The following is a 57,503-nucleotide window of genomic DNA, read 5'->3' on the forward strand; positions in this document are numbered from 1 at the left end:
GATGCTGCTGATAAAGAAGAATTTACATACCAAAGAGATTTTTGTACTTTAGCCCAGCTCCCTAGCGACTTTATTTTTTCAAATATTTTTTCGTAATCCTGCCCTGGAGAGTTTAAATCATATGAAATTATTAAATTGTTAGCCATTATGGCCTCCTTTAAATTTAGTAGTTTTTCGTACATTAAACTTAATGGGGGTTGTTGATTGAAATACAAACAAAAAAGTGAAAATTAATACTTCGACGGCTACACCGTGCCTTGTTAATTATGAATCTTCAAATTCTCTATAATTTCGTCCAAAATTAAATGCTTTAATAAATATATCTGCAATAGGAGTTCTATTAAAAGTTTGTCTATTAGAAGTTAAACTTCCTCCAAATTGAGCTTGGCTGGGAACAAAAGAACTAAATAATGGAGACGATTTTAAGTTTTCTAACCCTTGTTCTATTAAGTCTCTATCTTTTATATTTGAGTCTTTTATAAAGTCTGCAATGACGAAAGCTTTTAAATCATCTAAAAAAGTAACTTGAATAATATCTATGCATCTACGAAAGTCTTTTTCACTAAGCTTTTCATATACAAACGCTATAAATAAATTTGCTATAAACTCTGCCTTATCAATATCAGTTATTGATTCAATACAAAATAAAATTTTATCGGTAACGTTATTTAAATCATCTTGGTTTACATACTTTATTTTGCCAGACATTTCTTCACGTTTTTTACCTGTAACATCATCAAGTGATTCAAAAAAACGCATTACCTTGGCTGCAAACATACGGTCTCTAATAGAGTCACTTAAATTCCATACTTTAAGCAACGTACTTACGTAAGGTATATCTTTAGCTATTCCTGTTAGTAGCTGGCTTTTAACTGCGACTTCAGTTAAATCAGCTGCTATTTCAAACCCTTTTTTCATATCAATTCCTTATTTGTTGGCAGCTCTTATCTGTACCCGCTAATTAAGTAATTAACGTGTACACTTAAGCCATTAAATCTATTGCCCACCAATCATTATCACTGATTGTGGTTGCTTCACCGCTCAATACCAATCTAGCTAATACAAGAACACCAATATTGTCATCGTATCAAATATTTCCTACTTTTTGGTTGTGGTCTGTTAGTTACTGCAAATACGTCGGCGTTAGGTTTTGGCTTATCGAATTTAGTAATAAACGGGCTGTACTGATCCTTTGCATACCCCTTTGGGCAAAACGCTTGGCAACTAATACATGCCTTTGGCATGAGTACTTTTGAAATTTGAAAAGTCATTTTCTCTCCTACGCCATCATATCCAGTGACCACCAATCGTTACTGCTGATTGCTGACGCACTGCCTTGTTTAACTAAAGTAACTAAGTCCCAATCACCAATTGTCACTAGGCCGTTTTCATCTGTAGTTGTATTAAGCGCTTGGCGCCCTTCTAGCTCTGCATAACGATAAGCAAGGTTTACAAGTTCGCGGGCTTGTTGCCAATGATCCTCTGTTACGTGCCAGCTACCCGATTTTTGGGCAAATGTTTTTGCTCGGTATTCAATATCGAGTTGCTTGTTTTGTTTTAATTGGGCGTTTTCGTCTAATACATGTAACTGGCCATCTTTGACTTGGTAAATATGGCCGTTTCTCGCGATCCTTTTCCCTGCAATTAGATCCTTTTTAACCTCTTCAATGTCCTTTTTGTCACACCCCACCATATCAAGTATTAACTCCGCGCTAGAGCCGACGGCTATAGGCGTACAGTTATTACCACTAGACCAAGATAGGTCGGCTGCGCCGACGTTGGTGCTAGCCTTAGCTGCAATTTTCTCTGCTGTACCTTTGAGTTGTCTTGTCCATTCGATAAGGCGGGTTTTTAAGCTTGTTGCATCCGTTACGTTATGCACATTGTTAAACAAACGTGTAAGCACGGCTTTGTAATCAATGTTGGTTACAACACCCTTAATACGGCGTACTACTTCGGCGTAGTCGTTACCCATTGGGGTGGCTTCATACATTGATTTAAAGTTAGCGGCGCGGCCAATACACATACCACCCTGTAGTTTTACGTAGTCTTTCCAGTTGGCAGTGTCGGCAGCGTGGCGAATAGGCTCTATTACTTCGTCTTTTACAGCGGTACGCATGCGGCGCAGTTCTCGATACACGGTTACACTTGGCGAACCCTGAAATTGAAACTGGCGAATATTCCATGTACTTGCCCAGGCTAAAACGGGGTTGGCCTGCTCTTGCAAGTTTTCACCTGTGTCAGCGTCAATATGATCACTGAGCATGTAGCCATCTATATTTTTACTTATGTATTTAGCAATGTAGGCCGCTGCACTACCCTTACTTTTATCAAGCTTTACAGCGTCAAAGCGTGGGCTAAATGTGCGGTAAAATTTGGTAGGTGCTTTGTGATTTTTCGCCTTAAACTTTTTAGGTTCTCTTTTTTCAGCTTTGGCTTTTTCGGCTTCTTCTTTATTGCGTTGTATGGCAACTTCATTGGCTTTCTTTTTTGCAAAGCCCCAATCACTGCGCTTTTGTTTATACAGCTTGAATAAATGGGTTTTCTCAGTATGAGCACGATATTTAACACAGGCCTCAACGGTTTTGATGTGCGTGCCGTGGGTGTTTATATCTACAAATTTGTTAAACACTTTTACTCGAGTAAGTTCTGGGCCGTAACGATCGTAAAGCTCGTTTTTGTCTTCTTGAATAAAGTACCAACGCAAAATAGCGTTTATTTCTTGAAGCTTATTTTTTGGCATAAATAGCATCATGTGCCAATGCGGGCATCCGTCGGCGTGCGGCTCAACTACGCGCACACCAAAGTATTTAAGGTCGCGGCGGTTTAACTTTGAACGTGCCCTTGCCCATGTGGTGGTTAAATAGTTTTGGGCATCTTTAGGGGTTGAACCGTCCCACGTACTTGCATTTGCATGAAAACGCGCAGGGCAAGTAATAGTATAAAACATAGCAACATAGCCCATTTCGTCGGCTAGCTCTTCGGTTTCACGGATGCGTAACATTAATTCGTTGCGGCGGTTAGCAGGGTTTGCCATGCCGCTTTTTACGGCTTCAATTAGGTCAATTACATCGCCGTCACTACTTTGTAGTTCCATCATTTCTAGGAACTGACGGCCACTGGCTTGAGCAAAGCTAAATTCGCGCTGTGCTTGTTTTGATGAATACGGGCTAATACCACGGCGTTTAGGTTTTTGGCTTTTTTTGTCGTAGTAAAGGTCTTTACCCACTTGGCCGGTAGCAATTTCTAGTAATTCTAAAAACTGTTTACGTAGGGTTTTTAGTTGGCGAGCCCACCACTTATCGCACTGCATTTTAAGCAACGCAATTTCAAAGCATTCTTGCGGTAGGTTGTCTTCACGCATGCTATAAAACGGTACGTTCACACCAAACGACTTTGCATGATCGCTTACGGCTTCATACGTTACACGAACTAATTTTTCATAGCTTAAACGTTGGTGCTCTTCGCTTACATCTAGGGTAATTTGCACGCACTCCATAGCGAGTGTGCCTGCGTGTTTTTTGGTTTTTTCAATACTGCTTAAAATATGCCATGGCAATGGCATATTTTGAGTAATACTAAACAGCACACCAAAGCGCGGTTTTAACCTGGCAATAGTGCGACGCAGCCATGTATTTGCGCGGTATTGGCTACCCGCCTTTTTTTGGTTGTAGCGGTCAATGTATTTACGGGCCATTCGGCTTTGTAAAGGCACTGGCACACTCTGCAAACCACGCGCTAAAAAGTTACGGTCATCAATATCGCTTATAGACGAAATTAAACCCTTAGCTATACCAGATAGCCTAAGGGTTTCAAGGTCGATTAGTTTAGGATTAGCCACGGCGTTACAGCTCTATTTCCATTGGTTCACCACCAATTTGTACGGCATTTAATGCAATGCTCATTAGGCTGTATGCTCGTTCAAAGTTAACATCGTCGTCAGCAATCATTTTTACTATGGGTAGTAAATCAGTCAACGTGTCTTCGCACTGCATTAGCATGTGTACGGTGCTGCGTTTGTTTAAAAGACGAATAGTAAAATTGGCTTGCTCAATTGCGTGTAAAACAATATTGAGTATTAACTGTTTTTTAGATAGATCTTGGTCTTTGATAGTGTTCATTTTCAGTAGTCCTTGGGGGTTAAATTACAAACAGGTTTGGTGTGAGGTTTTCTTTAGCCGTTTTGCAAAATACAAAGTGGGCGTATTCTATTGAGTCGGTTTTACTTGGCTTTTCAGGATTAAAGCCTGGGCGTTTGTGGTGAACAAATACAGAATGTAGCGGCATGGTTTGCCACATTTCAAAACGCTTTTGTGTACCTAGCCAATTAACGCGTTGCAGCATGATTATTAAACCGTGTGGTTTAACATACGTAAGCGCATTATTTAAAAATTCTTCAGAAAGACTAAACGGTGGATTAGTGATCACTGTGTCGTATTGCTCTTGGCCTTCACAACTTAAAAAGTCGTGCCCTTTTTTACTGGCTCGGCTATCCATACGTATATCCCAACTTTCAACATTAAAATAACCATGCGTATTTAATACAACTGGGTAACTCATTGGGTATTTATCACACCCGCCAGCGCTTGGGTCGAGTATGTCGTTACCTAAATCAAGTGGCGTTTTAGCCTGTGGGCTTGCTGGGTTTACTGCGTCTAAAAACTCACTAATTAACCAGTGAGGTGTTACGTAGTAATCGTCTTTGTTGCTAACCGTACCGCGATTTCGTGAACTCATGCTCAGCCCTTAATGTGCTTGTTCTGTTTTTTGAGTATTTTTAGCAATGCTAAAATCTCGCTTTTGTAAAAAACGGCTTGGCGTCATCGCATTAGCATCAACAAAGGCGGTTACTATTTCTTGAAGCTGCAAAATAGCTTGATGAATTTTAAGGCGCTTTTCACGGTCAAATTGGTGATAGCTCCTTTCCAAATCACTTTTAGATAGACCTGCCGAATAACACACAATTACTTGCTGCGGTTTACTCAAGTGCGTATACACATATTCAGCGGTATGACGATCGCTGTTAAAAAGCCCTTTAATCTCAGTAAGCCCTTTTGGTGTTGGTTTTACATCAACAACTTTTAACTGTGTTTTTTCAGGCTGTTTATTTGCGTCTGTAATACCGCGATTTTTTGCAATTTCTAATGCTGCATTTGCCATAACTTATTCACCTCACTATATTTAATTCAAAAAGCCCCTTTGTTCTGGTAAGTTATAAGTGCGAAAAACAACCAACCAAAACAAAGAGGAAAAACCTATGGATTTAATAATCCCTGAAACCAATAAAAAACAATTTAATGAGCTCGCTGAAACAATAATTAACGAGCTTGCTAAAGTATTCCCTATGGGAATAGAACTTTTTGATCACCTATACTCCAAGCACGGAGATTTACTACGACCTACAATAATTTACTTACTCCATACTGGTTACTTACATAATTTTAAAGATGAAGGTATTTATACCCTCACAGAAAAAAGCGTAGAAAACCTCGGCCGCAGAACCGGTTTTAAACCTATAATTGATTAGTATTATTAATAGCTAATACGCACTCGCGACAAAGGGCAACGAATTGGGCATTGCTATGACCATTTACATCTTTGTCGCGCTTTACCTCCAAGCGTCTTAGAAAACTGACTAGTAAAAGTAAGTCGTCTTCTGAATCGCTAATAAACGAATCAATTTTTGCGTCTAATAGCTTTTGCTTTTGTTTACTCAGTTCTCGTTCTTGCTCGTTTGTTAATTTTTCAGTCGCCATCTAGCTACTCCTAGTTATCTTGGCTTTGTTGGTGATGCGTTCTAAATTTAATTAGCTCGTTTAAGCGATAATGATTAGTTTTGCCAAACTGAATTGATTTAGGAAAATCAGGCAATTTCGACAAAATCCAAAACTTTTTACGCGCACATCCCAATACCTCGCATGCCTCAACGGTGCTAACTAGTCGGTCTTTTTGTTCTTCAAGCTCAGTGCGTAGTTGGTTGTTTTCTTGCAGTAGTGCAAACAGCACAGCTTTAGCATCAGGATGAATATCTAATAAAATAATTTGTTGTTCAGTGCTCATGCTGCATCTTCCTTTTTGCTTTTTTGATGATCGGCTAGTAAATCGTTTACCGATATTTCACCGTTAGTTAGTTCTGAAATACGCGGAATGTATTTCGCTGGGGCTTGGCCGTGACGGCTAACCCAGTGATGTACAACTGATTGCTTAGTACCTAGGACTGTAGCGAGCTTGGTTTGCCCACCAATTATTTTTACTGCTTTATCTATGGCTGACATTTTAATCTCCAATAACTGTTAACCACTTTTTTCTATAATACAATCTCTTTTATTGGTTTGTAAACCACTTTTGGTTGTATTGTTGAAAATAAAACCAATAATAGCGATTTGACCAAAACCACTTAAAGTTGTGATAATCTTTATAGAACACACTTAAAGTGTTAAAAATAAAACCTATGGAGATAATATGGATATTGCAGACCGCGTTAAAAAGTTAAGGAAAGCTCTAGATTTAACCCAGTATCAATTAGCTGAGTTAGTAGGTGTGGCGCAGAACTCAATACAAAAATTAGAGAAAGGCGATACTAAAAACCCACGCAACATTGAAGCGTTAGCACGAGCACTGCAATGCACACCTGAATATTTACGGTTTGGTATCGGTGAAGGTAGTAATAGCAATGTTTCAGCAGGCCCATCAATTAAAGCCACAGCCCCACTTATCAGCTGGGTTCAAGCCGGTGCTTGGTCAGAAATAAGTGAGATTAAAGCGTATGACGCAGAACGTTTTATGTGCCCGGTTAATTGCAGCGACCTAACTTTTGTTTTAAAGGTGCAAGGTATTAGCATGGAGCCAAAGTTTGATGAAGGTGATTTGATTTTTGTAGACCCTGAAGCGGAATGCATCCACGGTTCGTACGTAGTAGCCCGCCTAGACGACGACAACCAAGCCACTTTTAAACAGCTCATAATCGAAAACGGCCATAAATTCCTAAAAGCCGCAAACCCCAACTGGCCAGAGCAACTAATCCCAATAAACGGCAACTGCACGTTGGTAGGAAAAGTTATATTTACGGGTAAGTCGCTTTAAAATTAATAATATTTTTAGCTATTACAAGGATGTATATGAAAAATTTAAAAATGATATTTGTCTGTATACTGTTAATTTTTGTTGGGGTGATTTTAAGTGATGCACTTCCATCTGTTCTTGATGGTTCACAATCAATATTGCATATTATGGATAAATACTTGAAGCCAATTTTTTTCCTTCTAGCCACCTCCTTTACTATCTATTTAGGCTATCAGAAAATAGGTAACAAAGTAAAAGCAACATACACTGTAAAATCTGAACGCTTTAGACCCTGTTATATTAGCTCTGTTGTTTTAACCAATTGCAAAGATAAGCCACTTATTGTTAAATCAATTCTAGCTGAGCTGCCTGATAACAAACATGTGTCGTTAATCAAACTAACAGACCCAATTGTTTTATCGGCTTACTCTTCAACTAAAGTAGATATTCCTCCGTTTAGTAAACTGTCTTTGGAAGGTAAAGAGTATAAGACAATGTTTCTGAAGGTTAAGATAATTATTGAAAGTGATTCTAAATATATAAAATGTGAAGAGCCACATATTATATATGGCCTTTCATCAACCCTTATAAGGAAATCAAATAGGAAATTTAATGGTTTTATTCACGATGAAACTCTTAAGTATGCACTTGTTTACTATGTAAATGATAAAGTTTATACCGCTTTTATTTCAGATATCGGTTTTTTAGGCAATGAATGGGAATACGGGCAATGCTTAATTGCAAATAATGGTGGGCCCATTAATATTAATAATATAAGACAAATGTTAAAAGAAAACCTTATAAAAGAATGGGTTCTGTATGACCTAAACAAAAGTAACGGAGGAAGAGCTATTTACTCCAGTGGTAACGAGTAGAGAAACTAGGGCATTCAGCAGCTCGGGCGCAATATCCTAAAAGCCACTGCTGGTTTATGGCCTGAACAACTAATCCCTATAAACGGCAATTGTACGTCACTGGGCAAAGTCATATTTACGAGTAAATCGCTTTAAAAAATAAGGATAATGAAATGAATGATTTATACGATTACGCTAATATTAAAGTTGATTATGTTAATGATATTTATAATAAGCTAACTAACGATGCACCTTGCCCCATTTGTAAAACGGGTGTTCTTAGTTTTTTAGCGGCAGACGACGAACTTTTAGCAGTCACGCAACAAAAAGCTCACTATATAAAACAAGGTGATACATTAGAATCAGTTACATTTCCTACTTATACATTAATTTGCACTACTTGCGGCACTCAACAATCTATCAATGCAAATATAATTTTAGATGCAGCCGACACCGAACATACCAAGGAAGTGCTAGATGCCTCCGCTAAAGGGGTAAAGAATGACTGCTAAAATCACACATCTATCAACAGTCAGTGCTAATATGCGTAATAAATCAGGCAATGGCGGTGGTGGTGATATGGAAACCAGAATAGCAAAACTCGAATCAGACGTTGAATATATTAAAAATGACATTCTCGATATTAAAACAGAGCTAAGAGGGCACAGCGAAGATTTTAAAGCTATTCGTAGTGATATGAATAGCGAGTTTAAAAGCGTCCGCTCTGAGATACACAATGAGTTTAAAAGCGTCCGCTCTGAAATTGGTGGGGTTAAAAAAGATTTAACCGACATCAAAGTCATGATCCCACAACTACAAGTTAAAATGCTCATTTGGGGCGTTGGCATTGTGTTTTCTGCCGTAGGCCTTGGCCTTGCCGCCGCACGTTATATGTTTAGCTAATTACCAATAAAAACCTGGTATAAATAAACCCGCGTTTGCGGGTTTTAATTATGAATCTTTCGTAAGTTTTTTATGGACAAATTCTTCATGTGATTTGTGCTGCATTTCTTTCCAAGAAGAAAAGCTAGTGTTCCCCACAATAAAAGCTTCCCACTCATCATCTGGTATAGCTTTAAAATCTTCAGCAGTATTAACATCAAATCCACTTGCATCAACAAGCTCATCTAAACTTGAGTAACTTGAATAGCGAGATATAAACTCATTTGTCATTACATCACCAATAGCAATTGTATTTAGTTTCCCTAGTTCACTTAGGTTTTTCTGTAATTTATTTAGTCCACTCATATCTGTTTTTGTATACATGAAAACTCTCTTTTATTTTTGATTGAGAGTTTAGCTTAGTTAACGGTATGAATTTATCAAATTTATTCACATCGAGTAGGGTGAGGCTTTTGCCTCATCCCTCTCACAGAACCGTACGTACGGGCCTCGTATACGGCTCCTGTATTCTTTTATTCCTTCGGCTTATTTTCTAAACGCCGATTGAGCAAGCCACCCTGTACTTACTTTTTCCATTGAATATAAACCTTGCTCTTCAAACCATTGGTTTGGCATCGCTACACTCGATAATGGACTTAGAGAGTTTCGCCATGAGTTCATTTTGATGAACTTAAATGGCGGCTTTTTCCCTAACTGTTTTAGTCGTTTATGCAACCTCGCTGGATTTTTCCACAACCTTAACTGAATTGCCCTTAATCGTCGTCTCACCCACCTCGCCAACACCTCTAGCACCCGTTTACAATTGGCTATACTGAAATAATTTACAAAACCACGCACCACTGGGTTTAGTCTTTTTATTACTTCAACTAAGTTCATGCCGCTATTTCGTTTTGTTAATCGTTTAACTTTTTGTTTGAAGCCTTTGAGTTTTGAGGCTTGGATCCGTGTCCAATTACTGCCTATCTCCACTCCCAAAAACTTTACCCCTTCACTGCTATGCGCTATATGGGTTTTCTTTTGGTTGACTGTTAACTTCAAGTCTTTTTCAAGTAGATGGGTTGCTACAGTGAGTGCATTCTTGGCTGCTGTTTCTGTGCAGCATAAGATCAAAATGTCGTCGGCGTACCTCACTATTCTGTGATGTCGCTTTTTCATTTCTTGATCAAACGCATCTAGGTAGATATTCGCCAACAATGGACTGATAACCCCACCTTGTGGACTTCCTTGCTCACTCGCTTCCCAGTGATTACCTATCATTACCCCACTTTTTAAGAACTGATCGAGCAGCTTTAAAAGGCTACCGTCTGTCACTTTGCGTTTGACGCTGCTAATAATCAAATCGTGATCAAGTAGGTCAAAGCACTTCGACAGATCCATATCAACCACCCACTCACGGTGATATTTACGAATAAATACCGTCGCTTTACTGATGGCATCATGGCAGCTTCGTGTCGGCCTGTACCCATAACTTGATGGATGAAAGTCGATGTCGAAGATCGGCTGGAGAATGTTCAATAGTGTCTGTTGTACTATGCGGTCGCGAACTGTTGGTATACCCAGCAATCTCACGCCGCCATCGCCTTTCGGTATTTCTATCCGTTTGACTGGCTGCGCCCGATACTGCTTGGTGTGCAGTTCACGTTGCAGTTGTTTCAAGTTTTCTTCTAAATTCAAGGCGAACGTGGCTATGGACTGCCCATCTATTCCGGCTGCTCCTTTCGCTGCTTTCACTTTTTTGAATCCCTTGTACAGGTTATTAATATCTAATAATTGCCCATACAAGCTGTAGTAAACTGTCATCAATTGCCTTTGCTTGCGGTATGTCTGTCGTTTCACATTGATGTATAGTCGGGTTCTTCATGATGACATTAGGTGTGCTAGCCGAATGGCAATCTGCCTAAGTGGTCAGTCATTACTCCCGTGCTCGGCCTTCAATTCTCAGCGTCCACATTCCTGCTTAGCCGTCATCTTTTGCCTATTTCCGTCGAAATACATGTGAGCCTATACGCCGATATTCCTGATTTTCATACACTTAAAGAATACTTCCCCCCTTCGCAATCAATTAAAACTTTTGGTTGAAATTGACCCTATCAAACATTCTGCTGATAGTCGGCTTGGTTTTGTCCTCCACACCATTACTGGCTTTCATCGGCCTAGCCTTATTCACTACTACGGGTTCATCTGCCACCTCACACCGACGTTAAACCTTGGGTTTCCCCTTGAGTTTAGGCCACTTATTTACACTAAGTTTAGATGCCAGGCTTCCCCAGTTACTGCACTGGCTCCCTGTTAGAAATTCCACCCTCAAGCACAGCATTGGTCTGACTAAGTATAGGGCGTTGCGCTATTTTTCACGCTGACCCACCAATACTGCCGAAACAGGTTACGGTTAGTTGTGTACCTCTAACTTCTTATGGCTTCCTTCAGACCCCACCGTTGGCCAGTGACGCCCTTGCCATTCAGATTATCTTCCCCTTAGTCGGGGTGATAAGGCATCTTTCAGCCTATCGGGTTTGCCAGCTTCGCTGGGCAAACAAAAAAACCCGCTATTAGCGGGCTTGTTTATTAAACTCTGTTGATTGCTCTATCAGCTCATCAATACTACTGGGTATTGCCCCTTTTAATAGCATTTTTTTGAAAACTTCGTAAACATCTGTTTTACTACCTTCTTTACGAAGCGTTGACTGGTCATTAAACCAAGCTAGAACTATTACTTTATTTGTACTCGAAAACTTAAAAAACAAACGATATCGATTAGGCATGCCCTTTTTGGCTCTTCGCCAATCCCGGTTACTTTTACCTAACGTATTGCCCAGTATAAAAGCTGGTGCTTGAGGATCTATAAATATGCGATTTTCTATGCAATCTGTAACACATTCAAATAATTTGTAGATTGCAGATTCGTAAAAGTGTTCTGGGTCTTTTTTGGCTTCGCGTTCGACCTGATCCAATACCTCCGTGTATCTATTCTCAAATACAGTATGCCAATACTTTTCCCAGTACATTTACATCTCTATTAATTCGTTGTTTTGACGTGCAACAAGTGCTTTGTGCTTAATTGCAGCGATGCGATCAAATACAGAATCAGGAATTTTTTTTACATTTCCTGCTTTAATGTCAACATCGAGCAAGTTTAAAAACTGCTCTGTTGCTGCATTCTCTTTTTTTACTTCGCTTAATTGGATAACTTGATTTTTCATTACAGCTCCATTCTTAGCTATAAATAAAAGCCATTTTAGTTTAATAAAAAGCCTATTAATTACATTGTTGGGAGCCCATTAACTGTACCCACAACCAAACCTCTGAGTGTCATTAACTGTACCCACAACCAAATAGTAGCATATTGGCTCTCAAAACAGCAAGAGACACTAGGAGACTATAAGAGACAACGGTGATAACTGTAGATATCAAAGGTCAGTTTATGATTCCATTCAATATTTGATGACCAATGTATTTACACAGCTGATTTTATTCTTCTTTATATAAATTTAAATCAATAGCTGATGTACTGGTCTCGAATGAAAACTCTTCGTTATATAACGATTTATATTCAATTTTGACCCTGCAATTAGTAACAATTAGATTAATTATCTTTTTAAACCTATCTGTTGGTATGTCGCTTGATACGTCTGAAACTACTGTTAAATCTATCAATTTAAATATTTCGTCATTTGACATGCCGAAATCACTGCCAAGGTTAATTATTTTAAGATGATCTTTATGCTTAATATATGGATTTACTTTATTTCTTAGCTCTTCGTCAGTTATTTCTTGACCTGCCCAGTAGTATTTAAAAGACTCAATTTTAGCCACACCATGACCTTTATTTCTGATTGAGTATGTGAAGCATTTATCACCCTCCTCCATAAAGTCATAAATTAATGGTTGAACGGACAACTTATTATGCTTACGGCTAATCCAAGCTTGATGTACAGCAACAAAAAACGCTAAGCACGCAATAAATGTGCTCCAATCAAAAACAAATTTAATGATTTCTTTGCTTTCTTCCATTCTAATTTTATCCTTTATTATTGAGTGATTCTAAAATAGCATCTTCAATAAGCTGGCAATAGAGCTCGTAACCTTCGGCCTGTTCTTTTATCCAATCATGTTTGTTGTATACAGCCATTACTCCTCGCATTGTATGGCCTAACATTTTTTCGGTTACATGCGGCGCTACACCATTTTCACTCAGCAATGTTGATAACGAACGACGAGCATCGTGCGGTAGAAACTTGGGCATTTTATATTTTTCAAACAAGTGATCCCACATTCGACAGCAATAACGATTAATACTGTGGGTGGTCATTGGTTTGTGTGGATTACCACCTGGTATTAGGTAACCTTTTCGCCCATACACCATCGCAAGCGTATCTAGTATGCTTTTCATCTTAGCTGAAATTGGCCTACGGATAGCTTTATTTGTTTTTGAGTTTTCGGGCGGTACTGTCCAAATGCCATTTTCAAAGTCAAAATGCTCCCACTTTGCTAAACGAACCTCTGATTGGCGAGCCCCTGTTATATAAATTAGTTGTAGGCATGCTTTAGTAGCTGGGGTGGCTTTTGAGCTTTCTATTTGTATCCAAAGCTTTGCAATTTCATCAAAGCGCATAACTCGTTGGCCAACCGATGCTTGTTCACCGATATCATTTACATTTAATGTGAGCACAGGGTTAAATGGTTTTACTTCCCCTCGCTTTTCAGCCCAACCAATAATCGACTTAATACGTACTAGTATAGTACCGGCTGTTTTAGCACTGCCTTGTGCTTTTACTTCATCAAAATATGTTATCCAATCTTTAATGGTCATTAAATCAAGCGGCGTATTTTTATCATTAAGTATTGGTACAATCCATTTACTGACTTGGTTTGCGTATAAAATTTGTGTTTTTTCTTTTAGGTCAGGTACTTTTTTATCTAGCCACGTTGCAGCAACTTCTGCCATTGTAGGCAGGCCCTTGGCATTGTTACGCATAAGCTTAAGCTCTAGGCGTGGGTCTTTATCTTGGCTCAACCAATTTTGAAACAGCGGTATGTAGTCTTGTGCTTCTTTTATGCTTAACCCAGGATAACGCCCTAGCGTAATAATTACCTGCTTAGCATCGACACGACAACGGTATTGCCAAGTGATAGTCCCCTTAGCTGATACCCTTACACTTAAACTATCTCTATGCGATAATACGCACGGTGTTTGATTTTTACCTAGCAGCTTTCTTAATTTGGTGTCACTGATTGCCATTTAATTTTTTATACACAGTTAGCAAAAAATTTATACACGATACTATACACACAATGCGTCAATTACAAGAAACTCAAAAATACAAAAAGAAACTGAGTAGCGCTAATAACCCGTAAATATAAAGGGCTAAGACATAGAATGAATAATGAAAGCTATCAAGAGAATCAAGCGACAATCTATTGGCACGATTATGAGACCTGGGGGGCGAGCCCTCAAAAAGATAAGCCGAGCCAGTTTGCGGGAATTCGTACCGATCTTGATTTAAATATAATTGGCGAGCCGCTTATTGAATATTGTAAGCCGCAAGCGGATTACTTGCCTCACCCTGAGGCATGTTTAATTACGGGTATTACGCCACAAGTGGCGATGCAAAAAGGTTTGGTTGAGGCTGAGTTTATAGCCAAAATTCACGCTGAATTTAGTGCGCCAAACACCTGTGTTGCTGGTTATAACAGTATTCGCTTTGATGACGAAGTAAGCCGTTATAGCTTTTATCGTAACTTTTACGACCCGTACGAGCGCGAATATAAAAATAATAACAGCCGCTGGGATATTATTGATTTAGTACGTGCATGTTATGCGCTGCGCCCTGAGGGCATTGAATGGCCGTTAAAAGAAGATGGCAGCCCAAGCTTTAAGCTTGAACATTTAACGGTAGCTAATGGCATTGAACACGCCGCTGCGCACGATGCGCTAAGCGATGTAACTGCCACTATTGCACTGGCTAAACTTATAAAAGAAAAACAACCAAAGCTTTATAATTTCTTTTTTGGGCTGCGTAATAAGAAAGCGCTTGGTGAGTTAGTTGATGTATTTAACATGACGCCGCTGGTACACACATCATCGCGTATTCCTGCAACGCAGGGCTGTACTACGTGGGTAGCGCCCATGAGCTTTCATCCGGTAAATAAAAACGCCGTTATATGTTTTGATTTAACCCAAAACCCGCAAGTATTGCTTGATTTAAACGTAGAAGAACTACGTAAACGTTTATACACCAAACGCGTTGATTTAGCCGAGGGTGATTTACCTGTTGGTTTAAAGCTGGTGCATTTAAACAAGTGCCCTATTTTAGCGCCTGCTAAAACGTTATTGCCTGAAAACGCAGCCCGTTTAGGCATTGACCGCGAGCAATGCCTCGCTAATTTAGCTATTTTAAAAGCCAATACCGAGCTTCGCGATAAAGTAACCGAAGTGTTTAATGAAAAAGGCGATTACAGCGCGACCACTAACGTTGATTACTTACTTTACGATGGCTTTACAAGCCATGCCGACAAAGCTAAATTTGCGATTATCCTCGATGCTAAACCAGACGAGCTAGCGGGCTTAAGTTTAGATTTTGAAGATAAAAAATTCAATACATTACTGTTTAGATACCGCGCGCGAAACTGGCCTGAAACGCTCAACCAGCAAGAGCTTGACCAATGGCGTCAGTATTGCCAAAACAAGTTAATGCACGGAGAAGATCAACCCTCAATTAGTGCACAAGATTTTATGATCACCCTTGAAAACTTGGCCCATGAGCACGACGACAGCGAAAAAAACCTCACCATCTTAAAGGCTTTGTATAACTACGCGCAAAGCATGTAATTTGGTTTAAGTTTGTTTGTATGAGTATAGGTAAAGTACACTGAGCTAAATTCATCTTGTGGCGCTAATTACTTACGCGAGAAGGAGAACTTCTAGTGACTTACATAACGTTACACACCAAGTTTATGCTTTATACTTATACAATAACTCAAAAGGTATATGGCAATAGTCATTTGGGTGGTTGGTTAAACGGTCTTGATGCTCAGGATCGCTTGGTACGTAATTAGTTAGCGGCTCTACCTGTACAGCAATTTTATCGGCATCGCTGCGCTTTTTGATATAGCTGTTTGCTGCCTCTAAATGGCTTTGGTTTTTGCTGTAAATAGCAGTGCGGTATTTAGGGCCTACGTCATCCCCTTGTTTATTAATGCTATATGGGTCAATAATTTCAAAAAAGTAGTCAAAGAGTTTATTTAGGCTAACGGCGTTTAGGTCAAAAATTACCTTTACGCATTCTGCATAACCATCGTAGTCGCCAGCAGTGGTTTTAGTTGTACCATTAGCGCGCCCTGCCTGTGTGCTAACAACACCTGGTAAATGTTTCATAAACTCTTGTACGCCCCACAGGCAGCCACCAGCAAAGTAAATAGTATTATGTTCTTTAGTATCCATTATAAATGTTACCTGATGAGAAAAGTGTGAATGGTTATCAAATGCAGATATTAACAAATTAATGTACAATCGCGCACAAAATGACTGCTGTTACATTTAGCTATTTTATCATGCCCAAATATAAGCTTTGAAATTAATTGTAACCGCAGCTACAAATAAAAAACGATGAGAAACACATGAACCGCACACCATACATTATATTGCCTGCACTATTATGCAGCGTTACTCCATTTGCTTATGCTAATACGTTATCTGATGAGTCTTCAATCGAGCAAATAACAGTGGAGGCTTCGCCTACTGCGAATAAACTGCCTGTAGGTACATTTGACTCGCCTATTTCTAATTTAGAATACGATCCGCGTGTAGATCTTCAATCACGAAATATGGCTGAGGCACAAGCTGATGTAACTATTCGTGGCGGTATTTTTGAAAACACCGGCTTTAAAGTAGGCAGTGCTACCCTGCTTGACCCGCAATCTGGTCATTATTTTGCTGAAATTCCCATTGCACCGCAAATGCTAAGCGGCCCAGCAGTTTTAACCGGTGCTGATAATGCACTATACGGTATGAACAGCTCTGTAGGTACGGTTTCGTTTGGTTGGAAACCGATTATTACTGGCGGTAGTGTATCGCTTGGTACTGGTACGAATGACTTTAATCTTCAAAGTATTCACGCAGCTAAAAACACACAACTTGATAGCTTAGCTGGCTATACCTTAGGTTTTGAAGGTGAATATTCTCACTCGCAAAGTGATGGCACTATTGATAATGGTGACCATGACTTTTCGCGCGCCTCAGCTCGCGTGCAATTGGCAAGTGAGAATAGCCAAACCGATTTATTTTATGGCTCGCAAGATAAGTTTTTTGGCTGGCCTAACTTGTATACCCCTTTTGGCGTTAACGAAACTGAAGATTTAGAAACCCGCCTTTGGATGCTTAATCACAAGCAAACCTACGCTAAAAACAGTAATTTTGAAGTATCGGCGTATTACCGCACCCATGACGATCACTATATTTACTCGCGCGAAAACCCAAGTGCATTCGAAGCGTTTCATAAAAGTGAGGTTAAGTCGCTTGCTCTTTCGGGCCGCCATGCACAAAGCAATGCATTTGCAATCAATTACTCAGCACAATTTATTGATGACTCGATTGAATCAACCACACTTGAAAACAACTTTACCTCACGAAAATATTATAAGCTGAGCGTATTGCCCCAATACACAATGGCGCTAAAGGCTAATCAACAGCTTATATTTCGTTTAGGGGCTGCGTATGACGATACAAACCGTGATGATGCTGAAGTATCAGCCATTGGTGATATAACCTTAAATATCCAAAATAATGACGGCACAGCGCAAAGCCTTTATTTATCGTACGCGCAGGCGAGTCAAGTTGCAGGCTATACAGCCATTGGCGGTAGCGATTCTGGCGGGTTATTTAGAAGTAACTACAACCTTGAGCGCGAAACCACTTCAAACTTAGAGCTAGGTTTATTACTTGAAGAGCAAAGCTGGCAGTTAAACTCGGCTATTTTTTATCGAAAAGATAATAACTTAACCGACTGGACCTTTAATTTTGATTCTACCTCGGCGCGCTTTGCAAACCCCGTTGATATTGATACTGCAGGGGTTGAGTTTTTAGCGACTAAGCACTTTGATACAGCAAAACTTATTGCTAGCTACACCTATTTACATAAATCAGAGAACTACGGCGCAGCCGATATTGATGCCAGTTTTTACGCGTTAAACTTCCCCGATCACCGTTTAACACTTGGCGCTGTGTACAACCCAACTGATATTTTAGAATTTAGAATAGATAACGAATGGCGTACACAACACAAAAATGCACTTAGAAACGGCAATGACAACGCGCTTTTTACCCAACTCACGCTTAAAATTACTCCGCCTCAGTTACGCAATTTATTTATTACTTTAGCGGCAGATAACTTATGGGATGAGTCGTTTGAAGAAATACCTGGTACACCAGGGCGCGGTGAACAATATACATTAAGCGCAACGTATAGTTGGTAAAATTAAAGCGGCGTTTACAAACTCAATTTAAACTTTGGTTTGTAAACGCTGTGTTTATTGATACAAAAGCATAGTTTTTATGCAAAAAATATTGCACAAAGAGAAGCGAATGAGGAGTAAATGAGAAAACACAAACCAACTACTGCTTAAAATTAATCTCTTCCTCTAAAAGCACCGCGCCTCTTGCCCTCTTTGTGAGTTACTCACTTTATGGCCTTAAGCCAGTAAAAGCAGCGCGTTTTTATATAAAGCAAAGCTAAAAAGTTGCACAAAAATAAACGAATAGGCAGTAAATGAGAAAATACAAACCAACTATTAATTAAAATTAATCTCTTCCTATAAAAGCGCCGCGCCTCTTAAACTCTTTGTGAATAAACCACTTTTACAGGCTTTGCCTGTCACGAAAGCAAGCTTTACGTCTACAAAACAACCATATATCTACACATTTGCAGTAGATACCATCTCTCATTTTAAGCTTCAAGGTCGTACTTAACTTACTTAGAGCTTAAACGCTTCTTGGTTTTTTATTACACCAAAACATATATGGATGAGCTTTCTCATATTCGCACACACAGTTTGCATCGGTGTTTTACCGTTATTTATTAATGTTAACTTGTGTCGTTTTATTGTTTTATTCCACTGCCCAGCGACAATAGCTGCCATATAGAGTTTGCATCGAATTCTGGCTGGCCCAAGTTTACTGATTGATGTTCGCCCTTTTAATTTACCCGATTCATTATGCCGTGGAATTAACCCACAATAAGCTGCTGCTTCTTTGGCTTTATTAAATTTTTTAGCCGCAAACAAATACGTCAGCTCTCTCGATAGTACGGGCCCAATGCCAGGTATAGACTCTAGTAGTTTCCTGTTTCTTTTTAAATCAGGCTCATTATCTATGTGGTTATCAATATCAGATTTAAGCTGTTTAATTTCGTCATCTAAAAACGCGATAGTCACTTTTATCGGTTGGCAAACACGTGCTGAAACGTTGCTAAATTCACTTGCATCTAATCGGTTAGCTTCTCGTTGTCGGTTACTCTCAAGCGCATCTAAACGACGAATAAGGGCTTTAAGCTCTCTAACTTCTAGCGCTTCAGGTTGCCAATAATCAACGACTGCGTGCTTTGCACAGCCGTAATGGGCAAGCATCGTTGCATCAGATTTATCTGTTTTATGAATTATATTTAACGCGTCAGCATACTTTTTAGCTTTACCAGGATTCGCTAAAATAATATTAAAGCCTTGCTCGTGTAAAAAATACATCAGTGCTTCATGATAAACACCCGTTGGTTCAAGTGTGATAACGAGTTCACTAGCAGTGCTTTTAGTTGTATTTAAAAGCCATTTTTCTATTTCTAAAAAGTCTTGATGCTTGTTTTTGAAGACTTTTGTTTTAATCTTGTTTGTAAGCTGGTCTCTCAACCACGATAAATCAATCTTCTCTTTACTAATATCAATGCCGATAAACATCATCTCTACTTACTCCCCTTGTACATACAGCATCTACTTAAATAAAAGTGTGCTTGGATACCATTCAGTTTGTGAGAATAGAAAGTCAGGGCTTTATCTACGGAGCAGTATTAAATACTAGACGCACAGGCAAGCTCACTGACTTCGATGTGATAAATGATAGCTAATCATTTATCAACGAGAGATACAAGACGCAGAGCTTGCTCGCGTGAAAAGCGCAGCTTTTAATTACTTAAAAAATTACTCAGTAATAGATAAATGTAAATATATGTGTATTAACCCCGTAAGCTAGGTTAACTGCTCAAGTTTGGTAATAAGCGCTAGAGCCTCTGCATTAGTTGACCCACATACATCAAATGTGGCGCTAAAATCGCTACATACTTTAGGGCGGCTTTCATCGCCAAATAGTTTACATAAATTGTTCTCATCAAGCTGAATACAACGCTCTCCGGCTTTTTTACCGTTTGGCATACCGGGTATTGGCGAGCTAATACTTGGGGCAATGCAACATGCGCCGCAGCCTAAGCGACATGCCATAGGCTCTGTTTTCATAAATACCTCTGTTAGTTAAAGCTAGGCCTCTGTATTTAAATTAACACCCTGCCTAGCCCATTATTTATCTGTAATACACATATGTAATGCTTTGTTACATCTTAAAACGCCTTGTAAACACTTTATTGCGTATTATTGCCTTGTCACCAAATATATGAAGGAATGCCTTGTGGCTACTAAAAAACAAATTTTATTACCAGTCGCGGTTTTAGCAGCCGGGATTGCACTCGCTTTTGGCCTTTCAGCCATGAAAACGCCACCAGAAGAAAAACCAGAGCAAGACACTCGCCCACTTGTTGCTGCGCAAAACGTGAACATTGATGCAATAACGCTCGATGTTAAATCGTACGGCGTAGTAAAACCTAAAGACCGTACAGAACTGGTTGCACAAGTAAGCGGGCAAGTTATTTCAGTAGCCGAACAATTTGTTGAAGGCGCGTTTGTTAAGCAAGGCGATATTTTAGCACGAATTGATCCAAATGATTACGAGGCTGATTTAATTGAGGCCGAAGCAGGCCTTGCCCAAGCAAGTTCAGCGCTCGAAATAGAACGCGCGCAAGCTCACGTAGCTAAAGCCGAATGGGAACGTATTAAATCAGACTCAAGCGATGCAATTGCATCGGAGCTTTATTTACGTAAACCACAACTTGCAGAAAAAATGGCAAACTTTCGCTCTGCCCAAGCCCGTGTAAAACGCACTAAACGTAATTTAGAACGCACGTACATCAAAGCCCCTTACGACGCTATAATAAATCAACGCACCATTAGCTTAGGCTCAGTGGTTAGTGCGGGTAGCAAGTTTGGCGAGCTAAGCGCTACCTCAGTTGCAGAGGTACGTTTACCAGTTGCAGATAAAGAGCTGCAATACTTAGATAACGGCGGTATTGGCGCATTGGTTACGCTTAACGCTGAATTTGCCGGCAAGCAAACAACATGGCAAGCCAAGGTGGTACGTAGTGAAGGTGTGGTAGATCAAACCAGCCGTATGAGTTATTTAGTTGCTCAGCTGCCCACCCCATATGCTGATAACACCAAACCACTGCGTTTTGGCTCTTATATAAATGCCACCATAAAAGGCCGCGCGCTTGATAACGCGATTATAGTGCCGCACCATTTAGTTAAAAATAACAAAATTGCTATTTTAAACGACGATCACACCCTGAGTTTTAAAACGCTTAATATTGTACGTGAACAAAACGGTATGGTGATTGCGGACCAAGGCTTAAACAGTGGTGAGCAACTTATTACCTCTGCCCTTGAATACCCAACAGAAGGCATGGCGGTTAAGCTGGAAGGCACTGAGCCTAAAAGCGATGTGACTCAATTAGCACTTAAAGAGGATACACCATGAGTACCTCAGAAAAAGGCTTAATTGCTTGGTTTGCACGTAATCCAGTGGCGGCAAACCTCATCATGATTTTTATCCTAATTGGCGGGCTTTTAACAGCACTGACAATTCGTAAACAGGCATTTCCGCAGTTTGAAAGTAACTGGGTGAGTATTCAAGCGGTATACCCAGGCGCAGCCCCGCAAGAGGTTGAAGAAGGCATAACCATAAAAATTGAAGAAAACCTTGAGGGTACCGAGGGTATAAAACGTTTAATCACTTACTCTAACCGAGGTTATGCGCAAGCGTGGGTAGAAATAGAAGAAAAATACGACCTACAAGAAGCCCTAGACGAAATAAAAGCGCAAGTTGATTCTATCAATACCTTTCCGGCAGGAATGGAACGCCCCGTTATTCAACGAGAAAAATTTCAGCAAGAGGTGATGATCCTCGCGCTTTATGGCGACATGAGTTACTACCAGCTTAAAGAGCTAGGTAACGACATAAAAGATGAACTACTCGCCTTGCCTGGCGTTAATTTAGTCGACTTTTACAGTGGCCTAGATTACGAAATAGGCATAGAGATAAGCCCCGACAAACTACGTGAATATGGCCTGACTTTTAGAGATGTATCAAGTGCAGTGCAAAATTTTTCTACCAATATGTCGGCAGGGCAAATTCGCTCTGACACTGGCTATATTTCAATGCGTGTTGAAAAACAAGCCTACCGTGGTGGTGAATTTGCAAAGCTTCCGCTTATAACGCTTGCCGATGGCGCACAGATTAACTTAGGCGATGTAGCGACGATTAATGATGGCTTTGAAGAAGGCTTACTTTACTCTAAATATAACGGTAAAAACTCACTCACGTTTGAAGTAGATGCCTCTAAAGATCAAGACATTACCGATGTAGCTAAAATTCTTAAGGGCTACATGGCAGAAACACAATCAAAGCTTCCACAAGGCGTAAAGCTCTCCCCTATTGTTGATTTAACTTACTACCTTGAAGGTCGACTCGATATGATGATCGACAACATGGTATGGGGCGGTATTTTAGTAATGATAGTGCTGGCACTGTTTTTACCGCTGCGTTTAGCTTTTTGGGTAATGATGGGCTTACCGGTGTCTTTTCTAGGTGCCTTTTTGTTTATGCCAATTGGCTTTTTAGACATCACCATAAACATGGTGTCGTTATTTGCCTTTATTATTGTTCTCGGCATTGTGGTCGACGATGCCATAGTCGTGGGTGAGTCTGCCAGTGCCGAAATAGAAAAACACGGCCATAGCCTTGATAATGTCATTCGCGGAGTTAAGCGCGTTGCAATGCCTGCCACTTTTGGGGTTTTAACCACTATCGCGGCGTTTTTACCGCAAGCTATGGCATCGGGCCCAGGCGCTGCGTTTTCTAAAGCCATTGGTGTGGTTATTATATTGTGTTTGATTTTCTCGCTGATTGAATCAAAGCTAATATTACCTGCGCATATTGCAGCCATGAACCCACGTAAACCTAACCCTAAAAACCCATTACATAAACTGCGTAATGTGGTTGATAGTGGCTTAAAACATTTTGTACAAAACTATTACACGCCTTTTATAGGTCATTGTATACATTATCGTTATACCGTAATTATTGGCTTTTTATGTATATTAATAGTCAGTGCAGGTATGTTTGCAGGCGGCTTAGTTAAATTTGTGCCTAACCCTAAAATACCGCATGATTTTCCGCGTATTACGCTTGAAATGAACCTGGCCTCTTCGGAGCAAGCCACCCTTGAAACGGCCCGTAAAATAGAAGATGTATTACTCAAAGTAGATAAAGAGCTTGAAGAGCAATACGGCCAAAGCATGATCCGCGATTTATCGGTAAGCTTACGTGGGCGTACTCAAGCAAACATTATGGCTATTTTAGTAGAGCCACACTTGCGCCCTATCGACACCTTTGCATTAAGCACTTTGTGGCGCGAACAAATGCCCCCGCTTCCAGGTGTTAAAACGCTTAATATTCAAGATAATATTTTTAGCGGCGGACGTGATGACGGCGACGTAAGTTTTAGGCTACAAGGCAAAGATGCCGATGAGCTAAAAGAAGTCGCTGGTAAATTAAAAGCTAAACTACAAAGCATGGAAGGTGTAGGCGATGTAAACGACTCACTGCAAAGTGCCACCGACGAAGTACAGCTTGATTTAAAACCTCTGGCCTACAGCATGGGACTTACACTTGCCGACGTTGCATCGCAAGTAAGCTTTAGTTACTACGGATTAGAAGCACAGCGTATTTTACGCGAAGGCGAAGAAATTAAAGTAATGATACGCTACCCAGAAAGCGAGCGTAACTCAATTAGCAACATTCAAAATGCGCGTATTATTACCCCAACCGGCGCAGAAGTACCGTTAAGCGAAGTAGCCGAAGTTAGGCTAGTAGATGGTGTAAACCGTATTCGCCGTGAAAATTCAAACCGTACTGTTAATGTGTGGGCAGCAGTAAATACTGACCAAGTTGAGCCGTTTGCTATTGCACAAGAAATTCGCGATACCTATTTACCTTCACTGCTTAAAAGCTACCCAGGCGTTAAAAGTAATGTGGCTGGGCGCGTACAAGAAGAAATGGACAGTGCCGATGAGCAGTTACGCGACTTTGCTATATCGTTGATGATTATATTTGCCTTATTGGCCATTCCGCTTCGCTCTTACTCGCAGCCGCTTATTATTATGTCGGTTATTCCATTTGGTGTAGTAGGTGCAATGTTTGGTCACGTAATATTAGGTATGACCATGAGCGGGCTATCTATGTTTGGCATTATTGCGGTAGCGGGCATAGTCGTAAACGACTCCCTCGTAATGGTTGATTTTGTAAATAAAGCACGCGCAGAAGGCATGGCCGTAAAACAGGCCGTTATGCAAGCCGGTGCAAAGCGCTTTAGAGCTATATTGCTCACTTCAATCACTACATTTATTGGGGTAATGCCAATTATTATGGAAACCAGCTTACAGGCTAAAATAGTTATTCCTATGGCGGTATCGCTGGCCTTTGGTGTGCTATTTGCCACGGTAATTACTTTAATACTTATACCTTGCCAATACGTAGCACTAGAAGACGCTAAGCGCCTTACCCGTAAGCTACTTGGTAAATCGCAGCCTATAAGTGTTCAACCGACACCCACTGCCAAATAATTAAAGTTTCTCTCCCAACCATTAAAGCTCGACCTAATACGCCGAGCTTTTTATTGCCTAAATATTGCACTTCATTATTAATAGTTTTTATAAAGTGTTTCAAATAAATTATGGGTAATTATTTTAATGATATCAGCGTATTATGCGCCCTCAATTTAAAGCATCGCTAACGCATTATAATTTTATTGCTTAGCATTAAGCTCACACCGCAATGGTTTTGAGCCGCTTGTCAGTTAAGTGCCCTCCACTTAGCTCTAATAACGTGGGCGTGTTGACCTTTGGCGTTTGAATTTGCAGCAGTATGTTTGGTTTTTAGGCAAGGCAGAGCCTATGAAGTGTGGTTACTCCCCATAAATAGGCGATAACGTAGCATAAATGCCAAACATACGCTGCCCTTTGGGTTCTGCCTAGGGGCGATAAACTCTTTGTTGCCTACATGGATGTAGGTAAGGGGCGTGAGCAGGACGCGGAATCTTTGCTCGGTTTTTACTTATTCTTACAGGGATGTAAGTCATTAGAATAACGCAGGAGCAGTTATCGAGCCCACTAGGTTACAAACCTCGCGCCGCGATTTGATCGCCCCTAGATTGAACAAATCTCAATCCGCAAAGATCAACACGCCCTATACACGTAAATTTAAAACACCTAAACATACTGCTATCCGCTTAAAGCGCTATGGCATCTAGTTTATTTATGCACCCTAAGGAACCCTATGTTTGATTTAATAAGCAAACGCAGCGATAATTTAAAAAATGATGTATTAGCGGGCTTAACCGCTGTGCTTACGCTCATTCCCGAAGCCGTTGCGTTTACCTTTGTAGCGGGAATTGACCCAATGATGGGGCTTTATGGCTCGTTTTTTGTTGGCTTTATTACCGCCGTGTTTGGCGGCCGCCCTGGTATGATTTCGGGTGCTGCTGGCTCTATGGCTGTAGTCACCACCGCCTTTATTATTATGTTTGGGCTCGAGTACTTGTTGGCCGCCGTGGTATTACAAAAAGCCGGTGATTTAGTTGAGGTTAACATTGTTGAAGACCCTAAATACCCTGTAGCCAACGACGCTATGGCGTAACACGTCACTTTGGTAACTCACTAAAAAAGCTCGGAATTTCCCGAGCTTTTTATTTTTAAGTCAATTGTTTAAATTATTTTAAGCTGGTAAGTTAGGCACGTATATGGAGACCCACGCATAAAAGGATGTAACTATGCCACTTGTACAACTTATTCTATTTATTGTTTTTGCTGTGTTAACCACACTTGGTTTAAAAAGAATAACCGTAACTTAATGCTATTTGGCTTCATTGCTATATCGTTCGCCTTTGTGGGGCTCGACTTTTTGATAGGCGAAGATGAAGGGAAGTCAGGCATTAATTAATCAAAAAATTTTTGCTTGAAAATTAAAGGGACTTTAATGCGCTTATACATACTGATTATTTCTTTAGTTATTTTTTTAAGTGGGTGCCAGAGCTATATTGCTTATCAAATAACTAAGCCTCCGCAGAAAGTTTTCCCTAAAGAATTTGAGAGCTCTATCGCTTTATCTGGAGTACGAACCCATTACTGTAGCAGCGAAGTAGATTGTCTTGATTTTAGGTTTATCTCACCTAAGGATATCGAAAGCTACCTACTCGATGGCAATACACTTTCGTTAAGTTTGATTGTTGGAGGAAGCACTGAAGATGAGGTTTTTGAATACCAACTTACTTGATAATTTACCAAACAGCCAAAATAGCGGGCTTTTAATCATCTTTCCAGGGTATGGCGTAGACAGCTTGATTTACACCATGCAAGCAAGATGGCTTAGCCATGTCACTGGAAAAAATGTGATAGTGATGCCTGCAAGTAATCAATACGAGAAGTTTAGATTTGGTTTAAACTCGCTTGATGTGCTAGTCAATTATGTAAATAAAGAAAACTACACTGATATTTCCTTAATTAGTTACTCAATGGGCGCAATTGCGGGAGTTGAGTTTGCATCTAAGCTGAACATTAGTAAGCATATACTTTATGCCCCAATGATTAATTTTGAGGCCGCACTAACCACAATTGCTAACTTATCACACCCTATTTATAGCAAACTATTAGGCGATGATTATTTAAACGAAGTCGCGGCTAAGATAATTGAAAAAAGTGAAGTACCTCTAACTAAACTCAATATTAAATAATCTAAATAAGACCCCGCATGCTAGGCAAACTTACATCTTTTCAAGTAATGCAGACAAAGTGAGTCCATATAATAGGTTGCTTACTCTTAACAACTCAAAAGTGAGCATGTATGAGGTAAAAGATTTAAATCACATTGAAATGGTTTCTTTAATTTCCACACAACAAAGGAATGTGCTCCTTTGCTTGCTTGATGGATAACTTCAACAGTCCTAATAATTGAGAAAAATATTGCTCGTTTTTTATCCCTAATACGTTATGGTATTTAAATAATAAATATACATAATAAAGTTAAGGAGCAGCCATGAATACCCCGCAATCAGATAATATCCCGCAAGAAGCCTTTGATTGGTACGACGAATACGCCCACGGTTTAATGGACCGACGTACATTTATGAAAAAACTAGGTGGATTAGCTGCCCTTGGTTTTTCAATGACCGTACTAACCAGTGCACTGCTACCTAATTATGCGTTTGCAGAGCAAGTATCATTTAACGATGATGATATTAAAGCCACCTACGAAGAATTTGATTCGCCAAACGGGCATGGTAAAGGCAAAGGCTACTTAGCAGTACCTAGCAAAATTGAAGGTAAACTGCCGGTTGTATTAGTTATTCACGAAAACCGTGGTTTAAACCCATATATTAAAGATGTAGCCAGGCGCTTAGCCAAAAAAGGCTTTATTGCCTTTGCACCCGACGCACTCTTCGCGCTTGGTGGCTACCCAGGCAATGACGATGAAGGCCGCGCCATGCAAAAAACCATGGACAGAGCTAAAATTCAAAACGACTTTGTAGCTGGGGCTCACTTTTTAAAAAATCATTCTAATAGTAACGGCAAACTGGGAGCTGTAGGCTTTTGTTTTGGTGGTTACATTGTTAATTACTTAGCAGCGGTTGAGAGTGACTTACTGAGCGCGGGCGTGCCCTTTTATGGCACACCTGCCAGTGAGTCACTGCACAAAAATATTAAAGCGCCTTTAATGATTCAATTAGGTGAGCTTGATAATCGCGTTAACGCTACATGGCCTGATTATGAAAAAAGCTTAAAAGCTAACAATGTTGAGTACACTATGCACATGTACGAAGGCGCTAATCATGGTTTTCATAACGACTCTACTGGGCGTTATGATGAGCAAAAAGCAGAACTTGCTTGGCAGCGTACCTTAGCGTTTTTTAATGAAAAACTAAGTTAATAATAAGGTAATGCCACCTGCTTAAAATGGGTGGCATTTTTTAAGTTAATTGAGCTCTGTAATGTGTAAAAGCTCACCAGATGGTCCCCATAAATAAATCACTTTACCCCACGGCTCTTGTTTTATCCCTTCAAAGCGAATATCAAAGTGAGTTAACTTACTAATAGTGTTAAAGGCTTCGTTTATGTTTAATACGCACAATTGCAGCATTAAATTTTCAGCAAATTCTTGGTTGTAGTAACGATTAATACCAATCGACTTAAATATTTAATCATTCTATCGTGCTAAATAGAGCGCTAACAGCGTTATAAATTTCTTATGTAGAACAACTACATGTCGATATTTATGCCTTGTTATCACGCTATTTATCTGTCGCTATAAATGCCTAATAACTTAACACGATTGGTATAAAAACAAACTACATTCACCTGATGTTGCAATACTTAAATCAGCTGATGCAGGCTCAATAGTAAAGCCAAGCGCCTGATAAAAGTCGCACGATTGCTGATAATTCTTACACGGCACAAACACTCTAATATCATCAACTTGCATTATCAGTCCTTCATTAGCCAAGCACGCTTTTATCAATAATCCCTTTTGCAATAAGGGCTTTTAAAATACTGGCGCTTTTTTCTCTAAAGGCATCGCGAAGTAAGCGCACCGCCGGAGTGATTGACTGCCTACTTGGGCACACCAACCAAAGCTCTGTAGGCGTGGGTTTAAAGTTTGGCATAACACTTATGACATTACCGGCAAGTAATTCATTAGACATATCTAAGCACGATTTAACCGCCAGCCCCTTGCCCGACACACACCAGCGCCTTACTAAATCGCCATCGTTAGCCGCATGGCCACCGTGCAATTTTACTTTAAACTCTTCGCTGGCATCGCTAAATACCCATACATCTTTAATTATATCTTGCAGTTGATAAAACAGCCCTTTATGTTCTGTTAAATCATGTGGATGAGCAGGCGTGCCATGTGTATCAAGGTAGCTTTGTGCTGCGCATAAAATACTCGGTACATCGCAAATTTTAAAACCGTACATGCTGGCATCGTTAGGTTTACCATAACGCAGTGCAATGTCGACCGAGTCACGATAAAAGTCGATATTACTGTCGCTTATATTGGCGCGCAAGCTGAGCTGAGTGTGGGTTTGCATGAACTCGTCAAGCCAGGGGATCACAATGTTGCGCCCTAAATCAGAAGAAAGCGCAATACGCAGCTCGCCATCAATTATATCGTCATCGCTTTTAAGTGTATTTTGGCTTGTTCAAGCATTGCCAATGCTTGCTGGCATTGCGGAATGTAACGCTCGCCGGCTGCAGAAAGCCTTAAATGGCGAGTGGTGCGTATAAATAGTTCAAAACCTAAAGCCTGCTCTACCCTTTTAACAGCAGCACTTGCTGTGGCGGTGCGCATATCTAAATTTGATGCTGCAGCAGTAATACTTTTAAACTCTGCCACTTTTAAAATTACCTGTAAGTCTTCTAAAAGCATTGTGTATTAATCCATTATCAACTTAATAATTTAATTATTATTTTTGGCAAAATTAAGCGCTTTAGGTTTGCTTACAGTGTATTGAGCAATCAAAAAGTGATTTATTGTCTATTTATATTTGACAATGCTTATCTATTGCGCGGTTTATCAATATAAAGGCAAATATTACACTGTACCCAACAGCTAGTCACTAACCATTATTTATTAAATTAGGACAATCTTTTAAGGCGTTTATTAGTAAACCCAGCTTTTGGGCAGTAATAGTATGTTTAAAAAGAAAATTTGTTTAAAGCAAGCGCTCGCCCTTTTAATTAACCAATATTATTTGATAAAGATTCAATTATTACCCTGTTTATCGCACAAAAATTCTCACCTATTATTCACCTCAACGCAAGCGAAGTCATTTAGGCTATTTAAATCGCTTTACTCTATTTTTTAGCATAACGGGTATCACAGTATGAAACGATTAAAAACCACTTTAGCAATAGCAACCCTGTCATTAGCCGCAAGTGCTTTTTCAAGCGCCTATGCAGCAGACGTTGGCCCCCTTGAAACGGTGACTACTTTTAATAAATATCGCGGCGCAGGTATAACTATAACACCTGCAGGGCGAATGATTGTAAGCATGCACCCGCTTGATGCACCAAAAACGCGAGTAGTTGAAATTATGGCAAACGGTGCTCAACAACCTTTCCCTAACGAAGATTGGGCTGACGGCCCCGAGCTTGGCAAAGTAGGCCTTGCAGCCGTAATTGGCGTGCATAGCGACAGCAAAGGTGTGGTGTGGATTTTAGACATGGGCAGCGAGCAAGTAGCCCCAAAACTTATAGCTTGGGACAGCGTTGCCAATACCTTAGTTAATACCATTGAATTAAATAAAGACGCTGTACTTGATAACTCGTTTTTACAAGACTTTGTTATTGATGAACGTAACGACAAAATTTACATTGCCGATATGTCTTTTGGTAACTTTATGGGCGCCACTAAACCTGCGTTTATTGTTGTTGATTTAAAAACCGGCGAATCAACGCGTGTACTTGAGGGCAATGCTAAGCTAATGCCAGAGGAACGCGATATTGTCATCGAAGCCTCTCCTGTTGCATCTAAATCAGCAAAAGGTGAAACAACAAACCTACGTTTTGGTTTAAACCCAATTACCATTGATGATAAAAATGAATGGGTATACTTTGGCGCATTTACAGGCACAAGTGTTTACCGTATTCCGGCAAAAACGCTCGCTGATAGCACGTATTCAGATGCTAAAAAAGCAAAAAGCATTGAAGTGTTTGGCCCTAAAAACCCAAGCGATGGCATGACCTACGCGCCAGGTGGCGGTATTTTAGTAACCGACCTTGAAAACAATGCCATTGGCTTAACGACTAAAGGCCACTACGAAATAATTGTTCAAGACAAACGATTATCATGGCCTGATAGCCTAGCAGTGAGCAATGGTTGGATTTATGTAACACAAGATCAGCTCCACCAGCACCCTGCATTTAGCCAAGGCTTTGGTAATGCAAAGCCACCTTACGTATTAACGCGTTTTCGCTTTAATCAAAAATAATTAATTATTTTTATAAGCCAGCCATACCCGCTGGCTTTTTAGGAGTTAAGTTATGCTACTGGATACCCCTATTTGTGACTTTGGCTGGCAAGCGCCCAACTTTACGTTAAAAACCCCGCAAGGCGAGCCTTTTACCTTAGCCGACAACCTAGGCGAAAACGCCTTATTAATCATGTTTATTTGTAACCATTGCCCTTATGTGCAACGTGTTGCAAGGCGCTTAAGCGAAGATACCGCGTTATTAATAAACGAAGGTATAAATGTGTTAGCTATTATGTCGAACGACTATAAAAGCGTCCCTGCTGACTCCCCAGCTAATATGGAAAAATTTGCTAAGCAGCACGGCTTTTTGTTTCCCTACCTTGTTGATGAAAACCAACGCGTAGGCAAACAGTATGGCGCGGTTTGCACGCCTGATTTTTTTGGTTTCAATAAACACGGGGCACTGCAATACCGTGGCCGCTTAGACGATGCAAAAATGAATAACGATGCACATCGCACTCCTGAGTTAGTTAATGCCATGCGCCAAATTGCGGCCACAGGCAAAGGTCCTGAGCAGCAAACACCCAGCATGGGCTGCTCTATAAAATGGAGTAATTCATTATGAGTACAGTACATTTAAAATTGGGCGTAACCGATTTATCGTTTCACCATGTTACGGCCTCTTTAGTGAGCCATGTTTTAACTGATATGGGCTTTACCGTTGAGCGTATTTATGCGCCGCATCGAGATAACTTTAAAAACCTTAAATCTGGTGAAGTAGATTTACTCGCCTCAGCATGGCTGCCTTCAAGCCACGGTGTTTATAAAGCCGATGTTGAACAAGTTATGCCACTCGTTGAGCTTGGCTTACATTATGAGCCTTATGCACACTGGGGCGTACCAGATTACGTACCGCAAAGTGCAGTAAACGAAATTAGTGATTTGCTAAAGCCTGATGTGCTTTCAAAAATGCAAAAAACAATTCAGGGCATTAATGCCGGTGCTGGTATTACCCGTTTTTCTATTAATATGATGAAAGAGTATGGGCTGACGAGCGCAGGGTATGAGTTTTTAACCGGCACAGAGCATGACTGTTTTAGCGCGTTTGAAAACGTCGTGGCCACCCAAACCTGGTGCGTAGTGCCGTTATGGAAGCCACAATTTTTGCATTACAAGCACACAATACGTGAGCTTAAAGAACCACAAGGGTTACTAGGCGTTGTTGATAGAGCTGTTTTACTCCTAAGAGAAGATAAACAAGCGCTGTTTAACCAAGCACAGTTAAACACCCTTGATAAATTACGCTTTTCAAATGAGATCATTGCCGAGCTTGACTATAAAGTATGCAAAAACTTACAACCACTCGATGACGTAACGCGTAATTGGCTTAATAACAATCCAATTAAATAGTAATTTGTGCTTTGTTTTTTTTTAAAAGGCTCAATATAGACACTACTTGGCTAAAATAGCCACTTAACGGAGATAACCATGACCCATCCAATTATTAATGATTTAGAAAAACGTTATACAACTAAACGCTACACAACCAAGCGTATTCCTCAAGATGATCTAGATGTAATTTACGAAGCTATGCGTCTTTCTCCTTCATCTATTAACTCGCAGCCGTGGAAATTTATTGTTATTGAATCAGACGAAGCTAAAGAGCGTATGCACTCGACGTTTGCTAATAAATTTCAATTTAATCAGCCGCATATTAAAACTGCATCGCACGTTATTTTATTTGCTTACAACCCTAAATATAAACGTGATGACTATGCACAAGTCATTGATGCAGACATTAAAAATGGCCGTACTCAAAGTGAAAACCGCGAACAAGCATTTGGCGCGTTTGCTTTTGTTGATATGAATACCGATGAGCAAGGCAACAATGCAATGTGGACCAAAGCGCAAACTTACATTGCCCTGGGCAACACAATGCACGCCGCAGCACGCTTAGGCGTTGATTCGACACCTATGGAAGGTGTAGATGCACAGCTTATTGGTGAAGTGTTTGAGCAAGAGCTCGATGGCTATATTTGTGATGTAGCATTGGTACTTGGCTACCACGATGGCACTGAAGATTATAACGCTAAGTTACCTAAATCTCGCTTAGCAAAAGAGCAAGTTATTCAGGTTTTATAAAAACCTATTAAAAAAGCTTAGCGCCAATGAGTGCTAAGCTTTGATATTCATTTTATTTTTTAGCAATAGCTTGCAGTACCGACGCTAAACCCGTGTGGTATGTGCCTTCAAACACTTCTCGCTTTAATTCTTCTAAATGTATAAAGCTAAGCTCGGTTAAGTCATCTTGTAAGTCGCTTTTTGAGGTTTTAGTATCGACACTTGGGCCGCCTCCGGTATTATAATTTACTTGCTCAGGCGTATAGGCCTCAAGTAAAAACACCCCACCTGGCTTTAAACCTTTAACAGCGCGCTTATATACCGCTGAACGCACAGCACTTGGCAAAGGGCAATAAATAGACACTACTGCATCCCATTTTTCTTTTCCAAAATCAAACTTCGCTAAATCGGCGTGTACGAGCTCAATGTTTACCTTGTGCTCTTTGGCAAGCTTTGCCGCTTTTTCAAGCCCTACTTTTGAGCCATCAACCGCGGTAACGCTGTAACCCATTTTTGCTAAAAATACCGCATTTCGTCCCTCACCTTCGGCTAAGCTAATGACATTACCTTTAGGTAATTGCTTATAGTGCTCGGCTAAAAAATCGTTTGGCTGTTTGCCATAAGCGTATTGCTGAGTGTTATACCTTTCATCCCACATAATAGCTCCTGGTATTATTTTGCGTATTCATAGCGTTGAATAAGCCTGCTTAATAATTCCACTAATAATATGTAGTGTAAATAGGTAACTAATTTTTTAATGTTGTTAATATACTACTCAGCCATGCTCACGCACACTGCTAAGTGCTGGATTAAAAGGGGTGATTTTCAGAGCTAAATAAAAAAAGCCAGTGACGAGGTCACCGGCCAAAAGAAGGCAATACGAAGGGAGTCGTACTGGCTGTTAAAACTTTTTCAGTATTCGCTATCTTAATAACGGCACATGAGATTCTAATGCCTGATAGTTCATCCATTGGTTTAATTGCTCTGGCCAGGTAATGGTTGGCTCGCAATATAAACCGCGTAATATAGAAAAATAAATAGCGCTATCAAGCAAGCTTAATGACGTTTTACCATTATTAATATTGAGCTGCTTTTCGGTGCCAATTAAAAATTCATTTACTTGTAAAACTATCTCGGAGGTTGATGCTATTAGGTTTACAAAGTTAAGCTCTGTCGATTGCTTGTTATCTTCCCCCGCTATGCGGCTAGATTCTGTTTTAAACTCTTTTAAATCCAGTAATGGCCAGCGCGGCAAACCAATTTGCAATAAAGGCGCAAACGAGCCATCTTGCCACTCAATAGCCCCTTGCGTTGGCTTGTTTGATTCGCTAGAACCAGCAAGTTCAATAAACAGGCTAATGATTTCGTTACTTTCACTCATAACAGTGCCGTCATCTTTTTCAAGAATAGGTACCATTTTTTTACCGATTAGTTTTGTTGGTGTTTCAGTGTCGTCGTAATCAAGTACAACGTCATCAAGCTTAATGCCTAATTTACCTGCTACATATTTAACACGCGCACAATAAAGACAATGAGAGTAACTGTATAGTTTCATAATTAATTAAAGCCTAAAGCGGGTTAAGTACCTATGCCCGTAAGATACCCAAATAGTCAGCGCAGAAAAACCGCATTTAGGTTGAAACTTTATCTTGTAAAAATTGATAATCACGCTTTAATACCAGTCCGCATAATTAAGTGATCTATTTTGAGGATGGATAAACGTGTTGATAGCAAGGCAAAAAATTCGCTATTTAGTCGTTCTAAATGAGAATTTTTTAACGCAGATAGCGACACGTTTAGCCCCTGAAAATGATTAAGCGTTAATGCGGATTGGTATAAGTAGTAAATAAAATAAAAAACACGCCATAAAGGCGTGCTTAATTTACACATTATAGTTAGCGCCCTATTACGCCCTCAGCTAAAGGTTTAAATCTAAATATATAATAAGGTGCTTTATTTTGAGCATTACCGTTATTAAGTTATGCCGAAAGCGGCAATTGCGCAGCGCCGGTGTACATGTAACCCTCTGGTCCAATGCTTACACCATCTGGCCAAATCATGTTTTTATCGTACGTGTAATCACGGTACGTACGTGTTTTGGCATCAATAACGCTCACAGTACGCTCACCCACTATGGTTAAATATAAATTATCATCAGCATCAATACTTAAACCACCGTTTACTGGTTTTTGTGCGTATTGCTCTACTCGTTCGCCTAGTTGTTTATCGGTTAATTGCTCGTTAGCAATGTCGGCCATTTTAATACGGTAAACATACTTTTTATTAAGCGGAGCAAAGTAAAGCCATTGCTGCGCGTTATCAAGCACAATGCCATCGGCCCCAATAAAGGCATTAAGTTGCTTTTGGTTATCAGTCCCTTCATCAATCATTATTGGCATTGTGTAATCGGGTAATGCACTTTCGTGGCCTTGCAATACTCGCCGGCTCTTACCTGTTTTAGTATTAACGATAATAAGGGCGGCTTGCTTGCCATTTCCGCCATCCGCAATACCTTCATCAGCAATCACCAATGTATTGTATTTGCTCGATATAGCTAAATCATTAAGTTGAGATTGAGCAACCGATATAGGGCTAGGTAAGTAAATAATTTTATTAAGCTTATTGTTTAGCGCATCCCATGCTATCAGCTTTGGCGTAATACGCGGCTGCGCCTGGCCTGAGTCGAGTATCCAAACGTTACCTCTGTCATCAGCCCTTACCCCTAATACCCAATTTAAATAGTTAGCGGGATTTTTTAAGCTGCCATCACTTTTATAAGGAGTTTGCATTTGCGCATTAGGAAATGGCACCACATCACCACTTTTTAAAAGCTCCCCCACTTTTACTTTTGGGTTATAAAAAGGGTGATAACTAAAAATAAAGCGCTTGTTTTGTGTATACGTAATACCGCCCACAGCACCGTCGGTTTGTGCGTAAACCTCAGCGGGTACCGTGTCATTTGCAAAAGCCGAGGCACTTATTAGCAAGGCTATAGCGCTTAGCCCTAATTTAGATTTAATTAGAAACATAATTTTCCCTACTTTTGCTTAATGTAACTAGCTGTGCCATCTATCCAGTCTTGTCTAGCTGGGGCAAAAAAGTCAATATCAACCGTATCTTCGGTAAAGTGAAATTCGTGCGGTACATTGGCCGGTATCACCATCATGTCACCCGCTTTCATAAGGTATTGTTTACCGCCAGAAAACACTTTAGCTTCGCCTGACATGATCCACGTTACTTGTTCATTAGGGTGTTTATGAAGCGGTACTTTTCCGCCTTTTTTAGCCACCCATTTTACAAACGTTGATTGCGTACCATGAAAATATTGGCGTGTTAAATATGGGCCCATTTGCTCTTTGGGTTGGCTGTCGAGATTAAGTAAAAAAGGGGCGTTGGTAATGTGCTGATTATAACTATCCATTATGCCCATTTGGGGTGCAGGCGTTATTTGCTGTTCAAGTTTACTTTGCGCTGCCCATACGCCACTGCTTGTTAAAGCACTTGCTAGTAAAAGCGTGTTAATTTTCATAGTTTCACCTAAATAATAAACTGTGTGCGGCTGCACTGACTATTTAGGCAAAGTTTACAGCCTGAGGATTTTTGAAAAAGCCGCCTAGGCAAGAAACATTTTCAAATAAAAACGAGTAATTAATTACTTATTACAAAATATAAACCCAGCAATAAAGCTGGGTTTTACTTAGGTAATGCTTAAAAACGCTTAACTGACCTTTAATTCTTGCATTTGTATGTACTGTACTAAGTCTTCAATCGTTACCACTGTCATGCTGTGTTTATTAGCATAATCACTTACCTGTGGTAAACGCGCCATGGTGCCATCAGGGTTAGTGAGTTCACAAATAACCCCAAACGGTTTTAAACCAGCCAGCTGCATTAAATCAACAGATGCCTCGGTGTGGCCGCGGCGAACTAAAACCCCACCTGTTTGTGCTTTTAAGCCAAATACATGGCCTGGGCGCGATAAATCACTGGGTTTGGCATTATCGGCAGTGGCGGCTTTAATCGTTGTTACTCGATCGGCGGCCGATACGCCGGTTGTAACACCGTGTTTAGCCTCTATTGTGACTGTGTAGGCTGTATTATTTTGGCTGGTGTTGTGAGTTACCATTTGCGGTAGCTCGAGCTGCTTAATACGCTCATCGCCCATACACAGGCACACAATTCCGCTGCCTTCGCGGATCATTTCCGCCATTTGTTGGGTGGTTAAATGCTCGGCAGAGAAAACAAAATCACCTTCGTTTTCGCGGTTCTCGTCATCAACAACAAGTACGCCTTGGCCTTGCTGCAAAGCAGCGATGGCGTTTTCTACGCGGGTGTGGCTTTCGCCAAATTGGCTAAGTAAAGACTGAATCATTATTATATTCCACATAAAAATAAATAGATTCAGGACACTGAAAGGCATGGCAAAACACACAAACTAAATTGCGCACTTTTTGCCACTAAACAGCTTATACCAATCCGCTTAATTAAGTGATTTATTTTGAGGTTGGAAAAACGTGTCGCTCAAAATGATTAAGTATTATTGCGAATTGGTATTAAACACGCAGCCACAGGCCACGTGTTTGCATACGCTACAAGCTATATTCTCTTTCATCCGGACTATAACCGTCGGCTCTGGCATCTCACCAGATCTGCTTGACCTTTATTTAATACATTAAAAAACGATTATTAAATAAAGCGCTCGCGGGCTCGTTTTATTCAAAAACTAATGAGTAAAACATACCGCCGGTGGGGAATTTCACCCCGCCCTGAGAATGTACCGTGAACTTATCTGTTCACAGCCTGCGCATTATACGCGTGTATTTATACGTTATTCAAAAATAAACGTTAAATAAGCTCAGTATTTAGTGAGGCATTGAGTACTTTACCTTGGTTAATATCGGCCGTGAGTGAGCATTTTGCGCCATTAACTAAGTTTAAATTTGGCTGCACATGGCCAATATCAGCGTCTATTATTACCGGGAATAAACACCCACCCAATGCCACATCTAGCGCATGGCGGTAATCAAATGCATCGTGATGACTTTGTGTTATTTCACTGCGCCCTAAAATAAGGCCGTTAATATCATCAAATACACCGGCAAGTTTGAGCGACAGTAAAAATCGAGCCACGGTGGTAGGGGTAAGCTCTGAATTTTCTAGGTATAAAATTAGCCCTTCGTTCGCACTGTGTTTTTTAAAGTCATGCAATGCTAAAAATGGCGAGTCCAGCAATAACCCTACCGTATCAAGGCAGCCGCCAAATAAGCGCCCAGATATCTCTATTGTGCGCTCATCAGTGTAATTTAGGCACTGCCACTGGGTAGGCTCGCTTGGCGCTAGCAGCTCATCGGGGTTTTGTGCGTAATTGGGTTTATTTTTTTGATAATAAGCAGAAGGCCCTTGCTCAAATTTACTTCCCGACTCGTAGGTAATGGTTTCAAAAATTTGTAAGCTGTAGGGGTTTGTTTCATCAGGGTGGAGCTGCATTAGGTTGGCACTATGAAGTGTTGCCCATTGGCACTTAGCCGTAAGTGCACAGGCAATTGTGCTCACATCAGAAAAACCCACCAGCCATTTAGGTTTGGCCTCTTTTATGGCGTTAAAATCCAGTAGTGGCAAAATTTCCATTGCCAGCTCTCCGCCCATTGGTGGCATAATGGCGGCAACCTCATCGTCTAGCAAAAAGCCCATTAATTGCTTGGCATGCGCTTTTGCATCTAATTCATCGCGGGGTTTATTTTGGCGTAAAAACTCCCCTTCTACTACCTCGTAACCACGGTGTTTTAAACCGTCTATCACTCTATCTAATCGTGCATGGTATTTTTCTTTTAAGCCCGACGAAAGCGAGCAAATAGCAATTTTAGAGCCTACTTTTAAAGGCGCTGGATAAAGTATATTAGCCATGAATGTTCCTTTTAATAAAGTGATTCCACTGTGTAAAAGCCGTTATGCATTTACACATTACCTATATGAATGTACCTATATCAACACGCACACTCTTTATGCAATATGAATAAGCGTAGAGTGTGTTTAGCACTTATGCAGTCACCATTTTATTTATAAATTTTTTAACGGGTAATGGCACGCGCTTTTTTAGCAATCCAATTATGCCAATCGGTTTAACTCAGCTGTCTATTTTGAGGGTTGGTGTTATATATGCGGTTATGAGGGTAAGTTGCTATTAGCTAGTTTTTAGGCATAAAAAAACCGATGCAATTGCATCGGTTTTTGCTTGTACATTACTGTGAGCTAAATATTAAAGATACTCAACGTCAATGATTTCGTACTCAACGTCGCCTTTAGGCGTTTTAATGGTCACAGCATCATCTGTTTGTTTACCAATTAAACCGCGCGCAATCGGTGAGTTAACAGAAATTAAGTTATTTTTAATATCTGCTTCGTCATCACCCACAATACGGTAGGTTACTTCGGCATCTGTTTCTACATTTACAATAGTGACAGTAGTACCAAAAATAACTTTACCTGTATTAGGCATTTTAGTTACGTCAATAATTTGCACATTTGAAAGCTTAGCTTCAATTTCTTGAATACGGCCTTCACAAAAACCCTGTTGCTCACGCGCAGCGTGGTATTCAGCGTTTTCTTTTAAGTCACCATGTTCACGTGCAATCGCAATATCATTTACGATTTTAGGACGGGTAACTGTTTTTAATTCGTTAAGCTCTTCGCGCAGTAACTCTGCGCCACGAACTGTCATCGGAATTGATTGCATACTTTTCTCACTTAACACCAAGGCCTAGTGGCCTTGGTACATTTCCTTAGTTCAATCGCTGGTGTAGCTCTTGAACTGACGTCACTTTACTACGGTCGTCCGCTTGGTTAGCAGTACAGTTAGCAAATGCCGCGTTCAAGGTTGTCGTGTAGTTGGTTTTGTTTTGCAATGCACCACGACGCAACACCTTCGAATCTTCGATCGCTTGGCGACCTTCGGTGGTATTTACGATATAGCTGTACTCTTTATTCTTGATGTTATCAAGAATATGCGGGCGGCCTTCATATACTTTGTTTACACGGCGTACTTCAATACCGGCCTCTTTTAAAGCCTCTGCTGTGCCACCTGTTGCATCAATTTCAAAACCAAGATCTCTCATGGTTTTAGCAAGTTCTACAACACGAGACTTATCGCTGTTACGTACAGATAGTAACGCGCGACCACCGCGTGGTAAAGTGTTGCTTGCACCTAATTGTGCTTTTGCGAACGCTTCGGCGAAAGTATCGCCAACACCCATCACTTCACCTGTAGAGCGCATCTCTGGGCCACGGATAGGATCCACACCTTGGAACTTAGCAAACGGTAAAACAACTTCTTTAACGCTGTAATACGGTGGAATGACTTCTTTAGTGATGCCTTGACTTGCTAAAGACTGTCCCGCCATACAACGCGCGGCTACTTTTGCAAGTGCAATACCGGTCGCTTTAGATACAAACGGTACAGTACGCGCCGCACGTGGATTCACTTCAATTAAGTACACTTTGCTATCTTTTACAGCAAATTGTGTATTCATTAAGCCCACTACGCCAAGCTCAAGTGCCATATCGGTTACTTGTTTGCGCATAACATCTTGCACTTCTTGTGATAAAGAGTGTGCAGGCAATGAACACGCTGAGTCACCCGAGTGAACACCCGCTTGCTCAATGTGCTCCATTATGCCGCCAATAATTACTTGCTCGCCGTCACAAATTGCATCAACGTCCACTTCGATTGCGTTATCTAAGAAGTGATCAAGTAGTACCGGCGCTTCATTTGAAGCTTGTACCGCTTCGGTCATGTAACGACGTAAGTCTTGCTCATCGTAAACAATTTCCATTGCACGGCCACCCAGTACGTACGATGGACGCACAACCAGTGGGAAGCCAATTTCACCTGATTTAAGTAATGCTTCTTCAGTTGATGTAACTGTTGCGTTTTCTGGTTGTAGTAAATCAAGACGCTCTACTAACTGTTGGAAACGCTCACGGTCTTCTGCGCGGTCAATCGCATCTGGTGAAGTACCAATTACTGGCACACCATTCGCTTCAAGTTCACGTGCTAGTTTAAGTGGTGTTTGGCCACCGTACTGTACAATCACACCTTTTGGTTTTTCAACACGTACAATTTCTAATACGTCTTCAAGTGTAATTGGTTCAAAGAATAGACGGTCAGAGGTATCGTAATCGGTAGAAACCGTTTCAGGGTTACAGTTAACCATGATGGTCTCATAGCCGTCTTCGCGTAGCGCAAGGGCTGCGTGAACACAACAGTAGTCAAACTCAATGCCTTGGCCGATACGGTTAGGACCGCCGCCAATAACCATGATTTTGTCTTTGTCTGACGGGTTAGCTTCACACTCTTCATCGTACGTTGAGTACATGTAAGCTGTGTCTGAGCTAAATTCAGCAGCACAGGTATCAACACGCTTGTACACAGGTACAATATTTAACTGATGACGCTTTTTGCGAATTTCGGCTTCAGATACACCAGCAATTTCAGCAATACGTGGGTCGGCGAAGCCTTTACGCTTAAGTTTACGTAAAAACTCTGCATTTAAGCCGGCCATGCCACCTTCAGCAATTTTAGCTTCGTCTTTTAAAATGTCTTCTATTTGTACTAAGTACCAAGGGTCAACTTTGGTAAGTTCAAATACTTCTTCTACGCTCATACCGTGGCGCATTGCATCGGCAATGTACCAAATACGCTCAGCGCCTGGCTCGCGTAGTTCACGGATGATTTTTTCGCGCGCTTTTGGGTCATCAAGTGCCACAATTGGGTTAAAGCCCGTTGCGCCTACTTCAAGACCGCGTAATGCTTTGTGTAACGATTCTTGCTGGTTACGACCAATCGCCATTACTTCGCCTACTGATTTCATTTGCGTTGTTAAGCGGTCGTTCGCGCCGGCAAATTTTTCAAAGTTAAAGCGAGGAATTTTTGTTACTACGTAGTCGATTGATGGCTCAAATGACGCTGGTGTTTTGCCACCCGTAATGTCGTTTTGAAGTTCATCTAACGTGTAACCAATTGCTAACTTAGCGGCAATTTTAGCAATAGGGAAACCCGTTGCTTTAGATGCCAGTGCTGATGAGCGAGATACACGTGGGTTCATCTCAATGATAACCATACGGCCATCATCAGGGTTTACACCAAACTGTACGTTTGAACCACCGGTTTCAACACCAATTTCACGCAGTACCGCCATAGAGGCATTACGCATTAATTGGTATTCTTTGTCGGTTAGGGTTTGTGCTGGTGCAACGGTGATTGAATCACCAGTGTGTACACCCATTGGGTCAAAGTTTTCGATAGAACATACAATGATACAGTTGTCTTTTTTGTCGCGAACAACTTCCATTTCATATTCTTTCCAGCCAATCAGTGATTCATCAATCAACAACTCACTTGTTGGTGATAAATCTAGGCCGCGCTCACAGATTTCGTTAAATTCTTCCATGTTGTAAGCCACACCGCCACCGGTGCCACCCATAGTGAAAGAAGGACGAATAATACACGGAAAACCAATACGTGTTAGCGTATCGTGTGCTTCATCCATAGAGTGAGCAATTTCAGCACGTGGACATTCAAGGCCAATGTTTTTCATGGCTACGTCAAAGCGTTCACGGTTCTCTGCTTTGTCGATTGCATCGGCGGTTGCGCCAATTAACTCAACGCCGTGTTTAGCCAGTACGCCGTGCTTATCTAAATCAAGTGCACAGTTTAATGCCGTTTGACCACCCATTGTTGGTAGTACTGCATCTGGCTTTTCTTTTTCAATAATTTTTTCTACCACTTCCCAATGAATAGGTTCGATGTACGTTGCATCGGCCATTTCTGGGTCAGTCATGATAGTCGCTGGGTTTGAGTTAACTAATATAACTCTAAAGCCTTCTTCTCTAAGTGCTTTACACGCTTGAGCACCAGAGTAATCAAATTCACAAGCTTGACCAATTACAATTGGGCCTGCGCCTAAGATAAGAATGCTTTTTAAATCGGTACGTTTTGGCATTATTACTCCAGTTAAATTAGTTATTACGCGCTTGCATCAGGTCGATGAAGTGGTCAAATAATGGGGCTGCATCGTGCGGGCCTGGGCTTGCTTCTGGGTGACCTTGGAAGCTAAACGCTGGCTTATCAGTACGATGAATACCTTGTAGTGTTCCATCAAATAACGATTTGTGCGTGGCACGTAAGTTACTTGGTAGTGTGTCTTCATCGGCAGCAAAACCGTGGTTTTGTGCAGTGATCATTACTACATCGCGGTCTAAGTCTTTTACTGGGTGGTTACCACCGTGGTGGCCAAATTTCATTTTTACTGTTTTAGCACCTGAGGCCAGTGCTAATAATTGATGCCCTAAACAAATACCAAAAATTGGTGTGTCGGTTTCTAAAAAGGTTTTAATTGCATCAATAGCGTAAGTACATGGCTCTGGATCGCCAGGACCATTAGATAAGAAGATACCATCTGGGTTTAAAGCAAGTACATCGGCGGCTGAGGTTTGCGCTGGTACAACGGTTAATTTACAACCGCGATCAACTAGCATACGTAAAATATTACGTTTAACACCGAAGTCGTAGGCTACTACATGAAACTTTTCATCATCGCTGCTAAGGGTTTTAAATCCTTGGCCTAATGTCCAGCTTGATTCGCGCCACTCAAAATTTTCCTTGGTTGAGACAACTTTTGCTAAATCCATACCTTTTAAACCTGGGAAGGTTTGCGCGGCTTGTAACGCTTTGTTTTCGTCTAACTCGTCACCTGCAATAATACAGCCGTTTTGTGCGCCTTTATCGCGCAAAATACGGGTAAGCTTTCTGGTGTCGATGTCCGCAATACCTAAAATATTACGTTGTTTTAAGTAATCATCTAACGATTGCTCGTTACGAAAGTTACTTGCTAGCAGTGGCAAATCACGGATCACTAGGCCTTTAGCCCAAATTTGATTCGCTTCTTCGTCTTCGCTGTTGGTACCCGTATTGCCGATATGTGGGTACGTCAAAGTTACGATTTGTTCCGCGTATGATGGATCAGTCAAAATTTCTTGATAACCAGTCATAGACGTATTGAATACTACTTCACCGACTGACATGCCGTCAGCGCCGATTGCAGTACCGCGAAACACTGTGCCGTCTTCTAGGACTAACAGAGCGGATTTAGTCAAGTTAAACCTCCTAACAGTAAAAAACGGGAGTAAGCAAATGCTTAACACCCCGCCAATACCCAGAGGGATCGTCAAAACCAGATTTTTTTGTGAGCTTAAATTGTTTTACGCAGTCTTAAATGATGCCGATATAAAACGCTAAACCTTCAATCATTTTTCTTGCCTAAAACTCTTTTCATTCCCACTGAAACCCCTGGTTTTACTAGCCACTTGGGTATAATTGGAAACACGCATTTAGTAATTTTTGGCAAATTGGCTGCATTCTACATGAAGATGCTATTTAGGTCTAACGTTATTTAGATAAATACTACAAATAAGTCGCTTTAGGCAAAAATAGACCCAAACAGCTAAAAAAGTAACTAAACTACTTCAGATCTAGCACATCTTGCATATCATAAAGTCCTACTGGTTTATTTTGTAACCACTGCGCAGCCCTTATAGCTCCTAATGCAAAGGTCATTCGCGAACTTGCTTTGTGGGTTAATTCAAGCCTTTCGCCCATAGTTGCGAAATAGGCGGTGTGTTCACCTACTATGTCCCCGCCTCTTAGTACTGAATAGCCAATTTCATTTTGTGATTTTGCGGTTTCTACTTGGCTGCGGTCGTATACCGCTACTTCATCGTGATCCCACCCTTTAGCCTGTGCAATAGATTCACCAATGGCTAATGCTGTGCCCGAGGGCGCATCTATTTTATGACGATGATGCGCTTCAAAAACTTCTATATCTAGGTCGTCACCAAACTTAGTGGCCGCTGTTTGCACTAGGTTAAGTAGCACATTAACGCCAACGCTGTAGTTACGCGCAAACACAATAGGAATATGTTTAGCAGCATTTTCTAATAATGCCATGTCTTCGCTAGTTAAACCTGTGGTGCCTATAACCATAGGCAGTTTTTTATCGAGCGCTGTTTTTAAGTGATTGCGCATACCTGCTGGTAACGTAAAGTCGATAAGTACATCAACATCAGCAACCTTGCTCTCGTCGCTAAAGCTAATGGCTTTGTCGGCTGCACTGTTTACTTGATTTACATTAATACCCAATAACGATGAGCTGCTGCGAACATACGCACCACCAAGTTGTGTTTGCTCTTTAATTGTCGCGGCTTCTAATAGGGCTAAGCCCATTCTGCCGTTAGCACCAAAAACACCTATTCGATTCATTGTTATTGCCTTAATCTGATTTAGTTGGATCTGTTGTTTCGTACCCTGACTAATTTGCCGCCCTAAACTTGCTTTGAGCAATTATTAGCCGCATATAATCGCACACCGGTAGATATTATCTAAAAGTCGTGCAATAGTCAGGTAAGCCCTTAATTAAATAATAATAACAATACCAGTTTACTTTAGCCATCTATACATTTAAACTTCTCTTTCGCGTCGATTTGGTCTTTGGCTTGCGGGCGCTGTGGTCATCTACTTTTTTATTAAAGAGTGATCTACTAAATTCAGCTAAAAGAGGAGTTTTGGCTGTGGTTATATTAACTGGTTATGAGGAATACAATGCAGCCAACATTTAATAAAAACAAAGCAATTCTATCTTTGCTTCCCCTTCTTACCTTTGTAGCCCTTTTTTTAGGCTCAGGTTTATATTTACAATCGCAAGGGGTTGATTACGCTTTTTACCAGCTCCCAGCTCCGGTTGCTATACTACCCGCTATTATGCTTGCCTTTATTTTAAACAAAGGCACTGTAAACCAATGTGTTGAAACCTTTATTAAAGGCGCAGGACACAACAACATTATTACCATGTGTTTAATTTACTTACTTGCCGGTGCATTTTCGGCAGTAGCAAGTGCCACCGGTGGTGTGGATGCGGTTGTAAACGCTGGCTTGTCACTTATTCCCCCGTCGCTGTTATTACCAGGGCTATTTTTAATTGCTGCGGTTGTCTCTACTGCAATGGGTACATCAATGGGTACCATTGGTGCTATAGGGCCAATTGCCTATGCGGTATCCGTTAAAACAGGTATCGACCCTGCACTAATGGCCGGTACTATAGTATCGGGCGCAATGTTTGGTGATAACCTTTCTATTATTTCAGACACAACCATTGCGGCAACGCGTACGCAAGGCTGTGAAATGAAAGACAAGTTTAAAGAAAACTTAAAAATAGCGGTTCCTGCTGCCGTATTAACCATTGCTTTGCTGCTTTATTTAACACCTGCTCCACAAGCAGTAGAAACTAAAGATTTTGATTTATTATTAGTGCTGCCTTATGCCTTTATTTTAGTATTGGCTGTTGCCGGTATGAACGTGTTTGTGGTGCTATTTAGCGGTATTGTATTTGCTGCGCTAATGGGCTTTACCGGCAGCTACGAAGGCGCAAGCTTTGTAAAAGATATTTACAAAGGCTTTACCGATATGCAGGAAATATTTTTACTTTCTATGTTTATTGGTGGCTTATCTGAATTCATTCGTATTAACGGCGGCCTTGATTTTCTGGCACAAAAAATTCAAGCCATTACAAAAGTGATTGCCAAATGGCACCGCAAAGTAGCTGATCAGCTTGGTATAGCTGCGTTGGTATTAACCAGTAACGTGTGTATAGCCAATAACACGGTATCCATTATTGTTGCAGGCCCTATTGCTAAAAAACTTGCTGATGATGGCGAAATAAGTGGTAAACGCTCTGCAAGTTTACTTGATATTTTTGCTTGTGTTACGCAAGGCTCACTGCCCTATGGTGCTCAAGCATTACTGTTAGGTGCTACGTTTAAAATTAGCCCGTGGGAAGTATCAACGTCATCTTACTATTGCTTTATTTTAGCTTTTACTGCCATTGCCGTTATTTGTTTGCGCCGCAATAAAGCCTAAATTTTGTGCAAAATCTTATGTTGCAGCTTAATAAATAAGCTGCAACATATGTTAAAATAATAATCTACATATCAATACCTTGTGCTATAATGCGCGCTTTCGCGTGTCACTAAAATTATAGTTAAATACAGATTATGAAATTTAAAAAATTACTTCCCCTCGTTACCCTTACGTCAATCGCTTTATCATCTTCTGCCCTTGCTGCTAATTGGAGCAGTACCGCATTACATGTTAATAATGGCGACCAAAAAAACCCATTTACTAAGCAAGAATCAGACACTACTGTTTACTCGCTGCAACATGCATCGGGCTATGATTACGGTGATAACTTTTTCTTTATTGATTACAGCAAAGACGATACAACCGACGGCTACCAAGATAGCGACTTTTACGGCGAATGGTATTCAACGCTAAGCTTATCGGCTATTAGCGGTGAGAAAATTGGCGCTGGTGCATTATTAGATGTAGGCCTTACTGGCGGAATTAACGTTGCCGGCGATGCCAAAATGATGAAATACCTACCGGGTGTTAAATTAAGCTGGGATGTACCTGGGTTCAACTTTTTTCAAACACTTGTCACTGCCTATATTGATGACAGTGAAGGCGTAGCAAAAGGCGGTGCCCCTATTGAAACTAATAGCTGGATGTTTGATGTAGCCTTTGAATACCCGTTTACCGTAGGCTCGCAAAAATTTAGCTTTAAAGGACACGCTGAGTACATTGCAGAGCGCGAAGATGAGTTTGGTAACGACGTAGAAGCGTGGATACTTGCACAGCCTATTTTAGTATGGGATATGGGCCACGCGTTAGAAATGAAAGAAAACACCCTATTACTGGGTATGGAACTGCAATACTGGCATAACAAGCTAGGCACTGAGGTCACTGAATCGGTTCCACAAATACACGTTGAGTGGACTTTTTAAGCCCATACAGTGTAAAACAGAGTCAACATTACTTTTAAACGGAGCACTTAAACAGTGCTCTTTTTTTTACCATGAAAACTATTTAATTGAACAGCCTTTAATACTTAGTTATTGTCTTACTTTAATTAAAGCCGTGTGCTTGCCTTTAATAGGAGTAAGGAAATGCCAGCGATTAAAGTTATTTGTTTGTCTGCATTATTAGCCTTTACTAATAATGCATTTTCCAGTAGTACAGAACCCTCTAAAACCCTCTTTTACGATGCACTTTTAACAAATTACCAGTATGATTTTAAAGTAAATTATTTTGATATTGCATCACAAAAGCAATCGCTAAAAATGGCGTATATTTATTTAAAACCCACACAAAAAAATATGCCAACAGTGACGCTAATGCACGGTAAAAACTTTAATGCCGACTACTGGAGCCCCACAGCCCGTTACTTACAGTCGCTTGGGTTTGGGGTGCTGATCCCCGATCAAATTGGTTTTGGTAAGTCTTCAAAGCCCACTAACTATCAATATTCATTTGCGGCGCTTGCGCATCATACACATGCATTAATGGACTCGCTAAATCTTGAAAAGTCGATTGTTGTTGGCCACTCTATGGGGGGAATGCTAGCGAGCCGTTTTGCATTAATGTACCCAGATACGACCACTAAACTGATTTTGCTTAATCCAATAGGGCTTGAAAACTACTTACACTATGTAAAATACAAAGACACCAACTTTTTTTATAAAAATGAGCTTAACAAAACGCCCGAGGGTGTTAAAAAGTACCAGCAAAAAAACTATTACGATGGCCAATGGAATGCTCAGTATTCAGCATTAACCGACTTTATTACAGGGCAAATACAAGGCCCAGATAAAGAGCAAATTGCTTGGGTTAACGCTAAAACCTACGATATGATTTTTACCCAACCGGTGATCACTGAATTTAAAGACTTAACCGTCCCCGTTAAATTAATTATTGGTACGCGTGACAGAACAGGCCCTGGCCGAAACTGGAAAAAAGACGGGATAGATTATCAGCTGGGGCGTTACGACAAATTAGGAAAACACGCTGCTGCGCTTATTCCTGATGCGCAACTGTTTGAACTTGATAATTTAGGTCATTTACCGCAAGTAGAAGATTTTGAGCGATTTAAGGCAGTGTTTAAACAAGCACTAAGTGAGTAATAGCTTGATACTTAATAAAATAAAGCCCCTGTAAGTAAACCGCTTAGAGGGGCTTTTTATATAAAAACTAATTTACAGCGTACATTGCGGGTTTTTACCCTGCGATTTAGCCGTACTTTGCTCGCTAAGTGCTTCGCTCATTTGTGCTTGTAAATTATTAATTCGATTGCTCGGTGCAGGGTGAGTAGATAAAAACTCAGGTGTGCTACCACTGCCTGCTGCGCTCATATTTTGCCAAAGCGTTACCGACTCTTGTGGGTTAAAGCCAGCCTGCGCCATTAAATCTAAGCCAATGGTATCGGCCTCTGATTCGTGTGAACGGCTAAACGGTAAAACTACGCCGTACTGCGCCCCTAAGCCTAAACCTTGCATAATTTCGTTGCGGTATTGTACGTTGCCCATTTCAAGCGCTGCGCTGCCTAATTGCATACCAGTATCTAAAATTGAGCTTTGCGATACACGCTCATTTGAATGCTCTGCTATAACGTGGCCCACTTCGTGCCCTAGTACGGTTGCAAGCTGATCTTGATTGGTGGCTATTTTTAATAACCCCGTATGAACACCTATGTAGCCACCAGGTAATGCAAAAGCATTTGCCGACTCATCTTCAAATACCACGACTTCCCAATTTTGTGAGGCGTATTCTTTTGGTAAAACAGCCACGACCTTTTCAGCAATACAATTTACATACGCATTGGTTTTTGCATCTTTATTGATTGGCTGTGATTCCTTCATTTGAGCAAAACTTGCGGTGCCCATTTCACTCATTTGTTGATCTGAATACAGCGCAATTTGAGTACGCCCCGTAGGCGATGTTTTACAGCCGGCTAAAACTGCAGTTGCGAGTAAGGCAAGGGCTAGCTTTTTCATGGTGTTTCCTTCAAGTCTTTAATTTTTATTAGTTGTAGAATAGCAAACACGGTGCCAGTTTAGAATCTTTGCTCTTTATTACGCCGCTTTTTATTTTTAATAAATAAATGACCTTGCCAGACAAACTAAGTTTATACCCTTGCATAGCCCTGTTACACTATAAGCCTTGTTTTTAGTGAATGTTGAGTGACTACATGGACGCCTCGGCCTCGTCTTTTAATACCCGAATTTTGTTACCCTTGTTAGCCAGTATTGTTGCTATTACGCCGCTGGCTATAGACATGTACTTACCGGCCATGTTGGTTATTGCGAACGATTTACAAACCACTATGCCAAATGTACAAATTTCGCTAAGTATTTATTTGGCTGGCTACTCGCTAGGCATGTTATTTTTTGGCCCTATTGCCGATCAACTCGGACGACGAAAACTAGCCCGTATTGGCTTAACCTTATTTGGTGCAAGCTCATTTGCGCTAGCTTTTACCACCGAAATACACAGCTTTTGGGTACTTAGAGCCGTGCAAGCATTCACCGGCGCGGCAGCGACGGTGGTTGTGCCTGGCGTAATTAGGCATATTTATCAAAAAAACACCGCTAAGGGCATGTCGTATGTATCTATGATTATGATGGTAGCGCCCTTAGTTGCCCCCTCTGTGGGGTCGTTTATTTTAGGGTTTTCGGTATGGTCAACCATATTTTTGGTTCTTGCTGCCTATAGCTTTTTAATTTTAGCGTTTGTACAAGTGTATTTAATTGATATCCCTATTCATAAAAATGAGAAAAAAGGCCTAGCCTTGTTTTTCGACAGCTATAAAACGGTACTTAGTAATAAAGATGCACGTGCAGACATATTAAGCTCTATGTTTGTCTCGTTTGGCTTTTTTTGCTTTTTAACCTCAGTGCCTTTTGTATACTTAGATTTATATAATGTATCTGAGCAATTATTTGGTATTTTATTCGCATTTAATGTCATGGCACTTATGTGTGGTAACTTTTTAAATACCCGAATTGTACCAAGAATTGGCTCTCGAAAAATGCTGTACATAGGGCTTGTATGTGGCTTTGCCTCTGGGCTGGCACTGCTTACGTTTAGCTTGTTGCAGCTTTCTTTATATTACATTGTAGCGGCCATTGCGCCTTTAATGATGAGCCTAGGGGTAACAGCAAGCAATGCTGATTCATTAATATTAATGAAATTTGAAAAAAACACCGGTACCGCCACCGCTGTTATTGGAACGCTGCGCTTTGGCAGTGGCGCGCTCGTTGGTCCATTGCTTGCAGTGGTGCATGCTAAAAGTGCTGTGCCGTTTTCAAGCTTAATGTTTAGCGCCGTGCTATTAACTATGCTGGTGCAGTTAATCCACTATAAAATAGACAAAAAAAATGCCTCATAATGAGGCATTTTTTATAAACAGTGACTAATTAAGAGTCTGCTGCTTTAGATACCATAACCATTGCAGGGCGTAATAAACGACCATTTAATGTGTATCCTTTTTGCATTACTGCAAGTACCGTGTTTGGTGAAACATCGTTACTTGGTTGGATAGACATTGCTTGGTGGAATTCTGGATTAAATTGCTCACCTTGTGGGTTAACAATTTCAACGCCAAACTTTGCAACCGCATCGTTAAAGCTTTTAACTGTCATATCAATACCTTCAAGCAATGGCTTTAAGGTTTCGTTTTCTTTATCAGAAAACTCAATAGCGCGCTCTAGGTTATCGATTACTGGAAGTAATTCGTTAGCAAACTTTTCCAGTGCAAATTTATGTGCTTTTTCTACATCTTGTGCAGCACGACGACGAATGTTATCTACATCTGCGGCGGCGCGTACAACGCTGTCTTTTTGATCCGCAATGGTTTGCTTAGCAGCTTCAAGCTCTGCGTATAGCATTGCAATTTCAGCTTCAGGGCTTTGCTCTTGGTCTGCTTCGTGTTGCTCTGCGGCTTCTACTGCAGCTTCAACATCAGCTTCCATTTGAGCTACTTCTTCGTTTAGTTCTACTTCTTGCTCTGGGTTTTGTGTCTGCTCAGACATAAAATACGTGCTCCAATTCTTTACAACTGCGGTAATTATGGGGATTGAATAAAAAGATTCAAGAGTTAGATGGCTCTAATAATTTAAATTCTTGGATTAATTGTTCAATTTGCGCCGATTTAGGGCAAATTACGCAAAAACGGCTTTGATACTCTTGATTTTGAAAGTACGGCACACTAATTACTATCAGCTCATTGCACTCTGTAAACGGTAAGTTTTCAGTGTTTAAAACTGATACACCGTTTTTAAATGCGAGTTTATCTTCGACAAAATTTAAAAATGAAACGCCAATATTTAAGCTTTGCTCGCAATCGACCTTTTTATATAAATAGTTTTCGCCTACTACAATACTGTTATCTGATCCAAGCTTATGACTAAGCTGGCGCGTCCACTGTGTCAGTGAGTCATGGCAATTACGCGGTGCGGTGTTTGCCATTGCTTGCATTCTGTACAAACCTTCCATTAAGGTTTGTTGGCTAAATACTGTGTTTAACCAAGTTGCAAATTGATAACGCACGGCATCTGAGGAATCATCAGGTTTGTTGATACAAATATTGTGGCTTTGCCCTGCTCTATCTATTAGCAGTACAAGCCAATCGTTAGAATCAAACTCAAGCACTTCTACTCTAAACACTTGTTGTGAGCTTGCTTGGGGTAAGCCTACACAACAACATACTTGATACTTTTTACTTAATCCATGGGCCAGCTCCACAAGTTGTGCTTGTTTTGGCTGCCAATAATTAGCAATTTCAGCTAACGGAAAAAACTCATCAAACCAATAATCAAACCCTTGGTTTGTAGGCACACGCCCTGCCGATGTATGAGGGGAATATAACAAGCCTACTTTTTCAAGTCGCGCCATAGCATTTCGTACCGTGGCAGAACAAACCGCCATGCCTTTTTGCTTCGCTATTTTTGTTGATGGAACGGGTAACCCTTCACCATTACAATAAAGGCTCATCACTGCTGAAAAAATTTGTTGATCTCGCGGGTTTATATTCATGTTATCTACATCTTGTTGCATGAAAGAGATATCGGGGCAGTTAAAACAAATTCAAGCCTAAAGCACGCTTTAAGTGAATATGTTGTTGCATGCATTACAATAAAACACTGCTGCAACTATTTTTAAGCATTAAATATAAAAATTAAAGGGGTAATTTAATCTGTTGAGCCAATAATCAGCTCTTAGGTGAGCTTGGCAATATACAGGCGTAATTGAATCATTATCATATTGGTAAATCTGTGTTTTCAAACACTTCTGTTTTGAGTTACCCTACAAAAATATTATTACTTTTTATTGCAGCCGTTATGCACTCACCGTTTAAAACTATTGGCCTTATAGGTAAACCAAACCACCCTAAAGCTGCGGCTACGTTACAGCGTTTACATACTTTTTTATCGGCTCTTGGCTTTACCGTGATTGTAGAAAAGCGCACCGGTGGGCAGTTATCGGATGTCCCTGATACTCATCAAGTTGACCTTGTTAGCTTAGGCGAACAAGCCGACCTTGCTATTGTTGTAGGGGGTGATGGCAATATGCTTGGTGCTGCTCGCGTACTGGCACGCTTTGATGTAGCTGTAATAGGCGTAAACAGAGGTAATTTAGGGTTTTTAACCGACTTAAACCCAGAGGGCTTTGAAGGTAGCCTAGAGCAAGTGTTAAGCGGCGAATATTTAGAAGAAAAACGCTTTTTGCTCGAGGTAGAAGTATATCGCCATAACGAACTTAAAAGTGCGAATTCAGCCGTTAACGAAGCGGTGCTACACGCCGACAAAGTTGCCCACATGATTGAGTTTGAAGCTTTTATTAATAACGACTTTGTGTTTTCTCAGCGCTCTGATGGTTTAATTGTTTCAACCCCTACAGGCTCTACAGCTTATTCTTTATCGGGTGGCGGGCCCATTTTAACACCTGAGCTTAATGCAATTTCGTTAGTGCCTATGTTTCCGCATACATTATCAAGTAGACCCTTAGTGGTTGATGCCGATAACGAAGTACGCTTAAAGTTAAGCCTTGAGAACACCGACAGCTTACAAGTCAGTTGCGACAGCCATGTAGTGCTTGCCGTTTTACCCGGCGATGAAGTGGTTATTAAAAAAGCCGACAGAAAACTGCGCTTAATTCACCCAAAAAACTACTCTTACTACAACGTTTTACGTACTAAACTTAATTGGGGCAGCCGTTTATACTAATTTTATTGCCAAGCGTAGTGCTTTAGCGCAAAATACAAGACAAATAAAAATTAATCAAACTAGGAATATCTAGCAATGACTTATGTTGTTATCTTTGCTTTGTTATTACTTATCACTTTGCTTGGCGCTTATATTAGAGTTGAAAACAATAGAAAAAAAGCGTTAGAAACCAAGAAAAAACAATTTAACGAACGTGTTGCCCAAGTAAGCACTCGCCTAAAAGCCAAGCTTAATAGCTTATTAGAAGCTAAAATAATAAGACCTAAGTATGTAGCGCAAATACAGGCAATTGTGACCAATTTTTTTGTGGTTCAGCCCCATACTGATGAAAACCTGCAACATTTAGAAGATATTAGCGACAGCTTAGTGAGCACGCTTTCGATTGAGTTTCAAAAAGCACTGCAAAGTGAAAACGCCCAAGCGCTACAAGATAATATACAGTACTTTGTGAGTGAGTTACCCCAACAAGGCATACTATATAATAAAGCGTTTTATCACGAAATTTTACCCTCATTGATGGTACAAATTAAAACTGACACACCTGTAAACCCAAGCGAAAGCCTTGAAAATACTGACGAAACCCCTTCTGATGAAAGTACTGACTCAGATAGGCAGTTTTCTCAAAATGCGAGCGTTGCTTAAAAAGTAAAAAATTAATTTGCAAAAAACCTAAACACTGTATAAATTAACAGTTAATTCACTGGATGGATGAACAGTATGTTAATTGGCTTAGAAATTAAAAATTTTGCAATTGTAAGTAACTTAAGCACTGAGTGGCATAACGGCATGACGGCGATCACGGGTGAAACCGGCGCGGGTAAATCGATTGCCATTGATGCACTTTCACTGTGTTTAGGCGAGCGCGCTGAAGCGTCGGCGGTTCGCCCTGGCACAGATAAAGCAGAAGTGTGCGCACAGTTTGATTTAACTGCCCTTCCTCTTGCTAAAGCATTTTTAGAACAACACATGCTAACGAGTAACGACAACGAATGCCTACTTAGACGCGTTGTATGTAAAAATGGCCGCAGCAAAAGCTATATAAATGGCAGCGCTGTTACAGCAGCTCAACTTAAAGAGCTGGGACAGTATTTAATTTCTATACACGGACAGCACGCTCATCAACACCTTTTAAAAGCTGAACACCAGCTGCAACTGCTTGACGCCTACGCAGGCCACAACCAGCTTGTAAAAGCGGTTAGCCAAAGCTTTAAATTATATGCAAACCTGCAAAAAGAATTTAAACAGCTTGAGCAACAGCAATTACAACAAGCCGCTCAAAAACAATTACTCGAATACCAAGTTGCCGAATTAGATGAGTTTGCCTTACAAGACGGCGAGTTTGAACAAATAGAAGCCGAACATTACAAGCTAAGTAATAGCCAAACCATTTTAGAAGCCTGCCAGCGCGAACTTCAACATTTATACGAAAGTGATGAGCAAAATGCCTGTTCAATGCTGCAATACAGCGCTCAGCAATTTGCCGAGCTTGCAAATTATGACGAAAGCTTAGCAAGTGTAGCTGCATTATTAGATGAAGCCGCAGTCCAAGTTGAAGAAGCAAGCAGAGAAGTAAGAAACTACGCAGAGCAGGCCGACTTAGACCCTGCTAGATTAACAGAAGTAGAAGCGCGCTTAAGTGGCGCAATGGACTTAGCCCGTAAGCATCATATAAAGCCTCAAGAGCTGGTTGAGTTTCATCAAAGTTTAACACAAGAGCTAGAATCAATTAGTAACAATAGCTCACGTTTGGCGCAATTAGACGATGAAATAACTAATGCGCTAAGTGCATACCAGCACGCCAGTGATCAGCTAAGCGAAAGTCGCCATAAATATGCTAATACATTAAATCAATTAATTAGTGAAAGCATGGCTAATTTATCAATGGAAAATGGGGTCTTTGAAATTCAGCTTACCCAAGAAGCTGAGCGCCAACCCAATGCATTAGGTTTTGATAGCGTCTCGTTTTTGGTCTCTACTAACCCTGGGCAGCCATTACAACCTTTAGCTAAAGTTGCCTCGGGTGGTGAGCTGTCGCGTATTAGCCTTGCCATACAGGTGATCATTGCCCAAAAAGTGACAACGCCAACGCTTATTTTTGACGAAGTGGATGTAGGTATATCAGGTCCTACCGCCTCCTCTGTAGGGAAGTTACTACGCCAACTAGGAAAATCAACACAGGTTATTTGTGTAACCCATTTACCCCAGGTTGCAAGTAGTGCGCATCAGCAGTTTTTTGTAGCAAAAGAAATAGCACAAGGCGAGACCTTTACTCAAATGCTCAGCCTAAATAAAGACGGCCGTATTAATGAAATTGCACGCTTACTTGGTGGCGATAATATAAGTAAAACCGCTAAAGCAAATGCTAAAGAGCTTATTATGGCGCACGCCTAAGTTATACTTTTGCTACAACAGTGGAGAGACGTTTTAAATGCAAAGCATGCTGATAAATTTTTGCCATGTTACTGGGTGGCTACTTGTTGTTTTGAGCTTTTTGCTTATTGGGTTTAGTAAGTTTAAGCACGCAGAATTTAAGCTAAAACTCTTTAGCTTTTTAAAACTTATATTGGTTTATCAAGTAACGGTGAGTGTTTGGCAGTGGTTTATTATTGGCAACATAGTGGCTAATAATCAATGGTTACTTTTATTAGCACAGATACTGTGCAGTGCAATGTGCTATTTAAGTTTACAGCGGCGAAAAAGTAAAAGCCGCCCCAACCTTGATAGTTTTTCTATGGATTAACTAACACAAGCGTTAAGAGCAAGTTCTATTTTTACCTTGCTCTTTTGCTTTGTATAATCGCTCGTCGGCAAGCTTTATGTCTTGGGCTATGGTTGTATCTAACTGGCTTTGCACAAGCCCCATACTAATAGTTAATACCACCGATTTTCCATTCATGCGCACTGGATTTTTTTGTAATTCGGCATGAATTATTTCTGCAATACTTTGCCCCTGCTCTTTGTCGCTGTTTGGTAGTGCAATTAAAAACTCTTCACCGCCCCACCG

General features: G+C 40.6%; 58 protein-coding genes, 2 pseudogenes and 1 riboswitch (2 of these 61 running past the window's edge). Of the genes and pseudogenes, 25 read left to right on the top strand and 35 right to left on the bottom strand.

Features of this window, described 5'->3' with window-relative positions; all coding sequences use genetic code 11:
- The 6 genes from VOI46_RS09450 to VOI46_RS09475 form a co-directional block, all read right to left on the bottom strand.
- On the bottom strand, positions 1-146 hold the 5' portion of the coding sequence (locus VOI46_RS09450) for a hypothetical protein (protein ID WP_282338222.1). It extends 136 nt beyond the left edge of the window; the window shows 146 of its 282 coding nt (coding positions 1-146); it begins with the start codon at positions 144-146; its stop codon lies beyond the left edge, outside the window.
- Positions 147-264: 118 nt separating this feature from the next.
- A complete protein-coding gene (locus tag VOI46_RS09455; protein ID WP_282338223.1) occupies positions 265-918 on the bottom strand; it encodes a hypothetical protein in 654 nt (217 codons plus the stop codon).
- Positions 919-1,279: 361 nt separating this feature from the next.
- A complete protein-coding gene (locus VOI46_RS09460; RefSeq protein ID WP_282338225.1) occupies positions 1,280-3,841 on the bottom strand; it encodes a replication endonuclease in 2,562 nt (853 codons plus the stop codon).
- A 4-nt stretch (positions 3,842-3,845) separates the two neighbouring features.
- On the bottom strand, positions 3,846-4,121 hold the full coding sequence (locus VOI46_RS09465) for a hypothetical protein (protein WP_282338226.1): 276 nt from the start codon (positions 4,119-4,121) through the stop codon (positions 3,846-3,848).
- Positions 4,122-4,140: 19 nt separating this feature from the next.
- A complete protein-coding gene (locus tag VOI46_RS09470) occupies positions 4,141-4,737 on the bottom strand; it encodes an SAM-dependent methyltransferase (RefSeq protein WP_282338227.1) in 597 nt (198 codons plus the stop codon).
- 9 nt (positions 4,738-4,746) lie between these two features.
- A complete protein-coding gene (locus VOI46_RS09475) occupies positions 4,747-5,160 on the bottom strand; it encodes a hypothetical protein (protein WP_282338228.1) in 414 nt (137 codons plus the stop codon).
- 97 nt (positions 5,161-5,257) lie between these two features.
- Here VOI46_RS09475 and VOI46_RS09480 point away from each other — a divergent pair, with 97 nt between their 5' ends.
- A complete protein-coding gene (locus VOI46_RS09480) occupies positions 5,258-5,527 on the top strand; it encodes a hypothetical protein (protein ID WP_282338229.1) in 270 nt (89 codons plus the stop codon).
- Here the strand turns inward: VOI46_RS09480 and VOI46_RS09485 are convergent.
- The 3 genes from VOI46_RS09485 to VOI46_RS09495 are packed head-to-tail and all read right to left on the bottom strand — an operon-like array spanning position 5,514 to position 6,275.
- Positions 5,514-5,756 (bottom strand): hypothetical protein, encoded by a 243-nt coding sequence (locus VOI46_RS09485; RefSeq protein WP_282338230.1) that lies wholly within the window; start codon positions 5,754-5,756, stop codon positions 5,514-5,516. The two genes, VOI46_RS09480 and VOI46_RS09485, sit on opposite strands and share 14 nt — an antisense overlap.
- 10 nt (positions 5,757-5,766) lie before the next feature.
- A complete protein-coding gene (locus VOI46_RS09490; RefSeq protein WP_324737983.1) occupies positions 5,767-6,060 on the bottom strand; it encodes a hypothetical protein in 294 nt (97 codons plus the stop codon).
- Positions 6,057-6,275: a YdaS family helix-turn-helix protein gene (locus VOI46_RS09495; protein WP_004587558.1), complete on the bottom strand. Its 219-nt coding sequence runs from the start codon at positions 6,273-6,275 to the stop codon at positions 6,057-6,059. Before VOI46_RS09495 ends, VOI46_RS09490 begins: the two co-directional genes overlap by 4 nt.
- Before the next feature lie 187 nt (positions 6,276-6,462).
- On the opposite strand from VOI46_RS09495, the gene VOI46_RS09500 reads away from it, so the two are divergent.
- From VOI46_RS09500 to VOI46_RS09515, 4 genes are all read left to right on the top strand, one after another.
- Complete coding sequence (locus VOI46_RS09500; protein WP_004587559.1) at positions 6,463-7,083, top strand: XRE family transcriptional regulator; 621 nt, start codon at positions 6,463-6,465, stop codon at positions 7,081-7,083.
- A gap of 35 nt (positions 7,084-7,118) precedes the next feature.
- Positions 7,119-7,937, top strand: a complete 819-nt coding sequence (locus tag VOI46_RS09505; RefSeq protein ID WP_324737984.1) for a hypothetical protein — start codon at positions 7,119-7,121, stop codon at positions 7,935-7,937.
- Between the two features lie 152 nt (positions 7,938-8,089).
- On the top strand, positions 8,090-8,428 hold the full coding sequence (locus tag VOI46_RS09510; RefSeq protein ID WP_282338236.1) for a hypothetical protein: 339 nt from the start codon (positions 8,090-8,092) through the stop codon (positions 8,426-8,428).
- Positions 8,418-8,819, top strand: a complete 402-nt coding sequence (locus VOI46_RS09515) for a hypothetical protein (RefSeq protein WP_282338237.1) — start codon at positions 8,418-8,420, stop codon at positions 8,817-8,819. The genes VOI46_RS09510 and VOI46_RS09515 overlap by 11 nt, the downstream gene beginning before the upstream one ends.
- 48 nt (positions 8,820-8,867) lie before the next feature.
- Here the strand turns inward: VOI46_RS09515 and VOI46_RS09520 are convergent, their stop codons facing one another.
- The 6 genes from VOI46_RS09520 to VOI46_RS09545 all read right to left on the bottom strand — a co-directional run bounded on the left by VOI46_RS09520 (position 8,868) and on the right by VOI46_RS09545 (position 14,058).
- On the bottom strand, positions 8,868-9,182 hold the full coding sequence (locus VOI46_RS09520; RefSeq protein ID WP_324737985.1) for a hypothetical protein: 315 nt from the start codon (positions 9,180-9,182) through the stop codon (positions 8,868-8,870).
- A 162-nt stretch (positions 9,183-9,344) separates the two neighbouring features.
- Entirely contained in the window at positions 9,345-10,619 is a 1,275-nt protein-coding gene (gene ltrA / locus VOI46_RS09525) for a group II intron reverse transcriptase/maturase (RefSeq protein ID WP_324737986.1), read from the bottom strand.
- Positions 10,620-11,368: 749 nt separating this feature from the next.
- Positions 11,369-11,824 carry a type II toxin-antitoxin system YhaV family toxin gene (locus VOI46_RS09530; protein ID WP_282338240.1) on the bottom strand — a complete coding sequence of 152 codons (456 nt, stop codon included), beginning with the start codon at positions 11,822-11,824 and terminating at the stop codon, positions 11,369-11,371.
- The gene (locus VOI46_RS09535) at positions 11,825-12,019 is read right to left on the bottom strand and encodes a hypothetical protein (RefSeq protein WP_282338241.1); all 195 of its coding nucleotides are present in this window, start codon (positions 12,017-12,019) and stop codon (positions 11,825-11,827) included.
- 268 nt (positions 12,020-12,287) lie between these two features.
- Positions 12,288-12,830: a hypothetical protein gene (locus VOI46_RS09540; protein ID WP_149592036.1), complete on the bottom strand. Its 543-nt coding sequence runs from the start codon at positions 12,828-12,830 to the stop codon at positions 12,288-12,290.
- A 7-nt stretch (positions 12,831-12,837) separates the two neighbouring features.
- Positions 12,838-14,058 carry a tyrosine-type recombinase/integrase gene (locus VOI46_RS09545; protein WP_324737987.1) on the bottom strand — a complete coding sequence of 407 codons (1,221 nt, stop codon included), beginning with the start codon at positions 14,056-14,058 and terminating at the stop codon, positions 12,838-12,840.
- A 138-nt stretch (positions 14,059-14,196) separates the two neighbouring features.
- On the opposite strand from VOI46_RS09545, the gene sbcB reads away from it, so the two are divergent.
- Positions 14,197-15,648, top strand: a complete 1,452-nt coding sequence (gene sbcB, locus VOI46_RS09550) for an exodeoxyribonuclease I (protein ID WP_004587569.1) — start codon at positions 14,197-14,199, stop codon at positions 15,646-15,648.
- A 123-nt stretch (positions 15,649-15,771) separates the two neighbouring features.
- Here the strand turns inward: sbcB and VOI46_RS09555 are convergent, their stop codons facing one another.
- Positions 15,772-16,260: a peptide-methionine (S)-S-oxide reductase gene (locus tag VOI46_RS09555; protein WP_004587570.1), complete on the bottom strand. Its 489-nt coding sequence runs from the start codon at positions 16,258-16,260 to the stop codon at positions 15,772-15,774.
- Between the two features lie 176 nt (positions 16,261-16,436).
- On the opposite strand from VOI46_RS09555, the gene VOI46_RS09560 reads away from it, so the two are divergent.
- Positions 16,437-18,290, top strand: coding sequence for a TonB-dependent receptor (locus VOI46_RS09560; protein ID WP_004587571.1), 1,854 nt, complete (start codon positions 16,437-16,439; stop codon positions 18,288-18,290).
- 498 nt (positions 18,291-18,788) lie between these two features.
- Here VOI46_RS09560 and VOI46_RS09565 read toward each other — a convergent pair whose 3' ends face one another.
- On the bottom strand, positions 18,789-19,763 hold the full coding sequence (locus VOI46_RS09565) for an IS110 family transposase (RefSeq protein WP_324737988.1): 975 nt from the start codon (positions 19,761-19,763) through the stop codon (positions 18,789-18,791).
- Between the two features lie 285 nt (positions 19,764-20,048).
- Positions 20,049-20,312, bottom strand: a complete 264-nt coding sequence (locus tag VOI46_RS09570) for a YkgJ family cysteine cluster protein (protein ID WP_039972411.1) — start codon at positions 20,310-20,312, stop codon at positions 20,049-20,051.
- Positions 20,313-20,481: 169 nt separating this feature from the next.
- Here VOI46_RS09570 and VOI46_RS09575 point away from each other — a divergent pair, with 169 nt between their 5' ends.
- The 6 genes and pseudogenes from VOI46_RS09575 (at position 20,482) to VOI46_RS09600 (ending at position 28,167) form a co-directional block, all read left to right on the top strand.
- Positions 20,482-21,663 carry an efflux RND transporter periplasmic adaptor subunit gene (locus tag VOI46_RS09575; RefSeq protein WP_004588902.1) on the top strand — a complete coding sequence of 394 codons (1,182 nt, stop codon included), beginning with the start codon at positions 20,482-20,484 and terminating at the stop codon, positions 21,661-21,663.
- Positions 21,660-24,809 carry an efflux RND transporter permease subunit gene (locus tag VOI46_RS09580; RefSeq protein ID WP_004588901.1) on the top strand — a complete coding sequence of 1,050 codons (3,150 nt, stop codon included), beginning with the start codon at positions 21,660-21,662 and terminating at the stop codon, positions 24,807-24,809. The genes VOI46_RS09575 and VOI46_RS09580 overlap by 4 nt, the downstream gene beginning before the upstream one ends.
- Positions 24,810-25,521: 712 nt before the next feature.
- A pseudogene (locus VOI46_RS09585) lies at positions 25,522-25,803 on the top strand (SulP family inorganic anion transporter); the annotation flags it as partial.
- Between the two features lie 417 nt (positions 25,804-26,220).
- A complete protein-coding gene (locus tag VOI46_RS09590; protein ID WP_004589675.1) occupies positions 26,221-26,517 on the top strand; it encodes a hypothetical protein in 297 nt (98 codons plus the stop codon).
- Positions 26,489-26,974 carry an alpha/beta hydrolase gene (locus VOI46_RS09595; protein WP_004589676.1) on the top strand — a complete coding sequence of 162 codons (486 nt, stop codon included), beginning with the start codon at positions 26,489-26,491 and terminating at the stop codon, positions 26,972-26,974. The genes VOI46_RS09590 and VOI46_RS09595 overlap by 29 nt, the downstream gene beginning before the upstream one ends.
- A gap of 302 nt (positions 26,975-27,276) precedes the next feature.
- Positions 27,277-28,167, top strand: a complete 891-nt coding sequence (locus VOI46_RS09600) for a dienelactone hydrolase family protein (RefSeq protein WP_004589677.1) — start codon at positions 27,277-27,279, stop codon at positions 28,165-28,167.
- Positions 28,168-28,212: 45 nt separating this feature from the next.
- Here VOI46_RS09600 and VOI46_RS09605 read toward each other — a convergent pair whose 3' ends face one another.
- From VOI46_RS09605 to VOI46_RS09615, 3 genes and pseudogenes are all read right to left on the bottom strand, one after another.
- Positions 28,213-28,377, bottom strand: a complete 165-nt coding sequence (locus VOI46_RS09605; RefSeq protein ID WP_004589678.1) for a hypothetical protein — start codon at positions 28,375-28,377, stop codon at positions 28,213-28,215.
- A 183-nt stretch (positions 28,378-28,560) separates the two neighbouring features.
- A complete protein-coding gene (locus VOI46_RS09610; protein WP_004589679.1) occupies positions 28,561-28,719 on the bottom strand; it encodes a hypothetical protein in 159 nt (52 codons plus the stop codon).
- Between the two features lie 13 nt (positions 28,720-28,732).
- Positions 28,733-29,667: pseudogene (locus tag VOI46_RS09615) on the bottom strand (LysR family transcriptional regulator).
- A gap of 457 nt (positions 29,668-30,124) precedes the next feature.
- Here VOI46_RS09615 and VOI46_RS09620 point away from each other — a divergent pair.
- The 4 genes from VOI46_RS09620 (at position 30,125) to VOI46_RS09635 (ending at position 33,355) form a co-directional block, all read left to right on the top strand.
- Positions 30,125-31,231, top strand: a complete 1,107-nt coding sequence (locus VOI46_RS09620; protein WP_138725021.1) for an L-dopachrome tautomerase-related protein — start codon at positions 30,125-30,127, stop codon at positions 31,229-31,231.
- A 52-nt stretch (positions 31,232-31,283) separates the two neighbouring features.
- Positions 31,284-31,838 (top strand): thioredoxin family protein, encoded by a 555-nt coding sequence (locus VOI46_RS09625; protein ID WP_004588083.1) that lies wholly within the window; start codon positions 31,284-31,286, stop codon positions 31,836-31,838.
- Complete coding sequence (locus tag VOI46_RS09630) at positions 31,835-32,623, top strand: glycine betaine ABC transporter substrate-binding protein (RefSeq protein ID WP_004588084.1); 789 nt, start codon at positions 31,835-31,837, stop codon at positions 32,621-32,623. Before VOI46_RS09625 ends, VOI46_RS09630 begins: the two co-directional genes overlap by 4 nt.
- A 78-nt stretch (positions 32,624-32,701) precedes the next feature.
- On the top strand, positions 32,702-33,355 hold the full coding sequence (locus VOI46_RS09635; RefSeq protein ID WP_004588085.1) for a nitroreductase family protein: 654 nt from the start codon (positions 32,702-32,704) through the stop codon (positions 33,353-33,355).
- 52 nt (positions 33,356-33,407) lie between these two features.
- On the opposite strand, the gene VOI46_RS09640 is transcribed toward VOI46_RS09635, so the two are convergent.
- The 10 genes from VOI46_RS09640 to dapB form a co-directional block, all read right to left on the bottom strand.
- Positions 33,408-33,992, bottom strand: a complete 585-nt coding sequence (locus tag VOI46_RS09640) for a class I SAM-dependent methyltransferase (RefSeq protein WP_004588086.1) — start codon at positions 33,990-33,992, stop codon at positions 33,408-33,410.
- Positions 33,993-34,256: 264 nt separating this feature from the next.
- A complete protein-coding gene (grxB, locus tag VOI46_RS09645) occupies positions 34,257-34,889 on the bottom strand; it encodes a glutaredoxin 2 (protein ID WP_004588087.1) in 633 nt (210 codons plus the stop codon).
- A gap of 424 nt (positions 34,890-35,313) precedes the next feature.
- Positions 35,314-36,363, bottom strand: coding sequence for an L-dopachrome tautomerase-related protein (locus tag VOI46_RS09650; RefSeq protein ID WP_282337873.1), 1,050 nt, complete (start codon positions 36,361-36,363; stop codon positions 35,314-35,316).
- Between the two features lie 8 nt (positions 36,364-36,371).
- Positions 36,372-36,863, bottom strand: coding sequence for a cupin domain-containing protein (locus VOI46_RS09655; protein WP_289076698.1), 492 nt, complete (start codon positions 36,861-36,863; stop codon positions 36,372-36,374).
- Between the two features lie 189 nt (positions 36,864-37,052).
- Positions 37,053-37,706 (bottom strand): 3,4-dihydroxy-2-butanone-4-phosphate synthase, encoded by a 654-nt coding sequence (ribB, locus tag VOI46_RS09660; protein WP_004588090.1) that lies wholly within the window; start codon positions 37,704-37,706, stop codon positions 37,053-37,055.
- 224 nt (positions 37,707-37,930) lie between these two features.
- Positions 37,931-38,112: riboswitch (FMN riboswitch) on the bottom strand.
- A gap of 67 nt (positions 38,113-38,179) precedes the next feature.
- Positions 38,180-39,238: a S66 peptidase family protein gene (locus VOI46_RS09665; RefSeq protein WP_004588091.1), complete on the bottom strand. Its 1,059-nt coding sequence runs from the start codon at positions 39,236-39,238 to the stop codon at positions 38,180-38,182.
- A gap of 352 nt (positions 39,239-39,590) precedes the next feature.
- On the bottom strand, positions 39,591-40,067 hold the full coding sequence (gene greA, locus VOI46_RS09670; protein ID WP_004588092.1) for a transcription elongation factor GreA: 477 nt from the start codon (positions 40,065-40,067) through the stop codon (positions 39,591-39,593).
- Positions 40,068-40,113: 46 nt separating this feature from the next.
- Complete coding sequence (gene carB, locus VOI46_RS09675; RefSeq protein ID WP_004588093.1) at positions 40,114-43,332, bottom strand: carbamoyl-phosphate synthase large subunit; 3,219 nt, start codon at positions 43,330-43,332, stop codon at positions 40,114-40,116.
- 16 nt (positions 43,333-43,348) lie between these two features.
- Positions 43,349-44,485, bottom strand: coding sequence for a glutamine-hydrolyzing carbamoyl-phosphate synthase small subunit (carA, locus tag VOI46_RS09680; protein ID WP_004588094.1), 1,137 nt, complete (start codon positions 44,483-44,485; stop codon positions 43,349-43,351).
- Positions 44,486-44,849: 364 nt separating this feature from the next.
- Complete coding sequence (gene dapB, locus VOI46_RS09685) at positions 44,850-45,647, bottom strand: 4-hydroxy-tetrahydrodipicolinate reductase (RefSeq protein ID WP_004588095.1); 798 nt, start codon at positions 45,645-45,647, stop codon at positions 44,850-44,852.
- Positions 45,648-45,986: 339 nt separating this feature from the next.
- Between dapB and VOI46_RS09690 the strand changes: the two genes are divergently transcribed.
- From VOI46_RS09690 to VOI46_RS09700, 3 genes are all read left to right on the top strand, one after another.
- Complete coding sequence (locus tag VOI46_RS09690) at positions 45,987-47,300, top strand: Na+/H+ antiporter NhaC family protein (RefSeq protein ID WP_004588096.1); 1,314 nt, start codon at positions 45,987-45,989, stop codon at positions 47,298-47,300.
- Positions 47,301-47,434: 134 nt separating this feature from the next.
- Entirely contained in the window at positions 47,435-48,223 is a 789-nt protein-coding gene (locus VOI46_RS09695; RefSeq protein ID WP_004588097.1) for a hypothetical protein, read from the top strand.
- A gap of 162 nt (positions 48,224-48,385) precedes the next feature.
- Positions 48,386-49,399 (top strand): alpha/beta hydrolase, encoded by a 1,014-nt coding sequence (locus VOI46_RS09700; protein ID WP_004588098.1) that lies wholly within the window; start codon positions 48,386-48,388, stop codon positions 49,397-49,399.
- A 72-nt stretch (positions 49,400-49,471) separates the two neighbouring features.
- Here the strand turns inward: VOI46_RS09700 and VOI46_RS09705 are convergent, their stop codons facing one another.
- On the bottom strand, positions 49,472-50,269 hold the full coding sequence (locus tag VOI46_RS09705; protein ID WP_004588099.1) for a M48 family metallopeptidase: 798 nt from the start codon (positions 50,267-50,269) through the stop codon (positions 49,472-49,474).
- Positions 50,270-50,463: 194 nt separating this feature from the next.
- On the opposite strand from VOI46_RS09705, the gene VOI46_RS09710 reads away from it, so the two are divergent.
- A complete protein-coding gene (locus tag VOI46_RS09710) occupies positions 50,464-51,663 on the top strand; it encodes a Bcr/CflA family multidrug efflux MFS transporter (RefSeq protein ID WP_004588100.1) in 1,200 nt (399 codons plus the stop codon).
- A 28-nt stretch (positions 51,664-51,691) separates the two neighbouring features.
- Here VOI46_RS09710 and grpE read toward each other — a convergent pair whose 3' ends face one another.
- Both grpE and VOI46_RS09720 read right to left on the bottom strand, forming a co-directional pair.
- Positions 51,692-52,306: a nucleotide exchange factor GrpE gene (grpE, locus tag VOI46_RS09715; RefSeq protein WP_004588101.1), complete on the bottom strand. Its 615-nt coding sequence runs from the start codon at positions 52,304-52,306 to the stop codon at positions 51,692-51,694.
- Between the two features lie 58 nt (positions 52,307-52,364).
- Positions 52,365-53,330 (bottom strand): HrcA family transcriptional regulator, encoded by a 966-nt coding sequence (locus tag VOI46_RS09720; protein WP_031289855.1) that lies wholly within the window; start codon positions 53,328-53,330, stop codon positions 52,365-52,367.
- Positions 53,331-53,614: 284 nt separating this feature from the next.
- On the opposite strand from VOI46_RS09720, the gene nadK reads away from it, so the two are divergent.
- From nadK to VOI46_RS09740, 4 genes are all read left to right on the top strand, one after another.
- Positions 53,615-54,499, top strand: coding sequence for an NAD(+) kinase (nadK, locus tag VOI46_RS09725; protein ID WP_004588103.1), 885 nt, complete (start codon positions 53,615-53,617; stop codon positions 54,497-54,499).
- Positions 54,500-54,574: 75 nt separating this feature from the next.
- Positions 54,575-55,141 carry a hypothetical protein gene (locus tag VOI46_RS09730; protein WP_004588104.1) on the top strand — a complete coding sequence of 189 codons (567 nt, stop codon included), beginning with the start codon at positions 54,575-54,577 and terminating at the stop codon, positions 55,139-55,141.
- A 75-nt stretch (positions 55,142-55,216) separates the two neighbouring features.
- On the top strand, positions 55,217-56,890 hold the full coding sequence (gene recN, locus VOI46_RS09735; protein WP_004588105.1) for a DNA repair protein RecN: 1,674 nt from the start codon (positions 55,217-55,219) through the stop codon (positions 56,888-56,890).
- Positions 56,891-56,927: 37 nt separating this feature from the next.
- Positions 56,928-57,239 carry a hypothetical protein gene (locus VOI46_RS09740; protein WP_004588106.1) on the top strand — a complete coding sequence of 104 codons (312 nt, stop codon included), beginning with the start codon at positions 56,928-56,930 and terminating at the stop codon, positions 57,237-57,239.
- A gap of 12 nt (positions 57,240-57,251) precedes the next feature.
- On the opposite strand, the gene VOI46_RS09745 is transcribed toward VOI46_RS09740, so the two are convergent.
- On the bottom strand, positions 57,252-57,503 hold the final stretch of the coding sequence (locus VOI46_RS09745) for a GGDEF domain-containing protein (RefSeq protein WP_324737989.1). The gene runs 768 nt beyond the window's last position; 252 of the gene's 1,020 nt are visible here — the last part of the coding sequence; the start codon falls outside the window, past its right edge; it ends in the stop codon at positions 57,252-57,254.

This window comes from Pseudoalteromonas sp. CuT4-3 (assembly GCF_035666335.1).
Classification (GTDB): domain Bacteria; phylum Pseudomonadota; class Gammaproteobacteria; order Enterobacterales; family Alteromonadaceae; genus Pseudoalteromonas; species Pseudoalteromonas atlantica.

Excerpts from the sequence above, each read along its gene's own strand:
- VOI46_RS09595 (WP_004589676.1), top strand. The coding sequence starts at position 26,489 with ATGAGGTTTTTGAATACCAACTTACTTGATAATTTACCAAACAGCCAA.
- VOI46_RS09540 (WP_149592036.1), bottom strand. The coding sequence starts at position 12,830 with ATGGAAGAAAGCAAAGAAATCATTAAATTTGTTTTTGATTGGAGCACA.
- VOI46_RS09530 (WP_282338240.1), bottom strand. The coding sequence starts at position 11,824 with ATGTACTGGGAAAAGTATTGGCATACTGTATTTGAGAATAGATACACG.
- VOI46_RS09705 (WP_004588099.1), bottom strand. The coding sequence starts at position 50,269 with ATGAAAAAGCTAGCCCTTGCCTTACTCGCAACTGCAGTTTTAGCCGGC.
- VOI46_RS09455 (WP_282338223.1), bottom strand. The coding sequence starts at position 918 with ATGAAAAAAGGGTTTGAAATAGCAGCTGATTTAACTGAAGTCGCAGTT.
- VOI46_RS09570 (WP_039972411.1), bottom strand. The coding sequence starts at position 20,312 with ATGAAAACAGAGCCTATGGCATGTCGCTTAGGCTGCGGCGCATGTTGC.
- grpE (WP_004588101.1), bottom strand. The coding sequence starts at position 52,306 with ATGTCTGAGCAGACACAAAACCCAGAGCAAGAAGTAGAACTAAACGAA.
- VOI46_RS09515 (WP_282338237.1), top strand. The coding sequence starts at position 8,418 with ATGACTGCTAAAATCACACATCTATCAACAGTCAGTGCTAATATGCGT.
- carB (WP_004588093.1), bottom strand. The coding sequence starts at position 43,332 with ATGCCAAAACGTACCGATTTAAAAAGCATTCTTATCTTAGGCGCAGGC.
- VOI46_RS09635 (WP_004588085.1), top strand. The coding sequence starts at position 32,702 with ATGACCCATCCAATTATTAATGATTTAGAAAAACGTTATACAACTAAA.
- VOI46_RS09695 (WP_004588097.1), top strand. The coding sequence starts at position 47,435 with ATGAAATTTAAAAAATTACTTCCCCTCGTTACCCTTACGTCAATCGCT.
- VOI46_RS09510 (WP_282338236.1), top strand. The coding sequence starts at position 8,090 with ATGAATGATTTATACGATTACGCTAATATTAAAGTTGATTATGTTAAT.
- VOI46_RS09620 (WP_138725021.1), top strand. The coding sequence starts at position 30,125 with ATGAAACGATTAAAAACCACTTTAGCAATAGCAACCCTGTCATTAGCC.
- VOI46_RS09610 (WP_004589679.1), bottom strand. The coding sequence starts at position 28,719 with ATGCAAGTTGATGATATTAGAGTGTTTGTGCCGTGTAAGAATTATCAG.
- grxB (WP_004588087.1), bottom strand. The coding sequence starts at position 34,889 with ATGAAACTATACAGTTACTCTCATTGTCTTTATTGTGCGCGTGTTAAA.
- recN (WP_004588105.1), top strand. The coding sequence starts at position 55,217 with ATGTTAATTGGCTTAGAAATTAAAAATTTTGCAATTGTAAGTAACTTA.
- VOI46_RS09565 (WP_324737988.1), bottom strand. The coding sequence starts at position 19,763 with ATGATGTTTATCGGCATTGATATTAGTAAAGAGAAGATTGATTTATCG.
- VOI46_RS09590 (WP_004589675.1), top strand. The coding sequence starts at position 26,221 with ATGCGCTTATACATACTGATTATTTCTTTAGTTATTTTTTTAAGTGGG.
- sbcB (WP_004587569.1), top strand. The coding sequence starts at position 14,197 with ATGAATAATGAAAGCTATCAAGAGAATCAAGCGACAATCTATTGGCAC.
- VOI46_RS09475 (WP_282338228.1), bottom strand. The coding sequence starts at position 5,160 with ATGGCAAATGCAGCATTAGAAATTGCAAAAAATCGCGGTATTACAGAC.
- VOI46_RS09640 (WP_004588086.1), bottom strand. The coding sequence starts at position 33,992 with ATGTGGGATGAAAGGTATAACACTCAGCAATACGCTTATGGCAAACAG.
- VOI46_RS09555 (WP_004587570.1), bottom strand. The coding sequence starts at position 16,260 with ATGGATACTAAAGAACATAATACTATTTACTTTGCTGGTGGCTGCCTG.
- VOI46_RS09630 (WP_004588084.1), top strand. The coding sequence starts at position 31,835 with ATGAGTACAGTACATTTAAAATTGGGCGTAACCGATTTATCGTTTCAC.
- VOI46_RS09520 (WP_324737985.1), bottom strand. The coding sequence starts at position 9,182 with ATGTATACAAAAACAGATATGAGTGGACTAAATAAATTACAGAAAAAC.
- VOI46_RS09490 (WP_324737983.1), bottom strand. The coding sequence starts at position 6,060 with ATGAGCACTGAACAACAAATTATTTTATTAGATATTCATCCTGATGCT.
- VOI46_RS09655 (WP_289076698.1), bottom strand. The coding sequence starts at position 36,863 with ATGAAAATTAACACGCTTTTACTAGCAAGTGCTTTAACAAGCAGTGGC.
- VOI46_RS09650 (WP_282337873.1), bottom strand. The coding sequence starts at position 36,363 with ATGTTTCTAATTAAATCTAAATTAGGGCTAAGCGCTATAGCCTTGCTA.
- VOI46_RS09535 (WP_282338241.1), bottom strand. The coding sequence starts at position 12,019 with ATGAAAAATCAAGTTATCCAATTAAGCGAAGTAAAAAAAGAGAATGCA.
- ribB (WP_004588090.1), bottom strand. The coding sequence starts at position 37,706 with ATGATTCAGTCTTTACTTAGCCAATTTGGCGAAAGCCACACCCGCGTA.
- VOI46_RS09505 (WP_324737984.1), top strand. The coding sequence starts at position 7,119 with ATGAAAAATTTAAAAATGATATTTGTCTGTATACTGTTAATTTTTGTT.
- greA (WP_004588092.1), bottom strand. The coding sequence starts at position 40,067 with ATGCAATCAATTCCGATGACAGTTCGTGGCGCAGAGTTACTGCGCGAA.
- VOI46_RS09730 (WP_004588104.1), top strand. The coding sequence starts at position 54,575 with ATGACTTATGTTGTTATCTTTGCTTTGTTATTACTTATCACTTTGCTT.
- VOI46_RS09480 (WP_282338229.1), top strand. The coding sequence starts at position 5,258 with ATGGATTTAATAATCCCTGAAACCAATAAAAAACAATTTAATGAGCTC.
- VOI46_RS09470 (WP_282338227.1), bottom strand. The coding sequence starts at position 4,737 with ATGAGTTCACGAAATCGCGGTACGGTTAGCAACAAAGACGATTACTAC.
- VOI46_RS09560 (WP_004587571.1), top strand. The coding sequence starts at position 16,437 with ATGAACCGCACACCATACATTATATTGCCTGCACTATTATGCAGCGTT.
- VOI46_RS09720 (WP_031289855.1), bottom strand. The coding sequence starts at position 53,330 with ATGCAACAAGATGTAGATAACATGAATATAAACCCGCGAGATCAACAA.
- nadK (WP_004588103.1), top strand. The coding sequence starts at position 53,615 with ATGCACTCACCGTTTAAAACTATTGGCCTTATAGGTAAACCAAACCAC.
- VOI46_RS09700 (WP_004588098.1), top strand. The coding sequence starts at position 48,386 with ATGCCAGCGATTAAAGTTATTTGTTTGTCTGCATTATTAGCCTTTACT.
- VOI46_RS09740 (WP_004588106.1), top strand. The coding sequence starts at position 56,928 with ATGCAAAGCATGCTGATAAATTTTTGCCATGTTACTGGGTGGCTACTT.
- VOI46_RS09710 (WP_004588100.1), top strand. The coding sequence starts at position 50,464 with ATGGACGCCTCGGCCTCGTCTTTTAATACCCGAATTTTGTTACCCTTG.
- VOI46_RS09495 (WP_004587558.1), bottom strand. The coding sequence starts at position 6,275 with ATGTCAGCCATAGATAAAGCAGTAAAAATAATTGGTGGGCAAACCAAG.
- VOI46_RS09600 (WP_004589677.1), top strand. The coding sequence starts at position 27,277 with ATGAATACCCCGCAATCAGATAATATCCCGCAAGAAGCCTTTGATTGG.
- VOI46_RS09665 (WP_004588091.1), bottom strand. The coding sequence starts at position 39,238 with ATGGCTAATATACTTTATCCAGCGCCTTTAAAAGTAGGCTCTAAAATT.
- VOI46_RS09500 (WP_004587559.1), top strand. The coding sequence starts at position 6,463 with ATGGATATTGCAGACCGCGTTAAAAAGTTAAGGAAAGCTCTAGATTTA.
- VOI46_RS09690 (WP_004588096.1), top strand. The coding sequence starts at position 45,987 with ATGCAGCCAACATTTAATAAAAACAAAGCAATTCTATCTTTGCTTCCC.
- VOI46_RS09485 (WP_282338230.1), bottom strand. The coding sequence starts at position 5,756 with ATGGCGACTGAAAAATTAACAAACGAGCAAGAACGAGAACTGAGTAAA.
- VOI46_RS09605 (WP_004589678.1), bottom strand. The coding sequence starts at position 28,377 with ATGCTGCAATTGTGCGTATTAAACATAAACGAAGCCTTTAACACTATT.
- VOI46_RS09545 (WP_324737987.1), bottom strand. The coding sequence starts at position 14,058 with ATGGCAATCAGTGACACCAAATTAAGAAAGCTGCTAGGTAAAAATCAA.
- dapB (WP_004588095.1), bottom strand. The coding sequence starts at position 45,647 with ATGAATCGAATAGGTGTTTTTGGTGCTAACGGCAGAATGGGCTTAGCC.
- VOI46_RS09625 (WP_004588083.1), top strand. The coding sequence starts at position 31,284 with ATGCTACTGGATACCCCTATTTGTGACTTTGGCTGGCAAGCGCCCAAC.
- VOI46_RS09465 (WP_282338226.1), bottom strand. The coding sequence starts at position 4,121 with ATGAACACTATCAAAGACCAAGATCTATCTAAAAAACAGTTAATACTC.
- ltrA (WP_324737986.1), bottom strand. The coding sequence starts at position 10,619 with ATGACAGTTTACTACAGCTTGTATGGGCAATTATTAGATATTAATAAC.
- VOI46_RS09580 (WP_004588901.1), top strand. The coding sequence starts at position 21,660 with ATGAGTACCTCAGAAAAAGGCTTAATTGCTTGGTTTGCACGTAATCCA.